This window comes from Paraburkholderia largidicola, assembly GCF_013426895.1.
In the GTDB taxonomy this organism is placed as follows: Bacteria; Pseudomonadota; Gammaproteobacteria; order Burkholderiales; family Burkholderiaceae; genus Paraburkholderia; species Paraburkholderia largidicola.
This window is the reverse complement of the sequence record NZ_AP023176.1, coordinates 744,854-801,600: the sequence shown is the minus strand read 5'-3', so window position 1 is coordinate 801,600 and position 56,747 is coordinate 744,854. Positions and strand designations below refer to the sequence as shown.

The window sequence follows — 56,747 nt, the reverse complement described above, 5'->3', positions numbered from 1 at the left end:
ATCCACCACTTGCCGCAAGCGCGAGAGCGCGCTGGACAACAACGCCGCCTGCCGGGTCGTCAATTCGGTCCGGGCCGGGTCCAGTTGCGCGATGCGCGTGCGCAATAGCGGCGCACCGCGCTCGGGGTCTTCGCCAAGCGACGCCTCCATCCAGCGGCAGGTATCGCGCAGCAGTTCGTTCAGGCCAGCAGGCACGCCGGGCTCCGATTTCTGGGCGGCCGCGATGATGTCGGCGAGTGCCGAGGTGATGGGCAGTATCAGTTGCATCCGGCCTTGCAGTTCTTCGCTGCGCGCGAGAATTGCCGGGCTGACGTGGTCGTAGGCCAGCTGGCTCAACAGAAATTCGAAGCCGCGCACACTCGTCGCCATCTTCTGGCGGCTTCCCGAAACGAGCGCTCCCACGGCCCGGCCCGCCAGCGACTCTTTCGCGTAAAGCGTGGCGTCGCGGAACCACGAATCGGTTCGCTCGATCAGCGTCGGCGCGAGCCGGCTCGGAAAAACAACGCTGCCGACGATGCTCGCGCAAACGATGCCCAGCGTGATCTCTTCCGTTCGCGCGACGGCCACATCGAAGATGCTCAGCGGGTTCGACAGCGCCGGTAGCGCAATCACGGAGAGCGAATAACTGGCGAGCAGGAAAACGTAGCTGCGTGCCGCTCGCGTCGAGATCGAAATGTAGACGAACACGCCCGTCCACAACGCGATCAATGCGCTCAGCAGATAAGGCGTCTCCGCGAAAGGCGGCACGAGGGCGACGGAAGCGAGCGCGCCGAGCACGGTGCCGATCACCCGATACAGCGCCTTCGACCTTGTTGCGCCGACGAACGGGTTCGACACGATATAGACGGATGCCAACGCCCAGTACGGCCTCGGAAGGTCGTACCAGAACGCGATGTAAAGCGCGAGCATCCCTGCAAGAAAGGTCTTTAGCGAAAAAATCCAGTCGCGCAGCGAAGGAAGATTCATCGGAACAAATCAGTCGGGGAGATCGGTCTCTCGCCCGGCGGATTGTCCAGGCTCGCAGTGAAACGACCCACAGTGTCCCGCGTTTCTCCGAAATCTGCCTGGACGATCGCATACGAAGCACGCGTACCGGGGCCGCACAGGCAACGATGTCAGCGTGATGTCGCGTTCGAATGCGCTATCGGAAGGGTAAAGCTGAAGGTCACGCCGCGCGACACATTGCGCACCGCCCAGATCCGGCCAGCGTGTGCTTCGACAATCGACCGGCAGATCGCCAGGCCCATGCCCATCCCGGTTTTCTTCGTGGTGAAGAACGGCTCGAAGATTCTCTCGAAGTCCATCTGCCCCGTGCCGCGATCTTCCACGTCGATCACCACGCTATCCGCGTCGCGACGTGAGCGGACTATCAGCAGCTTCGGCCGTTCCCCGGTTGCCGCCAACGCTTCGATTGCGTTGCGCACGAGGTTCACGAGCACCTGCTGGATCTGCACCGCGTCGGCGCTGATCTTCGGCACGTCTTCGTACAGTATCGTCTCGAGCGAAATCGCGTTGCGCTGGATATCGTCGGCCATCAGCGTGCATACCTGAAGGATCAGCTTGTTGATGTCGAGATCCACCTTTTGCGGGGCGGCATGCCTGAAGAGCGCCCGGATGCGGCTTACCACATCGGCTGCGGCATTCGCGTCGCGGACAATGTGCTCGGCCGAAAGCCTGGCTTCCTCGATCCTGGGTGGTGTGGCGGCAAGCCACCGCAAGCAGGCGCGCCCATGCGCGACGACGGCCTGCAGGGGCTGGTTGAGTTCGTGGGCAATCGAGGCGGACAGTTCTGCGACAGCCGCGAGCCCCGACGCCTGCGCAAGCTTTTCCTGCGCGTCGCGCAAAGCCTTCGCGACCTCGGCGCTGTCATCGATATCGACGTCGATGCCAAAGAACTTCATCACTTGCGCACTGGCCGCTTCCGCGCTGCGTTGCTCTCGCGTGTGGCCGGGCTCGAGCCTCGACAACAGATGCGGCTCGTCCGACAACTGCCCGAGCAGCGCGACCAGATGGTGCCGCACGGTGTCGGATTGGCGCGCGCCCTCCTCGATTGCGACGGCCAGTTCCGTCCATCCCGGCTGCCGATACTGCTCGGCCAGATAGGCATGGACGATGATCTGCGCGACGAGATCGAAGTAATCGAAGAGATACAGCGAGACGTCGACCAGAAGTTCTTTGCCGATATGCTCGTCCAACTCTCCCAGCGCGACGTAGGTGCTCCAGATTTCCCGCAACCCGAGGCGCAACGCCTGAAGCAGACTCTGCAGCGGTACGCGTTGAGCGTCACCTCTCTGGCTGATTTCCCGAAACACGTTCATATGCTGCGCGGACGGAGGTTCGCCCGACAACAGCGTCTCGAACCACACTTTGGCTGACAGCGCGACGGATTCGTGCACATCCTCTTTGGCGGCTGGCGGCAGCAGCCGATAGCCGTCGAGCGGTGTCAGTATCGCGAGCGTGCGCTCGACGACATCGTTCAGATCGGCAGCAAGGGAGGCGGTCTTTTCTCGCAAGGGATTGCTGATTTTGGGTACTTTGGCTAGCACGGCGGTTTGTCTATCGGTAACGGGCGCACGATTTCGACTAACAGACAGCGCCGGGACATCGGCATCTACGGCTTCGCACCCGACGGTTTCGCCTGATACCCTGGATGCGGTTCGATGCGGCGTATCACGTGGCGCGAAACGAGCCGTTCCCGGCGAAGCCTCAGTCAGCCGCCCGGCGGGGATCGAAGGGCGCGCATCCGGCGCAGGGGCACGCTTCGATCTGCATCCGGTGCATCCATGGTCTCCCGGCGCAACGCGGCCCGCCATCCCCCTTATAGGGGAGACGCGCGCAATCGACGGGGGATGGCGGCAAGCGTTCGCCGATCACCATGCGTGTGATTGGAAAAGGCGTGTGGCAGTTGAAGCGAAGCGCCCGCGTCCACAGATCGTGCGCCGGACCTCGGCCTTGTTGGACCACAGAAAGGTCTACGCCAGCGCCAGGCCTCGTTCGAAGATCCGGAGCGACGCCAGTTTCATGTAATGGCAGGCCAACCTACTGCGAACTACCATCAATGCGTGGCGCTGCGAGCCGACACAATTGTTGACAGTGATGGTCGCCCGTCGAAGATCACACCTGAAGGGCTGACTTCCATCGGAACGCAGCCCTAAAAGACAGACTTCAGACTGCCATTCGATCGTCGAAGTGCACAGCGGCGATATTTCAGTCAGCGATAACCCCGACTACGGCGCAATCTTTGTCGTTACGCTGCCGCCATTCAAATAATGGACGGCGGCTTTCCGCCATCTGCGCTCTCGTGAACGCCAACCTGTTTCGCACGAAGAGCGGTATCTTTTTCTGGCGCTCTCACGAAGCGCGCTCACATTAACCTGACAGTTTCAAGAAACATGAACAATCCGATCAAGGACGATCTTCACGTCCAGCTCTCGCCGCGCGACGCGGTTGCCGAGGTCGCAAAGGTCCTCTGGCACCTGCGCAGTATTCTGGCCATCATGGTCGTGCTTTTCTTCGCGCTGTCGATCGCAATGTACTACGGCGGCGGCGCCGTCAATATGGCTACGCGCATCCACTCGTCGCTGGGCGAGACGCTTTATTTTTGCGCGGTCACTGCGCTGACCATCGGCTACGGCGACGTGGTGCCGACCACCGTGCCGGGTCGGATCATCGCGGTTTTACTCGGTTTGCTCGGCGTGCTGATGACGGGCGTGATAACGGGCTCCACGGTTTACGGCATTCAGATTGCGGCTCAACGAGCCGGTCTGCGACCGCGCTGACCATACACGATCCCCTTCTGTTCCCTTGCTCTCCAGGCCCGGCTGATTCCAGATTCATGTAATAGGCGTCCTTCGGACTGCCGCCTATTATCGGTAGCCTTACGCTTCGAACCTGGCGAATCCTTTACGAGTCTGGAAGCGACACAGGGACAACCGGGGACCGCGCGGGCACACATCAATCTGATCGCCCGCGCACGCACATGCCGCCGATGAGCCGCGCAAGTCTCAACCATTCGGATATGCAACACCATGATTCGCATCGAAAACCTGACTGTGTTCCCGGACCGTCGAGAAGTGTTCGTCGACGGTGCGCCTGTCGAACTTGGCTGCAGAGCGATGGATGTACTGCTCGTACTCATCGAAGCCAATGGCGCGCTGGTGACGAAGGAGAAACTCACGGACCAGGGTCTGGCCGCACACGGTCGTCGCCGATAACAATCTTCGTGTGCACATCTGCATGATCCGCAAGATGATGGGCGAACATCGCGGGCTGCTCGAATCTGTGCCCGGACGCGGCTACCGTCTGTTAAGACCGGCACAGCCGGCTTATCTGATTCCCATGCTCGTCGCGCATGCCCAGCTGATGCGGTCTGCAAGATAGCCGTTTGCATTTTGAAGGACCACCTCGCGCAACCTAGCGCGGCTTCAGTTCGACGGGCGCCGCAGCGCGATAGCCGCCGCCGAGCGCCTTCGTCAAGGCGATCTCCTGACTGAGCGTCTGCCCCCTGAGTTCCAGCAGCGCAACCTGTTCCGCGATCACCGGCTGGCGCGCCTCGAGCGCCGCGAGCCGGCTCGTCAGTCCGCGTTGATAGTGCGCTTCGACGCTGTCCCTCGCAAACGCAATCGATTCGATCCGCTGCTTCTGCAACTCCGTCTGCGCATCGAGCGCCTGCAGACGGTTGCCCGTCTGCGCGACGTCGCGCACCGCGTTGAGCACGGCCTGGTTGTACTGCTCGATCAACAGGTTGCTGCCCTCGCGCGCGCCGCCAAGGTTCGCGTTGAGCCGGCCGCCGTCGAAGATCGGCAGATACAGGCCCGGAATCAGATTGATCTGCTGGCTCGCATGCGTGAACAGGTCGGCGAGGTGCAAGGCATTGACGCCGAAGAATGCCTTGATGTCGAAGCTCGGATAGAACGCCGCCTTCGCCGCATCGATCCGGTCGAACGACGACTCGACATACCAGCGCATCGCCTGCAGATCGGGGCGCCGGGCCAGCAGTTCATACGAAAGCGCCGGCGGCAACGCCGCCTGCGAGCGCGGCAGCGCGACGGGCTCGATGGCGGGCAGCCCGTCGGGGCCCGCGCCGACCAGCGCCCGCATCGATTCGCGAAACTGCTTGATCTGCGCTTGCGCCGACACGATCTGCCGTTCGACGGCCAGTTGCTGCGCCCGCGCCTCTTCGAGCAAGGTGCGCGCTTCGAGGCCGCGCGCGGCGCGCGCTTCGTGCGCCTGCACTGCGAACTCGGCTGTTTCGTGCAGTTCGTTGAGCAGATCGATGAGCTGATACGTCGTTTGAATGCCGTAGTAAAGCTGCGCGACATCCGCCGAGATTTCGAGTTCGACGGCTGATGTCTCCGCGAGCCGCGCATTGCTCACGCCGAGCGACGCGGCGACCTGCGCGCGTTGCTTGCCCCAGAGGTCGACATTCAGGCTTGCGCCCAGCCCGACGACGCCTTCGGTGTACCACGGACCCGTCAGCCCCAACGCCGGTTCATTCTGTGCAAACGGACCGAGAAAGCCATTTGCGGAGACATGCTCGCGATCCAGCAACGCCAGCGCGACCACCTGCAAGCCCGTCCCCGCGCTGACCAGCTCGACATCCGATCGGGCCTGCGCGACGCGCGTGCGCGCAATCACCATCGTCGGTGCGTTGGCGAGCGCCTGATCGATCAGCGCGTCGAGCTGCGCATCGCCATAGCGTGTCCACCAGCGCGCGGCGGGCCAGCCATCGCGCGCGAGATGGATGTCGTCCGCGAGATTGATCTGTTCTGGGGCAATCTCCGTATAGGGCGTGGTGTCGTGGTGGATCAGCGCGCATCCCGACAACGCGAACGATAGCCACGCCACGCATACCGCGCGTCGACGCCACCGCCCATCACGCAAAGCCGTTCGCTGATTCATGTTCATATGGGCCGTGATGAAGGCGCCGCGATGGACGCCTCGTCCTGTACTTCGGCGCGCCAGTCCGGCAAGCCCGCGACTTGCCGCGACAGCTCGTCCGCTGCGGCGACGAGCGGCCTGTCGGCTGCTTCGACGGCTTGTGCAGCGACCTCGCTGCGTCGCGGCGCGCGGGCGTCGGGCGGGCTGGCCGCAAGCGCGTCCGCGTACTGGTTGAGTCCGGCAGAGGCCTGCTCCTGCGTCGAGCGCACGGCTGCGAGCGTTTGCGGATTCGCAGCACCCGCTTGCGACACCAGCGCACTGCGCAGCGCATCGCCCGCCAGCATGATCTCGCGTCCCTGCGCGAGCACGATTTGCGCGCGCAGTGTCCATTGCGCATGCTCGGCTTCCTGCCAGCCCGGCTCGAGTGCGACACGTGCGAGCGTCGCCTCGCAATCGGCCAATACCGCCCATGCCTGCAACTGGCGCTGCGCGTACGGCAACTCGTCCCCTGCGTCTGCGCTGGGCGTGCGCAGTTGTGCGGCGATCGCGCGCAACATGGCTGCGAGCCTCTGCCGCAACACGTCGCCCTCGCCTTCCCGCCAGAACGACATCTGCACAAAGGTCGCCACGCCGACGCCCAGCAGAATGCCCACCATCCGGTCGCGGATTTCGGTGAGATTCGTGGTCGGGCCGAACTGCCCGAGAACAGCAAGCGAGAACGTGAATATCACCTGGATGCCCGCGTAGCCGATCCGCTCCGATCCCGCCGATATCCACGCCCCGAGCGCGGCAACGGGCAGCGTGATCAGCAGCAGGCCGACGATATCGTCGAGATGTGGAATGACGAACACCACCATGAACAGCGCCAGCGCACTGCCGATGGCGGCCCCCGTCAGCCGCAGCAGCGCGCGCTGCGTCGACGCGCCGAGGCTCGGCAGCGCGACGATCACGCAGGTCAGCATGATCGTGTGGATGCCCTGCCAGTCGACCGCGTTGTAGAACACGTAGCAGGCCAGCACGGCGAGCAGCGTCTTCAATGAAAAGCGCAGGTACGCGGGATTGGTCCATGCATCGGGCGCCACCATCGGCTCGGCTGCGGCCGGCTTGCCCGCTTCCGGACCGCGCGCGATGAGATCCGCGTACGCATGCAGTGCGCGCTGCAACTCGCCTGCGGCGGGAATCGCGTCGGCTGCATGGTGTTCTTCGGGTGTCGCGGTGCTTACGTGACGATAGGGTTCGCCCGACATCACCGCCTCGTCGAGCGCCCTGACGTTCGCCCGCAATTCGGACAACATCGCACGCCGCGCCGGCGACGGCGCCGGCCATGTATCGGGCAACTCGCTCGCGCCGCGATAGAGTCGCGATACGGTCGCGATGCACGCAAGCTGCGACGCCTGATGCTCGCGAAAATGTGCGTCTCGCATCGTCGCGAACCGCAGCAGCTTTTGCAAGGTCAGCGCGCCTCGTTGAACGGCGGGCAGCGTGATCGGCGTGACGTTCGCGGTGTCGTCGATCAGTTGCGTCAGACGCATGTCCAGCGCCGCGAGTTGCCGATGGATCTCGGCCTTGAGTTGCAACTGCGGCTCGGCGGGCAGCAGCAGCGTATTGACCACGAGCGCCAGCGCGATCGGGTAGTTGACGGCGACCCATACCCACAACACCGCGCGAATCAGCAGGTCGGCCTGATCGGTCTGATCCACGAAGCTCTGCACATAGATCACGACGATGGCGACGATGAAAAACACCACGCCGATCTTCAGCACGCGCAGCAAATACACGCTGCCGAAAAACACCACGCTCGCGACGACGATGCGCAGCAACGGATAATCGAACGTGAATTTCAGCAGCAGGATCGACAAACCAATGGCGAGCGTCGATCCGAGCATGAACATGATGCCGACCAGCCGCGTCACCACCACGTTCGCCTGCGTGACGTAAAACACCACCAGCAGGGACAGCGGCAGCTCCGGCACTTCGAGCGCCATCGAAGCGACGATCACGATTGCGCTGGTCAGCATGCAGCGCAACATCACGTTGAGCCGCCCGGGAAAAGGCGCTAGCTCGCGCGACAGGAAATCGCCTGCATCGCGCAGCAGAACGGGCATCGGGGGCAAGTAGTCGGCGGCGGCCATGGGCGCTTCTCAATGGCCTTCGCCGTCGTTACCCGGTTGCAGCACCGCCACCGCCGACGTGCCGACGCGAAACAGCTCGGGGTTCGGATTCTCCACACGGATCTTGACGGGGAACCGCTGTGACACGTGGACCCAGTTAAGCGTGCGTTGAATGCGCGGCAATCCGCCGGGCAATGCGAGTCCGGCTTCGTCGGACGCGATGCCGTAACTGATCGAATCGACGCTGCCGCGGAAGTGCTGGCCCGTATCGCTCATCAGATAGACCGTCGCGGGCGTCCCCGTCCTGATGCCCTTGAGTTCCGTCTCGCGAAAGTTCGCGACCACGTACCAGTGGCGCGTATCGATCAACGTGAAGACAGGTTTGAGCGCGGTTGCAAACTGGCCGGTCGCCGTCTTCAACGACACGATGCGTCCGTCGAACGGCGCTCGCACCGTCGCATACTCGAGGTTCAATTCAGCAAGCGAGATCTCCGCCGTGACAACGGCACGTTGCGCGACCAGCGCATCGACGCCGCTCACGGCCGCTGCCGCCTGCTGTGCCTGCAGTTGCGCGGCGCTGAGTTCGGCCTGCGTGGCGCGTTGCGCGGTGCGCGCACGGTCGACGTCCTCCGCCGACACATAACCGTGCGACAACAGCGGCTCCATGCGGTGCAGCGTATCGGACGCCTGAGCGGCGGCGGCACGTGCTCGCTCGACGGCCGCGCGCACCGACTCCGCGTTGTACTGCTGCGCGTTGACCGTGCGCTGGGTCAATTCGATCTGCCTGTCGAGCGCCACGAGCGACGCCTTGCCCCGCGTCAGCGCATCCTCATAGGGACGCGGATCGATGCGGAACAGCAGATCGCCCTGCTTCACCGCCTGGTTGTCGTGCACGGGCAATTCGACGATACGGCCGTTCACCTCGGGGACGACGTCGATCGTATCGGCGTAGACATAAGCGTCGTCGGTGCGAGGCGCGCGTTCCAGCTGGCGGATCACGAAGACCGCCAATAGCAGCGTCAGCACGACCAGGATGATGGCCGGCCATGCGCGCTTCTTTGTCCGGTTGGCAGTTGTCGCCATGGCATTACCTGAAGATCAATGTTGGAACAGCAGCAACCAGACCGCAAGTGAAAGGAAAGTAACGAGCGTGGGATACACCACTGCCGCAGGCCACAACAGACGCTCGGCCCGCAGGCGTTTGACAATCAGATGGATGACGACCGTGAGCGCGACGCCCGCGACGAGACAGAACAGCCAGTCCGGAAAGTACGCGCCGAGCACGCTGATGGATGGCGAAGCCGCGCATCCTGAAACGAGAACCGTGGCGATCGCCGCTGCCCCGCTTGCACGCTTTGCGTGTGAGTCATTGGCGAATGGAACGTGTCGTTTCAAGGCGTGCAGCCCCCCGGCAAAGCGTCGAATTCGCAACAATAACGCGGCGATGAAGCCGCGCGCATTACATGAATATGTAGTGTCGCCGCAATGAAGAATGATGTAAATCGCGCGGCAGACTGTGTTTCCCAACGGCTTACTTAAACCCTGGCGCGTTCACTCGATGCTATCCAGCAGGTCGAGCAGCGCGTCGCCATCGACAGGTTTCCGGAAAAAACCGAAGGCGCCTCTCTGCAGATAGTAGTCGTCCGCGTGCCCGCTCGGTTTACCCGTGATGATGATGACGGGCGTGGCCGCGCCCGACTGGACTGTTCTATCGAGCACCTGAATACCGTCGATGGGCCGCATTCCCAGGTCGGTGACAACGCACAAAAGACCCGAGTAGCCGTCGGAAAAGAAATCCACGGCGGATCGATACACCCGGGTTCCATACCCGCCAGAAGCGAGCAGGTTGGCGAGCGCGACCAGCACGCGTTGGTCATCATCAATCACGGCAACGGTTCGAACCGCGGACGCGCACATTATTTTTCCGGCTCATGGAGTCCAGCAACGAACTGGCGCTGCCGCCAGGCTTTGGACTATCGTGTCGACGATGTTTCGAGCTGCAGCTTGCCTGCCTGCCTGACCAGCGTGGCGAACGAATCTGCCTGCATTTTTCTCATGATGTGGCCGCGATGTACCTGGACCGTGTATTCGGTGATGCCAAGCACGGCCGCCGCCTGCTTGTTGAGCAAACCGCTGACGAGTAACGGCAAGAGTTCCTGCTCACGCGGTGTCAGCGATTGATAGAGCGCGTGGAGCGCCGCGGTATCGGCCGCCTCCGCGCGAAGAACATGGGCTTTGGCGAGTGCCGCATCGACCGCGTTGAGCAACGCGTCTTCGTCGATGGGCTTGGTGAGGAAGTCGACCGCGCCGCCCTTCATGGCCAGGACCGTGGATGGCACGTCGCCTCGCCCCGTGATGAAAATGACGGGGATATGAGCGTCCGCGTTGATGAGCTTCTGGACTTCGAGGCCGTTCAAGTCTGGCATTCGCATATCGAGGATCAGACATGCCACGGCTTGTTGACGCGGTGTGTCGAGAAACGCTCTGCCGGAGTCGAACGTGTGGACGGTTCGTCCGTTCGCGCGCAGCAACGCAGCGAGTGCGTCTCGCACCCGTTCGTCGTCGTCGACCAGATAGACCAGTTCACCTGCGGATTCCATGGAACCCCTCTGTTGTCAGGAGGCGCCTCCCCTGACCTCGGACAGCCGGCCCGCGATGATGCCGCTGGTTGCGACGCTCACGCGGTCGTGCCGGGAAGAAAATTATAGCCGCCGGGATCGGTGCCCGGAAGTGTCGGCAGCGTTACATGATCATGTAATGGCGGTGCCGGGTAGAAAGCTGTAGGCAGGTCGATCGGCCCGGATAGTCGACGCAGGATTTCAAGTTCGCCGTAAGGACGTTCGCCCACGCCTAACTACTCCCCTTCTCACCGCCTAGCCAATCGATCAGTGCCTGAATCGCAGGCGTCAGCGCGCGGCCGTGACGCACCACGGCGAAGTACGAATCGCGTACCTTCAACGAGGCGACCTCCAGCCGAACCAGTTCTCCGCTCGCCAGCAGATCGTGCAGCAACTGCCCCCAGCCGAGCGCCACGCCTTGCCCGTGTCGCGCTGCCTGCACCGCGTCGGTGTAGAGGCTGCAGCGAAGCGCGTAGTGGAGTCTCGGCGGCCGCGCGCCGAGCGCATGAAACCACTCTTCCCACGCGAGCCAGCCTTCGGATGTCGAGTCATAGTCGATGAGCGCCGTGCCGGCAAGATCGGCCAGCGACTCCGGCGTCCCGTGCGCCTCCAGCCACGATGGCGAGCAGACCGGGAACACCTCTTCGTCGAACAGCCATGTCGACGTGCCGTCGCCCCAACTCCCGTTGCCATAGCGAACCGCGACGTCGACTTCGTTGTGACGCAGATCGGCGGTGAACATCTGCGTCGTCAGCCTCAGCTTCAGATTGGGTTGCAGCTGCTTGAGCCTTGCAAGCCGCGGCAGGACGCGGAACTGCGAGAAGGCGGCCGTCGTGGCCAGCACCAGTTCCTGTTCTTCGTTGCCGCTCGACAGGCGGTCGAAGATGCCCGCAATCTTCTGCATCGATTCCGCGACGACGGCAAACAGCGCCTCGCCTTCGCGCGTGAGCCTGATCGAGCGGTGGCCGCGATGAAACAGCTGCACGCCGAGCGTCTCTTCGAGAATGCGTACCTGACGGCTGACGGCGGCCTGGGTGACGCCGAGTTCGTCGGCCGCGATCGTGAAGCTGCTGAGCCTCGCGACCGCTTCGAATTCGATCAGTGCGGTCATCGAAGGAATCAGCCGGCGATATCCTTTCGCGCCATCGGTTGCCGCTTTCATTGTGATTGTGCAGTCTGACGAGGTTGACGTGAACGGGCGAGTGGTCATGGTCCCGGTCGCCTATGATATTCGACAACCTCGCTCATCGCTGTTCACATGTTCGGATAATTGGGCCCGCCGCCGCCCTCGGGCGTGACCCATACGATGTTCTGCGTCGGATCTTTGATATCGCACGTCTTGCAATGCACGCAGTTCTGCGCATTGATGACGAGCGAAGTCCTGCCGTCCGCATCCGCTGCAAACTCATACACACCCGCAGGACAGAAGCGCGTCTCCGGCCCGGCAAACCTGTCGAGGTTCACACGAACGGGCGTCGATGCGTCTCGAAGCGTCAGATGCGCCGGCTGATTCTCTTCGTGATTCGTATTCGACAGAAACACCGAAGACAGCCGGTCGAAAGTCAGCTTGCCGTCCGGCTTCGGATAGACGATCTCCTTGCATCGGGATGCGTGTTTCAGCCTTTCGTGATCCGAATGACGGTGATGCAAGGTCCACGGCACGCGTCCGCCAAGCAGCTTCTGCTCGACGCCGACCATCAGCGTCCCCGTGTAGAGCCCCTTGCTCATCCATTGCTTGAAATTGCGCGCACGGTGCAGTTCTTCCTTGAGCCAGGACCGCCCGAACGCTTCGGGATAGGCGGCTAGCACGTCGTTCCGGCGTGCGCTGCGCAACGCGTCGAAGGCCGCCTCGGCGGCCATCTTTCCCGTCGCGATGGCGGCGTGGCTCCCCTTGATACGCGACGCGTTGAGAAAGCCCGCCTCGCATCCGATCAGCGCGCCGCCGGGAAACACGAGCTTCGGCAGCGACATCAAGCCGCCTGCTGCGATCGCTCGCGCGCCATAGGACACGCGCTTGCCGCCTTCCAGAAACCTGCGGATTTCCGGATGCGTCTTGTAGCGCTGAAACTCTTCGAACGGTGACAGGTAGGGGTTCGTGTACCCGAGACCCACCACGAAGCCGACGACGACCTGATGGTTATCGAGGTGATAGAGAAACGAGCCGCCGTAGGTGTCGCTCTGCAGCGGCCAGCCCGCTGTGTGAATGACGAGCCCCGGCTGGTGCATCTTCGGATCGATCTCCCATAGCTCCTTGATGCCCAGTCCATAGACCTGCGGATCGACGCCCTCGCACAGACTGAAGCGCTCCATCAGTTGGCGGCCGAGGTGGCCGCGCGCACCTTCTGCAAACAGCGTGTATTTCGCGTGCAGTTCCATGCCGGGCTGGAAGCTGTCCGTCGGTTCGCCGTTCCTGCCGATTCCCATGTTCCCCGTCGCCACGCCTTTCACTTCGCCGCGCTCGCCGTACAGCACTTCCGCCGCCGGGAAACCGGCAAAGATCTCGACGCCCAGTTCCTCGGCCTGTTGCCCGAGCCAGCGCGTAACGTTACCGAGACTGACGACATAGTTGCCGTGATTCCTGAAGTTATCGGGAAGAAGCCAGTTAGGCACCTGCTTCGCCCCGCGTTCGGACAGGAACAGAAAGCGGTCTTCCGTCACGGCCACATCGAGCGGCGCGCCGCGTTCGCGCCAGTCAGGCAGCAGTTCCTGCAACGCGCGTGGGTCCATGACGGCGCCCGAAAGCGTATGCGCACCGATTTCGGAGCCCTTCTCCAGCACGCACACGCTGACTTCGGCGCCTCGCTCGTGCGCCAGCTGTTTGAGCCGGATCGCCGCCGACAAGCCCGCCGGTCCACCGCCGACGATGACGACGTCGTACTCCATGGATTCACGAGGTCCGTATTGCTCGATGAGAGTCTGTGTGTTCATGAGAAAAGCCGTGTCCGGGTTCGTTGAGACCATCGTATGCCGGCCAGTTCGCGCATTCGCGAGACATAAGCATCGCTGATGCTCCACTCAATCACCGCTTGAGTTTGCCGCGTGCAGACGCCGCCCGGCGGCCCGGCGCGCCCAGGCATCGCGCGCCCGCTTCTGCTAAAAATCGCCGCCGCTTATATTGGCGCGCGCACGCTCCCGGCGCTTCACACTGCGTCCATGCCTTGCTCAAGAAGGGGAACGGACCCGTGAATACATATGACGTTGTTGTGATTGGCGCTGGCGTGATCGGCAGTTCGGTCGCTTTCCAGCTGGCGAAACTGGGCGCGAAAAATGTGCTCGTGCTCGACCGCGGCACCATAGGCGCGGGAACGACATCCCAGTCGTCGGGGATTTTGCGGACGCACTACTCCGTCAAGGAGAATGTCGAGCTTGCCCGCAAGTCCTGGGACGTATTCAACAATTTCGCCTCGTACCTCGGCGACGACGAAGCGTCCTGCGGTCTGGTGAAGTGCGGCTACATGATCGTGGCAGGCGAAGGCGACAAGCTGGAACCCTTGCGCGCGTCGCTGGATCAGCAGAAAGAGCAAGGCATCCCGCTCGAACTGCTCAACACCCGCCAGGCTAAGGAACTGCTGCCCATTGCGCAGTTCGACGATGCCGCGCTGATCGGCTACGAGCCCGAGGCGGGCTTCGCCGACGCCTATCTGGTCGCCACCAGCTTTGCGCGCGCAGCGCGCCGTGGCGGCGTGACGATACGCGAGAACGCATCCGTGAACAGAATCCTGTTCGAGAACCACAAGGTAGTGGGCGTGTCGACCAGCATCGGTGACTTCGCGACGTCGATGGTCATCAGCACGCAGAACATCTGGACGCCCGAGCTTTCCGGCTGGACGGGCCACGATCTCCCCGTCATGCCCGAGCGGCACGCCGTGCTCGCACTCGAATGCGATGCGGCCAGATACACCTTCTCCATGCCCGTCTTCAAGGATCTCGCATCGCCGGGCATGCTGTATTACCGCAGCTACGGCGGCAACCAGATGCTCGTCAGCGAAGGCGTCGTCGGCGAAAAGCTGAACAGCGCCGAGACCGAGCAAGGCGACATTCCGATGGACTATGTGGTCGAAGTCGGCGCGCAGGTCGCGGAGCGCTTCCCCGCCTACGAAACGGCCGGCATCGCATCCTCGTGGACGGGCGTGTACGACGTGACGCCCGACTGGAACCCGGTGCTGGGCAAGCTGCCGGGCATCGAAGGTCTCGTCGTCGGTTACGGTTTCTCGGGTCACGGCTTCAAGCTTTCGCCGACGGTCGGCCGCGTGCTCGCGCAGGAAGCGCTCGGTCTTGCCACCGACGTGTCGCTAAAGCCGTATTCGATCGAGCGCTTCGCGACGGGCGATCTGCTGACGGGCAAATACGGCCTCGGCGCCGTGTCCTGACGGACGGGTCATGTCGGCCATCGACATTCGCGCGATCGCATCGATACCCTTTGAACCTTGGCGCAACGGTGCAGGCGTCACGCGGACCTTCGCAGCGCAAGACGACGCGTGGCGCGTCAGCATGGCGGAAATCGAGCGGGATGGACCCTACTCGCGTTTCGCAGGCGTCTCGCGCACCTCGCTCGTGCTTCGTGGCGGCGGCGTGGCGCTTCGACACGATGCGTCGGTGGTCCTGCTCAAGCCGTTCGAGGCGGTCGAATACGACGGCGACCAGGCGTGGATGGCGAGCCTCGTCAACGGACCCGTCACCGCGCTCAACGTGATGAGCGCGAGCGGCCACTATCGGACGCGAGTGCGCACACTCGTCGCCCCGGTGATCGTGCAGCCCGACTGCGCTGTGGTCGTCGTGGCGCCCGGCAGCGGCTGCAGCTTCTCGGAACCGGGAACGATGACATGCGGCACTGTCGCGCCCGGTCATGTGCTCGTCGCAAGGCACCTGAGCCGGCCGCTGCGGCTCGTGCCCGATGACCACGCCAGCGACTCGCAAGGATCGAACGGCTTGCCCGTGCTCGTGACCATCGAACCGGCCGCACTCCGGACGAACGATTGAATTCCTGAGGATGAAAAGATGAAAGTGATTACGGCAGTGAAACGCGTCGTCGACTACAACGTGAAGGTTCGCGTGAAGTCCGACCAGAGCGGCGTCGATATCGGCAACGTCAAGATGTCGATGAACCCGTTCGACGAAATCGCAACGGAAGCAGCAACCCGTCTGAAAGAAACTGGCCAGGCCACGGAAGTCATCGCGGTGTCGTGCGGCGTTGCGCAAAGCCAGGAAACCTTGCGGACCGCGCTCGCCATCGGCGCGGATCGCGGCATCCTGGTCGAAACGGATGTCGAACTGCAACCGCTCGCTGTCGCCAAGCTACTGAAGGCCGTGATCGACAGGGAACAGCCGCAACTGGTCATTCTCGGCAAGCAGGCAATCGACGACGACGCGGGCCAGACGGGACAACTGCTGGCCGCACTGCTGGACTGGCCGCAGGCTACCTTCGCGAGCCACATCGACATCAACGGCGACACGGCGACCGTGACGCGTGAAGTCGACGGCGGCCTCGAGGTCCTCTCGCTCCGCCTGCCCGCCATCGTGACCACGGACCTGCGTCTGAACGAACCGCGCTACGTGACCCTGCCGAACATCATGAAGGCGAAGAAGAAGCCGATCGAAACCGTGAAGCCAGCGGACCTCGGCGTCGATCCCGCGCCGCGCCTCAAAACGCTGAAGGTCGTCGAGCCGCCTGTCCGCCAGGCCGGCGCGATCGTGCCCGACGTCGCGGCGCTCGTCGCAAAACTGAAATCTGAAGCGAAGGTGATCTGAATGACGACTCTGGTTATTGCCGAACATGACAACGTGCAACTGAAAGTCTCCACGTTGCACACGGTTTCGGCCGCGCAACGGCTCGCGAACGGCGTTCATCTTCTCGTGGCGGGCAGCGGTGCAAAAGCCGTTGCCGACGCGGCAAGCAGGATGGCGGGCGTGGACAAAGTGATCCTCGTCGACGCACCGCACTTCGCGAACGGACTTGCAGAAAACCTTGCCGCGCAGATCGTCGCGCTCGCAAACGACTACACGCATATCCTTTTCCCCGCGACGGCTGCCGGGAAGAACATCGCGCCACGCGTCGCCGCAAAGCTCGACGCGTCGCAGATCTCGGATGTGATCGCCATCGATTCAGACGATACCTTCCAGCGCCCCATCTATGCGGGCAATGCGATCGCCACGGTCCAAACCGCCGACCGCGTGAAGGTCGCGACGATCCGCACGACGGCGTTCGAAGCAGCCGCACCCGAAGGCGGCAGCGCCACCGTGGAGAACGCGCCTGCCGTCGCCGACACCCGCCTGTCGACCTTCATCCGACGCGAAATCGCCGCGAGCGACCGCCCGGACCTGACGGCCGCACGCGTGGTCGTCTCCGGCGGACGCGGCCTCGGCAGCGCGGAAAACTTCGCAATCCTCGATCCGCTCGCCGAAAAGCTGGGCGCTGCGATCGGCGCGTCGCGCGCCGCCGTCGACTCGGGCTACGCACCCAACGACTTGCAAGTGGGACAGACGGGCAAGATCGTCGCGCCCGAGCTTTACATCGCGGTCGGCATTTCGGGGGCGATCCAGCACCTTGCTGGCATGAAGGACTCGAAAGTGATCGTCGCGATCAACAAGGATGCCGATGCGCCCATCTTCGGCGTCGCTGACTATGGACTGGTCGGCGACCTCTTCGAAGCCGTGCCCAAGTTGACGGACTCGGTGTGATCGTTCCGTGCAGTCGTTGTAGCGCCGCGTAGCGGCGCATTGCATCGCCAGGAGCAAGCGACGCGTTCAGCCGCCTTTGCGCCATCTCGGCAAAGGCGGCATTTTTTTCTTCTCGTGGTGGCCGTTTGCTTCGTATGGATGGTTTCAGGTACGTATCGACCTGGCCGCATCCAAAGCCGCGGAGATCATCCGCTCGACGACGGAACTGGCCTGCGCGGCAAGTTCGGGACGATAGTCGAATGGCGAAGATTCGTTCATGTACACCGACTGGCACATTTCCAGCTGGACGGCGTGAATCCCCGCTTCGGGATTGCCGTATGCACGCGTGATGTGACCGCCCTTGAACCGCCCGTCGATCACCGACGTGTACGTCCTCTGCTGCTTCAGCACCGCTTCAATCGCATCGACGATGCGCGTATCGCAGCTTTGCCTTGAATTCGTCCCGACGTTCAGGTCCGGCAATTTGCCGTCGAAAAGCCGTGGCAACACGCTGGCGATCGAATGCGCCTCCCATATCAGCACGGTTCCGAATTTAGCCTTGAGCCGGTCCAGTTCTTCGCGAAGCTTCGCGTGATAGGGATGCCAGTAGGTATCGAGTCGTCGGCTGATTTCGTCGGCGCCCGGTCCGCCGCTATCGCGGTACAACGGCTCGCCTCTGAACGTTTCCGTCGGGCAAAGGCCCGTGGTCGTCTGGCCGGGATACAGGCTCTCCCCCGTCGATGGCCGGTTCAGGTCGATCACGTAGCGCGAATAGCGCGCGCCCAGCACCGATGCGCCGAGCCGTTGCGCAAATCCGTATAGCCGGTCGAGGTGCCAGTCCGTATCGGCAACCTGATGCGCGACGTCTGTCAGCTGGTCGCGCACATCGACCGGGATGTCGGTTCCGAGATGCGGTATGGAAATGAGCAGCGGTATCGAGCCTTGTCGAAACCGGAAGGCCGTATCGGTCAAGATGAACTCCATTGTCGACGGCGCGCACGGTTCACGTGACGCCGTGAACCGCGCGCGTTCGTCATGAGGAAAGCCGCGTCACGAAGACGCGATGCTGGAACCGGCGTGAGCGACGACGAGAACGGTACAACCGCTCGCGGAAGTCGTGCTGTGTGTCGAACCCGCTGGCCAGGTCACGGTGTGACCGGGCAGATAGTCGCTGCCGTCGTCGTCAGTGAAGACACCGTCGAGCACCATGATGAGTTCCGTCGTGTCATGGCGATGCACGGGCGAGCGCGCACCGGGTTCGACGCGCATCCAGTAGCTGGTCCATCTGCCGCGCTCGTCGTCGGCGACGGGTATCGAGAAGAAGCCGGGCAGCACGGTATCGCCGATTTTCATTGGCTGCCAGTCGCTTGCGGCGATGGCGTACCATCGCCGGCCGGGCGCGGCCTTCAATCCCGCAAGTGGTTTCCGCGAATCGGCGACGCTCATTCGCCCGCCTCGTCACGCGTGCGATCAGAACGCATCTTCACTCATCACCATCAGTTGCGTATTGCCGCCGGCGGCACTCGCGTTCACGGTCGTGACGCGTTCGCGTACCAGTTGCGTCCAGTCGTAGCCGCCCGTATCGTCCGCCATCACGACTGCAATCATCGCCTCGGCGGCCAGTCTGCGGATGTTGTCGAGACCGTGCTGGCCGGGTGTCGTCAGCACCACGTCGGGACGCACGCCGGGAACGTCGCCACGCAGAATCCGCGCGGCATCTGCGGCGTCGATCACCCGGCATCCGGCACCCAGCGTGCTGGCAATTTCGTCCGAGATCTGCGATTTCAGCAATACGACTTCATTGCCGAAGGCGGCTGCGAAGCTGGCTTGCGCGATCACGGCCGAAACGGAATCCGCGGCGCACAACACCTGTCCGCGAGGCAACAACTCAACCGTATTCTCTTCGCCCGTCAGTGCAGGCAAACCAAGCGGTCGCATTGCCGCAAGCAGTTCACTCGCGCGGCTTCTGAAATCGCCGAGCGTAGTGAGATCCTTTGCATTGGCGCCGCGCGACGAAGCAAGGTTGAACAGCGAGTCGAGGTGATGAAGTTGTGCCGACCAGGCTTTCGCCGCAGCCGTCTGGCGGCTGATCCGCTTTCCGTCCCAACCTTCGACCGGAAACTCGAAGAACTTTTCGCTCACTGCGGTCGCCGTGGCAGCGAACGGACCGCTTGCGGCTTCGAACGACAACGCGGCCTGGCGCGTGAGACCGGCGAGCATCAGCGGACCGCCTGCCATCGGACCCGTACCGCTCGCATCGACGCCGCCGAACGGTTGCATGCCCACGAACGCGCTGTGCATCGCGCGATTGATGCAGACACTGTTGGCCCGGGTTAGCGACAACAGCTTGCCCGCCGCCTCGTTGATGCGCGTGTGCAAGCCTTGCACGCCGCAACCGCGTTCATTCAGCGCGCGCAGCAACGCGTCCATCTCGCCTGTCCTGTATCGCAGCACATGAACGATCGGACCGTCGACGGCAGGATCGATCGAACTCAACGCGCGCACATCGCCGATATCCACGATGGCAGGCGCGACATGATTTCCCTTGCTGCCATCGCCCGAAAGCTTGCCGCGTACCACCGTCATTCCGCGCTGCTTCAGTTGTGCAAGGTAGGCTTCGGCGCGGTCTCGCGCGCGGCGCGTGGCCACAGGTCCGATATCCGTTGCGGGGCTCAGCGGGTTGCCCGTCATGCGCTCGCTCAACATGCCGTTGAGCATGCGCAGCACCTTGTCCGCTGTCGAATCCTGCAGACACAAAATACGCAGCGACGATGCCGATTGTCCGGCGTTCCTGAAAGCGGAGACAATCGCGTCGGATATCACCTGCTCGGGCAATGCGGAGCTGTCCACGATCATCGAATTGACGCCGCCGAACACGCCGATCAATTTCGGCGCTTTCGGCAACGCTGCAAGCTGCATCGAAACAGCACGGCCCGTTTCGCGTGAACCCGAAAAAAGCACTCCTGCTACGCGCCGATCGGAGAGCAGCGCCCGTCCAACCGCGTCGCCATCGCCCAGCACGATCTGCAACACACCCTCGGGCATGCCGCATTGCATGAACAGTCGCGCCGCTTCATAGGCAATCAGCGACGCGTCCGACGATGGCTTCGCCACAACGACATTTCCTGCTGCGAGCGCGGCCGCAATATGCCCAACGAAAGTCGTCAGGGGCGACGACGCGGGCGTGATGCTCGCTACGACGCCAAGCGGCATGGCACTGGCGAGCCGCGTATCGGACGAGATCTGATACGCGTACAGGCGGCACAGATTCACTGAACTTCTGACTTCGTCGACGGCCTCGGCGAGCGTCGCGCCGTTTTCCAGCACGAGCAGTGCGCCGAGCCGTTCGGCGTTGTTCTCGAGCGCGTTCGCAACGTCTTCTAGCATCGCCGCGCGCGTATCGGGCGCGGTGCGTCCCCACGATGTCACAGCCTGCGACGCCGCCGCGCATGCCTGCTCGACGGCATCGATCCGGCAACTCGCGACACTGCCGATGACCTCCGATGCGTCGCTCGCACTGTAGACGAGCGCCGTCGCATCGGATGCAAGCTCGCCCGCGCCCGCCACGATCGACTGCGCCACGATGCGATTCGCGCGTATGTCCGCAACCGCCCTGTCGAATGAGAAAGACGCCGCAAACTGCATGGGCGCGGCATTGAGCCGGCCCGGCAGCACGCCGCGAGGCGAAACGATACCCGCATGCGGTTTGCCGCCCGTACGCGCAGCCCTGGCAACCGGGTCTTCGACGATATCCGCGATGCTGACGGCCGGGTCCACGATCTGGTTCACGAAAGAAGAGTTCGCGCCGTTTTCGAGCAGCCGCCGCACGAGGTAAGCGAGCAGCGTCGCATGCGGTCCAACGGGTGCGTAGATCCGGCACGGACGGCCGAGCTTCGTGGGCCCGACAACCTGGTCGTAGACCGTTTCGCCCATCCCGTGCAGACACTGGAATTCGTATTCCTTGTTCCCCGCCAGCGTATGGACGGCGGCAACCGTGAAGGCGTTGTGCGTGGCAAATTGCGGAAAGATCGCGTCAGGCGCGTCAAGCAAGGCCTTTGCGCAAGCGATGTAGCTCACGTCCGAATGAACCTTGCGGGTGAAGACGGGATAGCCGGCGGCGCCCGCGTCTTGAGCGAGCTTGATTTCAGTGTCCCAGTAAGCCCCCTTGACCAGCCGGATATTGATGCGCCGCCCCGTGGAGCGGGCCAGCGCGATGATCCATTCCGCCACGGCCCAGCCGCGCTTCTGGTACGCCTGCAGCGAAATCCCGATGCCATTCCAGCCTTTCAGCGTCGGCTCCATGCACAGACGCTCCAGCATTTCGAGCGTCAGATCGAATCGCGCGGACTCTTCCTGGTCGAGGTGAAAGCCGATGCCATATTGCTTCGCGAGTTGCGCCAGTTGCAGGAGGCGCGGATACAGCTCGATCAGAACCCGCTCGCGCTGCGCCAGTTCGTAGCGCGGGTGAAGCCCGGATATCTTCACCGAGACGCCAGGCCCGTCGATCGGCCCCTTGCCCTTCGCGTCCTTGCCGATCGCTTCGATTGCATGGCGATACGATTCGAAATACGCCTGCGCGTCCTCGTCGGTCAGCGCGGCCTCGCCCAGCATGTCGTATGAGTAACGGTAACCGCCCGATTCCCGGCCCTTTGCCACGCCGATCGCTTCTTCGATGGTCTGGCCCGTGACGAACTGCTTGCCCAGCATCCGCATCGCGTAGGCGACGCCCGCCCGCACGACGGCTTCGCCGCCTTTTCTCACCACCCGCGTCAGTGCTTCCGCCAGTGCGTTCTCATCCGGCTGCTTCAGCAGCTTGCCCGTGACGAGCAGTCCCCACGCCGTCGCATTGACGAACAGCGACGGCGACTTGCCAATGTGCGCACGCCAATCCGCATCGACGATCTTGTCGCGAATCAGCTGGTTGCGGGTCGCCGTATCGGGGATGCGGAGCATCGCTTCCGCGAGACACATCAGTGCGATGCCTTCGCGGCTGTCGAGCGAAAACTCCTGCGTCAGCAGATCGACACCGCCTGCATCGATGCGCGCGTCGCGTACGCCTTGCGCCAGACGCCCGGCGAGCGCCTGCGTCGCGGCAAGCGCCGGCGCATCCATACGCGCCTGCTGCATCAATTGCTGAACGACCGCTTCTTCAGGCAACGCCGTTGCGTCGCGGATGCGCTGGCGCAGCGTGGCGAGGTTCGTCGTGACGGCCTGCATGGCTTGGATTTCCGACAACATGATGAGATGACCCGATGAGTACGTGCTTCAGAACGAGTGGTTGGGATAGGTCGCAGTCACGCCGCGGCGGCGCCACGCAGACGCTCGGACCGGCGGCGCAACAGTTCCAGCGTGATGAGCAGCAGCGTCGAGATGACGACGAGCACGGTGGCCACCGCGAGGATCGTCGGACTCAGCTGTTCGCGGATGCCCGACCACATTTGCCGCGGCACTGTGCGCTGATCCGTGCCCGTCAGAAAGAGCGCGACGACGATTTCGTCGAACGAAGTCGCGAACGCGAACAGTGCGCCCGACACCACGCCCGGCGCGATGATGGGAAGCTTCACCTGCATGAAGACGCGCACGGGCGACGCGCCCAGGCTGCGGCCGGCGCGCGACAATGTTTCGTTGAAACCGGCGAGCGTCGCCGTCACAGTCACCACCACGAACGGCACGCCAAGCGCGGCGTGCGCCAGAATCAGCCCCGTCAGGCTATTCGTGAGACCGAGTGGGCTGAACGCGAAGTACACGCCCACGGCCGTGATGATGAGCGGCACGATCATCGGCGAAACCAGAATGCCCGTGATGAGCGCCTTCCCTTTCAGGCGCGGGTGCATCAGGCCCAGCGAAGCCGTCACGCCGAGCACGGTTGCGATGAGCGTCGACACGATGCCGACGATCATCGTGTTCTTGAGCGCGAGCATCCAGTCGGGGCTGTTGATGAAGTCGTGATACCAGCGAAGACTCAAACCCTGCATCGGATAGGTGAAGTACGGCTGCGAGTTGAACGACAGCGGCATCACCACGAGCACGGGTGAAACGAGGAACAGCAGCACGGCCAGCGACACGCCGACGTGAACGAACCGGCCGAGACGTCCCCAGACCGTAACGTATGCGGGAAAGTTGAACATGGCGTTACCCCAGTTTCACACCGCCGCCCGTCATCCGGACGAAGATCGCATAGACGAGCAGCACGCCCGCCAGCAGAATGGAGGCGAGCGCGCTGGCCAGCCCCCAGTTCAGCGTCGCGTTCACATGATTCGCGATGTAGTAGCTCGCGAGTTGATCATCCGGCCCGCCGACGATAGCGGGCGTGATGTAGTAGCCAACGGCGAGAATGAACGTCAGCATGCCGGCTGCGCCCACGCCCGGCAGCGTCTGCGGAAAGTAGGCCTGAAAGAAGGACAGAATCGGGCCCGCGCCGAGCGAGCGCGCTGCTTTCATGTAGATGTTCGGCACGCCTTTCATCACCGCGTACAACGACAGAATCGCGTAGGGCAAGAGGATGTGCGTCATCGCCACCAGCACGCCGAAGCGGTTGTAGATCAGCGCAAAGCCTGATTTCGTGAGACCCAGGTGGATGAAGAGATCGTTGAGCACGCCGTTGGTCTGCAGGACGACGACCCACGCCGTGGTTCGAACCAGAATGGACGTCCAGAACGGCAACAGCACCATGATCATGAACAGGTTGCTGTAGCGCGCGGGGATGTTCGCCAGAAAGTAGGCGACGGGATATCCGAACAGCAGACACAGCGCGCTCACGGCAAGACTCACCCATGCGGTGCGCACGAACACATCGACATACAGCCGCTCGCCGGGTGCCTGACGGACGATCGAACCGTCGCTGTCGCGTTTGAAATCGAATGCCTTCAGGTAATAGCCGAGTGTCCACGGCGACGATGCGTACTTGAGCGTGGACCACGCGCCGATGTCGTCCCAGCGCGGATCGATGGCCGACAGGCGTTGATGCCATGTCCCCGTGTCGCTGTCGCCGAGACGGCGCGCCGTCTTCATGATGAGACTGCGCATGCCCGCTTCGTCGTAGTTGAGGCGCGACGCCACGCGGCTCACGCCCTCACTGGCCTTCGCGGCGAGCAGATCCTTGCCGAACGCGTCATAGACATGCTCGCCGGGGAGCTTTCCGGCAGCGGGGTTCCATTCGCGAAGCAGCGCTGCCGTGGCGGGCATCTCCTGAGAAATAGTCGGGTCGCGGAAGCTCTTCATCAACAGGCTGCCGATCGGAACCAGAAAGGTGACGAGAAGGAAGGCCAGCAGCGGCGCGATCAACAGCATCGCCCGGGTGCGCTCGGCGCGCTCCGCGCTGCGCAGTTTCGACTTGAGGCTTTTCGAATCGCCGATATGACTCGGCTCCGGCTCGCCTGCTGCTGGTACGGCAATATCAGTGGGAAGAATCATCATGGTCCGGCGGCTGATACCGCGCCCTCCTCGTCAGTGCTACACGAATTCCAGTTACTTCTGGCTCAGCCAGACCGCGAACTTCTGGTTCAGGTCGTCCGAATGGTCGGCCCAGAACGCCGTGTCTTCATCGATCGCGCCTTTCTGGTTGGCGGGTGCCGTCGGCAGATAGGGCGAGACCTTGGCGTCGACCAGCGGAATCGACGACTTGCGGGCAGGACCATAAGCCGTCAGCGGCGCGAGCTTCGCAAGTACATCGGCTTGCGTCGCGTAACGCACGAAGTCCTGCGCGGCCTTCAGGTTCTTCGAGCCCTTCACGATCGCGTAGCCTTCGATGTTCTTCACCTGGCCATCCCACAGGAAGCCGAACGGCTTTTTGTCGGTGATCATCGCGCTGTAGATGCGGCCGTTGTAGGCGCTGCTCATCGTCACTTCGCCATCCGCGAGAAGCTGTGCCGGCTGGGCGCCCGTCTCCCACCAGACGATCGACGACTTGATCGTGTCGAGCTTCCTGAACGCGCGATTCAATCCTGCGGGCGTGGACAGCGTCTTGTAGACATCGGCGGGCGGCACGCCGTCGGCGAGCAGCGCCCATTCCAGCGCGCCTTCGGGCGACTTGCGCAGACCGCGCTTGCCGGGGTATTTCTTCAGGTCGAAGAAGTCGGCGATCTTCGTCGGCTCATGTCCCTTGAACTTGTCGGTGTTGTAGGCGATGAGCGTGGACCACGCGATGCTGCCCACCAGGCACTCCGACAGGCCGCCCGCAATGAAATCGCTCTTTGCGGGCGTGCCATCCTTGCCCGGTGCGAGCGTGGCGGGATTCACCTTCTCGAGCAAGCCCTCGTCGCAGGCTCGGATCGCGTCGGCCAGCTGCATGTCCACGACGTCCCACGTGACATTGCTGGTTTGCACCTGGCTGCGGACCTGCGCGATGCCGCCGTTGTAGGTGTCCGTCTTGAGCTGGACCCCCGCCTGCTGCGCGAACGGCTTCGCGGCCGTGCTCTCCTGCGCGTCCTGCCACGCGCCGCCCCACGACGTGAACGTCACCTGAGCCGCCGATGCCGCCGTGCTCACGCACCCACATGCGATAAGGATTCCTAAAGCGTATTTCGGGTTCATCTGCTTCACTCCGTCGATAAATGGTCTAGAAAATCAGTGAGGCTTTACCTGACTGACACTATTGCAAGGCTCGGCATGCTTCAGCCATCCAGCCAACGTGTACGGAGTCGCCGATACGCAATTGACGCGCAGCGCCGTCATTTGGAAGCTTGACAATGAAATCGTTTCGCCCGCAAACCTGCATGACTACCCGGAGGTGATCACCGTAGTAGATCAAATCCTTTACACCACCTTCGAAGACGTTGTCGCACCTGCGCGCCTCGTCTCCGATCGAGATACGCTCCGGGCGTAACGAGATGCTCGCGTGACCCGACGCGCGGATCGCGGGGCCCGCGCTCGCCTTGATACGATGCCCGTTGTCGAGGCTGATCGTGCAGTGCTCGCGCTCGAGCGTCGACACGGTGCCCAGCAATTCGTTGCTTTCGCCGATGAAGCGCGCGACGAAGGCGTTCTCGGGCTGTTCATACAACGCCGACGGCGAGGCCAGCTGCTGGATGATGCCGTTGTTGAACACCGCGATACGGTCGGACATCGTCATCGCCTCGCCCTGATCATGCGTGACATACACGACCGTGAGACCGCTCTGCTCGTGGATCTGCTTGATCTCGTACTGCATCTGCTCGCGCAGCTGCTTGTCGAGCGCACCGAGCGGCTCGTCCATCAGCACCAGCGCCGGCTCGAACACAAGTGCACGCGCAACGGCGATCCGCTGCTGCTGGCCACCCGACAACTGCGCGGGCATGCGGTTGGCGAACTTCTCCATGTTGACCATCGCGAGCGCCCGCTTCACCTTTTTCGCGATCTCGTCTTTCGATACTTTTCGCACCTTCAGCGGAAACGCGAGGTTCTCCGCGACGGATTTGTGCGGGAACAGCGCATAGCTCTGAAAAACCATGCCGATATTGCGGCGCTCGGGCGGAATGCGGTTGATCGGCCTCCCCTGAAGCAGAATCTCGCCGTGCGTGGCCGTCTCGAAGCCGGCGAGCATCATCAGACACGTCGTCTTTCCAGAACCCGACGGTCCGAGCATCGTCAGGAATTCACCCTCCTGAATCTCCAGGTTGAGGTTCTTGACCACGAGGGTTTCGCCGTCGTAGGTCTTCTGCACATTCTTGAAAGAGACAATGGTTGACATCACGTTTCCTCAGGAGAAGCCGGGTAGCGACTTACGCGCCGAACTGCCAGTCGCGCGGCGGCAGATACGTTTCCTTGACGACGCGCGGCGACGCCCAGCGCAGCAGGTTCAGATACGAACCCGCCTTGTCGTTCGTCCCGCTCGCGCGGCCGCCGCCGAACGGCTGCTGCCCGATCATCGCGCCCGTCGGCTTGTCGTTCAGGTACAGATTGCCTGCCGCATTGATCAGCACGCGCTCGGCCTCATGCAAGGCGAAGCGGTCGGTGCTGAAGACAGAACCCGTCAGCGCGTAGGGGCTCGTGGCGTCGATCAGTCCGAGCGTTTCCTGCCACGCGCTGTCTTCGTAGACGAAGACGGACAGCACCGGGCCGAACAGTTCTTCCTTCATCAGCGCGTGCTTCGGATCGGTGACCTGGAGAACAGTGGGCTCGACGAAATAGCCGGGCTCCGACCACGTCTTGCCGCCGGCGACGACCTTGACGGCGGGATCGTCCTTCGCAGCATCGAGCGCGCGGCTCAGCTTCTGATGCGACGCCTGCGAAATCACCGCGCCCATGAACGTGGCGGGATCGGCGACATCGCCCACTTTCAACGTGGCGAGACGGTCGCGCAGTTCCTGACTGACGGCCGTCCACAGACTGCGCGGAAGATAGGCGCGCGACGCCGCACTGCACTTCTGCCCCTGGTACTCGAACGCGCCGCGAATCAGCGCAATCGCGACTTCCGACGCATTCGCCGATGCATGCGCAAGCACGAAATCCTTGCCGCCCGTCTCGCCGACGAGGCGCGGAATCGTGCGGAAGCTGTCGACCTTCGACGCGACGCCCTTCCACAGCGACTGGAAAACCGACGAGGAACCCGTGAAGTGGATACCCGCCAGATCCGGCGACGACATCGCCACACGCGTCGTCAGCTCGGCGTCGCCGGGTACGAAGTTGATGACGCCGGGCGGCAAGCCGGCTTCTTCGAGCGCTTCGAAGAAGATGTAATTCGCGAGCGCCGACTTTTCCGACGGCTTCCACAGCACTGTGTTGCCCATGATCGCGGGCGCCGTCGTCAGGTTCGCGCCGATCGCCGTGAAGTTGAACGGTGAGACGGCATAGACGAAGCCTTCCAGCGGCCGCCAGTCGGCGCGGTTCACAGCAGTCGGGACGGACATCGGCTGCTCGGCGTACACGCGCTGCGCGTTGTAGGCGTTGAAGCGCAGAAAATCGATCAGTTCGCACGCGCTGTCGGGTTCGGCCTGATCGATCGTCTTGCTCTGGCCGAGCATGGTTGCCGCGTTGATCCTGATCCGCGAACGCGTCGCGACGATCTCCGCGGCGCGATGAAGAATCGTCGCGCGGCTCGCGTGCGTCAACGAGGCCCAGTCTTTCGCGACCGACGCGGAGCTGGCGATGGCTTCGGCGATCTGCGCCTGCGTCGGACGATGGATGCGGGCCAGCAGACGCTGCGTGTCGTGCGGCGCGCGAACTTCGACGACGTCGTTCGAGAAGTACCGCTTGCCACCGATCACCGTCGGAATCTCGACGACGTCGCGTTGCTCGAGCGCCTTGCTCAGCGCCGCTGCTGCCTTCGTACCTTGCCCGAAATGCACCTCGGGCTCATTTGCCGGCAACGGAAATTGTGGGCCTGAAATCACGCTTGCTCCTTTGGAAGAACGTTTGAACAAAGCTGCGGGCGAGGTGCACTGCCATTCGGGGTTTTCCCTTATCGGGTAACGCTTTGCGCCCGATTCGACCCGCCCGTAGAAGCTGGTGTCCAGAGTAGTTGGTGCAAAAAGAACCCCTTGTTGCTAAACCCGAACTTATGATTTGAATCGGTTGCCGTTATGGAACGCTTGCGGCGGCTTCGGTCTGGCCCTTTCCGAAAAAACGCTGATCGACAGTTCAATCAGAACGCACGGGCCTCCCGCGCTCACTCCTAATATCTTTGCTTTTTACTGAACATATGTTCAGCTTCATCCAGCTCGATCGGACTATATATCGAAATTTGCACGGATCAAAAACCTTCAGATAAGGTTTCGGTGCCGCTTCCGGCAGGATTAAGGGTATTCACCTAGTGATAGCCAACCATTTTTGATGAACATACGTTCAATATGAATGACCAAGCGGGCTGAAGGAAACTGAAACTGCCAGTGAACGTTTGTTCAGGATTTATTGCGAGCCCCGAGTACCATGTAAGCTGCCGGACGCAGCGCCGGAAAAGCCAGCGTGGCGACTCATCCCACCACCGAATGGAAGTGCACATGCAAGGAGAAAAGGCGCGCGAAGCGATGCCTGAGATGCGCAAGGACGATCCCGCCCAGTACGACGGGATGCGTCTGCGTCTGATCGATTCGACACTGGAAGTCGTCGGCCAGGTTGGACTCGAGAACCTGACCATCCGCAAGGTGAGCGAATACGCGGGCGTATCGGTCGGCCTCGTTCACCATCACTTCGACAACAAGGGCAACCTTGTCTACAAGACCTTCGTCTATCTGATCTGGCGCGTGCGCGAGCAGTTGACGGCGGGACGCAGAGGCATCGCCGATCCCGTCGCGCGCATGAAGTTCACGGCCGACATGTGCTTCAGCGACGAGGTGATGAGCCCCGGCGTCGCCAACGTGTGGCCGCACATGTGGAGTTCATCCGCGCACGACGAGGAAGTGCAGCGCCTGTGCGCCGCCTTCTCGCGGCGGCTGCGCTCGAACTTCATCCACGACCTCAGGCAGGCCGGCTGCGACCCGACGATGGCGACGATTTACGCGATCCAGGCGATGGGCCTCGTGCACGGACTGTGGATCGAGCATCGCGTGGCCGCGATCATTTCGATCGACGAAGTGCTCGACGTGTTCCACGGCTTCATCGACAACGCGACGAACCAGATCTGGAAGCGCAACACACGCAGTTCCGCTTCCACGAACCCCTAGCGTCGCAGTAGCTCACTCCTCGTCTGGCAGGCAAACGTCTTCCGGTTTGAGCGCCAGCGCTTTCGCGATGTCGCGCGACACCTGCCGCTCGAATGCACGCCGAAGCAGATCGTAGAGGTCCGAAGGCAAGTGTCCGAGTTCATTCTCGCGATAGGCGAGGAAGAACGACCGGCTTAGCCGTTGATAGGGCCGTCCATGGCGGGAGAAACTGGAAAGCGGAATGACGCGGACATCCGGCACGTAGTGCCGCGATTGCCACAGGCACAGCGGCGTGGTCACTGCGAACCCCAACCCTGCGGCGACGAGACTGAGCATGGGGTCGGTGGCGTCGAACTCGCAGGTGCGCTCGATGTTCTCGCCATTCGAAGCCAGATAGGCATCGATATGCTGCCCGATCACCGAGCGCGCGCTGTAGCGGATGAGTTGCAGATGCCGGCTCAACTCGGTGATCGTCGTGAAGCTGTCGACTTCGAAGCTGCGCGGCAACACGACGACATACGGTTCTGAAAACAGCTTCTGCCGACGGATGCCGGGCGCCTGCGAGAGGCTCGTCGTCGTGACGGCCATGTCGAGTTGGCGCGCTTCGAGCTGTCCATCCAGGGTAGGCGTGATGCCCGACCATAAACGGATCAGATGCGAGGTGCCCGTCAGCGCCTTGATGATGATGGGACCGATAGTGGCCGCGAACGAATCGACGCAGCCTAGCCGGACCACGACACGTTTGGCGCGCGTCACGTTGCGCACGCTTTCGACCATCTGGTCCGCGCCCTGCAACAGCACCGTCGCATGCTCGAACAACCGCTGGCCGGCCGCCGTGGGACGCGCGGGGCGCGTCGCGCGGTCGAGCAGCGTGGTGTCCAGTATCGTTTCGAGTGCCTTGATACGTTGCGACACGCCTGCCTGCGAAATGGCAAGCCGGTTCGCCGCGTCGGATATCGACCCCGACTCGACAACGGCAACCCAACTGGCAAGAAGATCCCAGTCGGGATATTGTTCTGGTCCGCTCTCTCTCATGACTGGCCGCACATTGACTGCAAGAATGTAGCATGGATACATCGGCCGGCCCACGACGTCGCAAGCACGGTGTCATGCATGTCCATTCGCGTCCTCGAACGCGGCCGCCGATACCGCTTCGGCCCGCGGCAAACGCCGAAGCGTTTTCATCAGCGCTTCGAGCAGGGCGTCCATCGCAGCGTCAGGCTTCCGGTCGACGGTATCGCGCGCGTCGATCTCCAGTTCGGCGCGCCAGCGTCCTGCTATCTCGACTTCGATCGCATGAATGCCGTTCTCGGGCATGCCGTAGCGCTGCGCGCAGAACACATCCGCGACCTTGCCGTTCACGACCCACGAATGTCCGCACGACTTGACGATCCCGGTCAGCGTCGACACCAGTTGCCTGTCGCATGAGGCGCCCTGGTTCGTGCCGACGTTGCAGTCGGATGCGCCTGCCTGATTGCGAAACGGCGAGAGCCACGAACTCGCATGCGTGACGAGCAGCAGAACGTTTTCATGCATCTGCCGCAGGCGCACGAGTTCGGACGTCACGGCCGCGTGGAACGGGCGCCAGTATCGGTCGACGCGCCTCTCCACTTCCGCTTCCGGAAGCTGCCCGTCCGCCCCGTACAGCGATTCGCCGCGCGACGTATGCGTGCGGCAGAGCCCACCGCGGTTCAGGCGCGGCGAAAGCGGACCGGTGTCGGTGGCGATGTTGAAGTCGATCACGCACGGGTGATAAAGCGCCGACACGACGGACGCGCCATGCCGCCCGGCCGCAGCCTGCAACGCGATGCCCGCCGGGTCCGCGAGACGGCCGGCGATGGGCACCCAAGCGGGATGCTGCAGCAAGTCATCGGGAATGGCCGTGCCCGTGTGCGGCGTGGCGACGAGAATCGGCGAATCGGCTCGATACACCTGCCCGAAAGCCATGTTCTGCATGTGGAGTACCCTCAGTTCGCATCGGCTGGCTCGACATGTCATGTCACGACATGCCGAGCCTGGCGCGATGCTACGCGTAGTCGATTCAGGTTATCCGAACCGGGGTGCTCGCGGCCCGCTGTAAAGGCGGGCTTTTTCTATTTATAAGCGTTGCTTACGCAAACCTCGACTCGTCGCCTGCGGCGGCCGTCACGAGATTTTTGTCTCTGGTTTGCGACTGACGGCCGCCGCCCACTCCCGGGTTAGTTCAACCGCTTCAATTGACCATCGTCCGCATACCAGTCGACCGTCTTGCCACTGGTATTGATCGTCACCGCGCGCGGTTCACTGAACTGATCGAACGATTCGATGCCCGTCTCGCGGCCGACTCCGCTGTTCTTGAAGCCGCCCCATGGCGATGCGGGATCGAGCCGGTGATGATCGTTCACCCACACCATGCCGAACTCGAGCTTGCCGGCAACGCGGTGTGCGCGAGCGACATCCTGCGTCCAGATCGAAGCGGCAAGACCGAACTGCGTGTCGTTGGCGATACGGATCGCATCGGCCTCGTCTTCGAACGGCATGACGACGGTGACGGGCCCAAACACCTCGTCCTGGCCAATCTCCGACTGCGGGCTGGCGTCGTGAATCACCGTCGGCTCGAGAAAGTAGCCCGACGTCAATCCTTGCGGCACGCGTCCACCCGTCAGCACTTTCGCGCCCGCCGCCTTTGCGCGCTCGAGCATCGCCAGAATGCGCTGCCTCGAACGGTCCGAAATCACGGGCCCAAGCTGGGTCTTCGCATCGGCGGGATCGCCCACTCGAATGCCTTCCGCCTTGACGCGGAAACGTTCGAGAAACTCCGCGTACATCGACTTCTGCACGAGAATGCGCGCGCCGCACACGCAGGTCTGTCCAGCACCGATGAAAGCCGCGAACGCCGCGCCGTTCACCGCGCGCTCGATGTCGAAGTCGTCGAACAGAATCACCGCGCCCTTGCCGCCCAGTTCCAGCGTGGTCAGTGCGAAATTGCGCGCTGCCGCCTCGCCGATCGTGCGACCCACGTCCGTGCCGCCCGTGAACACCACCTTGCGAATCAGCGGATGCCGCGCGAGCGCCGCGCCCGCTTCGCGGCCTTCGCCGTTCACCACATTGACGACGCCCCTGGGCACGCCCGCTTCCTGCAGCAACCTCACGAGCCGCACCGTCGTAAGCGGTGTCTGCTCCGATGCCTTGATGACCACGCTATTGCCCGTCGCAAGCGCGGGCGCGAGGCTCTTCGAAAGAATCATCAACGGATGATTGAACGACGTCATCAGCGCGACCACGCCGAGCGGCACGCGCTGCGTGTAGCACAGGTACGGTCCTTCGATGGGAATCACGTCGCTGCGGCGCGTGAGTGCGAGCGCCGCGAAGTACCGGTAGAACTGCGGCAAGCGCGAAATCTGCGCACGCGTTTCGGAGATCGGGCGACCGTTGTTCAGTGTCTCCAGCTTGTAAAACTGTTCGAGATCCGCTTCGAACAGATCGGCAAAGCGGTTCAGCACGCGCGCGCGTTGCTGGATCGGCATGTCGCGCCACGCGCCGCCTTCGAAGGCACGGTGCCCCGCCTGCACCGCGCGGTCGACGTCGTTCGCCGACGCAGCCGCCAGTGCGCCGATCACTTCGCCCGTCGCGGGATTCATGATGTCGAGCGTGCGGTTCTCCTCGGCATCCGTCCATTCGCCATCGATCAACAACTGTGCGTCGTAGTGCTGGGTGTTCGTCGTATCCATTGCGTCATTCCTGTTTATTCACTTGAGAGGCGAAGCGTGCGCGTCGGCATGAAGCGCGTCGCGCGTGACTGTGTCTTCCGGCTGAAGATCTTCGAGGCGCTGTCCCGTCGGTTCGACGCCCAGCCATGCGACCACCACGATCTGCACGGCGAGCAGGCCGATCATCAAGGCAAGCACACCGACGATGCCGTGCTGCGCAAACAGCGCCACCACGATGAACGGCGTCACGATGGTTGCGCCACGGCCGAGCGTGTTGCACACACCCGACGCGCGCAGCCGCACTTCGGTCGGAAAGAGTTCGGGCACATACACGGCGAACAGCAGCGCGACCAGCACGTAGATGGGGATGGTCAACAGCAGTCCGACGATGGGCAGAATCACGGGGCTCGTGATGAACGGGTACATCGCGCCGAACAGGATCGCCGCGAACGACGAGCCGATGATGGTCGGCTTGCGGCCCCACGCATCGGCCGTGAGCGCACCGATTGCGGAGCCGATCGGCGCACCGAGCGACATCACGAGCGCAAAACCGAACGACTTCGCGATACTGAAGCCCTGATGCACGAAGAACGTCGGCAGCCAGGTGACGAAGCCGTACAGCAACGTGTTGATGACCACCAGCGTCACGCAGCCGACGATCATCCGCTGCAGCATCGCGCCGCTGAATAGCGAACCGAACGTGAGCATCGGCGGCGCGGTCGTGCCTGCTTTCATGGAGGCGGGAGCCGGCAGCGGCTCACCACCTCGCGCAGCCGTCACTTCGGTTTCAATGCGTCGCAGGATCGCGTCGGCTTCTTCGTGACGTCCAACGGAATCGAGCCAGCGCGGGGACTCGGGCAAGGCCTTGCGCGCATACCAGACGCCGAGCGCGCCGAGTCCACCGAGCACGAACATCGCGCGCCAGCCGAACGATGGAATCAGCAACAAGCCGATCAACCCTGCCACAGGCAATCCCGACACCACGAACACAGCCATCAGGCCCTGCAGCTTGCCGCGCTTTTGCGGCGGCACGAACTCGGTCAGCGTCGAGTAGCCGACCACGTTTTCCGCGCCAAGCCCGAGTCCCATGACGAAGCGGCACGCGATCAGCACGCTCATGTTCGGCGCAAGCGCCGCGCCGAGCGACGCCAGTCCGAACACCGCCAGGTTCGCCTGATAGGTGAACCGCCGCCCGAAGCGGTCGCCGAGAAAGCCGGTGCAGAGCGAACCGAGCATCATGCCGAGAAAGGTCAGCGACACGAACAGCGCATTCTGTCCGAGCGTGGAGAAGCCGCTCTTGAGCGTCGCGCCGAGCACCGTCGACGCAACGTAAATATCGAAACCATCGAAAAACATGCCGATGCCGATCAGCCACATGATGCGCCGATGAAATCCCGACATCGGCAAGCGGTCGAGCCGCGGCCCTGCGTTGACGTTCATGTCTGTCTCCTGTCGACGTTCCGGTGTGGCGAGGCGTCTTCGTTCGCTGACGCCCGCCCTGGTCCGCACGTCCTGTTGTATCGGGCTAACGATGCATCACCGCACTCAACGGCCTTGCATCAGCCGCAACGCATTGACGGTCAACATATCGGTTGCGCTGCGGAAGTTGTGTTCGGCGCTGCTTTCCTGCGCCGCGAGGAAAAACGCCTTGCATTGCCTTGCGCCCGCTTCGTCGAGCGAGAGAATCCGTTCGGCTAACGTGTCCGCTTCGGCATGCAGGCTCGCCGGCTCGCATACGCGCGTGGCGAGGCCCGCCTGCACGGCAAGTTCGGGCGTGATGGCGTCGCCGAACAGCACCATCGGGAACACCGCTTTGGGCAATGCATAGCGGCCCAGATAGGCCATGATCGCGGCGGGCGGCAAGCCGGCTTTCATCTCCGGAAAGCCCAGCCGCGCCGCCGACGAAACCAGCGTGAAGTCGCACAGAATGGCCAGCCCGAAACCGAAGCCGAGCGCATCGCCCTGCACCTGGGCAATCGAGATCAGCGACGTGTTGCGCAACAGCCGCTTGAGTTCGATCAGCCGCGTGACTTCGGCGCGGATCGACACGGCGTCCCGCCCCGCCCGCTCGCGGCCCGTGCAGAACACGTCGCCGTTCGCGCGCAGGCGCAACACGCGCGCCTTCGGCTCGACGGCCTCGCTGCGCAACGCCGCCGACATCGCGTCGAACATCGCGCCCGATACTTCATTGCCGGCGTCCGGCCGGTTCAGGGTGAAGGTCAGCGTGTCGCCCGTCTGCTCGATCAGAACGGGGGCCTGCAATGGACTGCGATCCATGTCGTCTCCTGATGTATAATCTGTATACAGCGTATTCACAGAATTTCGAGGTGTCAATGCCTACTGCAAAAACTGCATCCAAAAAGACTCCGACGGCACCCGTGCGCCATGCGCCCAGTCTGGAGTCGATCGCCACGCGCTATCACGCACGGCTGCGCACGCTGGATGCCACAGGGGATTCGTTGAGCGACGGCGTGGTCGTGCCCGCGTTGCGCGAGGCGATCGTCGAAGGGGTGCTTGCGCCGGGCAGCCGGCTGTCCGAAGTACAGGTCGCGAAGCAGCTGAACGTCAGCCGCACGCCGATGCGCGAAGCGTTCGCGCAACTGGAACGCGAAGGGCTGGTGACGATCCTGCCTCGCGTAGGCGCTTATGTGCGCGCGGTGTCGCTGCGCGATGTCGAAGAGATCTATACGGTGCGCGCCGCACTCGAATGTCTCGCGGTGCAGCTGGCGTCGGAGCGCATCACCGCGCTCGGCGCAGCGCAACTGGACGATGTGATCCGCGCGATGCAGGCGAGCGTCGAGGCAGACGACCCGGCGAGCTATGTCGACGCACTGGATCGCTTCTATACGATCGTGATGACGATCGCCGACAACCGCACGCTGCAACAGAACCATGCCGCGCTGATCGGCCCGGTGCGCCGCTTGCGGCGTATCGCGATGTCACGCGGCGGACGGATGCGCGCATCGTTCGAGCAGGCGGTGCGGATTCGCGATGCGATCGTCAACCGCACGGCGGACGTTCAGGATCTGATGCGCGAGCAACTGCAAGGCGCGTGTGCTGCCGCGCTCGATGTATTGAAGAGCGCCTAGGCATGCACCCCCGTGTACTCGCTGACCTTGTCGAGGTCGGTGAGATGCTCGCGGGGAATTTCATCGCCGATGCGCCCGCGCCGGATCACCAGCACCCGCTGCGATACGGCGGCGATGAAGTCGAGGTTCTGCTCGACGAGCACGATCGTCAGGCCGCGCTTTTCGCGCAACGACACGAGCGTCTCGGCGATTTCTTCGATGATCGAAGGCTGGATGCCTTCCGTAGGTTCATCGAGCAGCAGCATCGACGGCTCGCCCGCCAGCGCGCGCGCCAGGGCGAGCAGTTGTTGTTCACCGCCAGAGAGTGCCCCGCCGGCCCGGTCCAGCAGAGGCCGAAGACGCGGGAAATCCTCGAGTAGCGCGTCGATTGCCGACTCGGGCTTGCGGCCTGTCTTCACGAGGCCGAGTCGCAAGTTGTCGTAGGCAGACAGCGTCGGGAAGATCTCGCGCCCCTGCGGGACATACGCCATGCCCCGTTTCGCGCGCGCGTGCGGCGCAAGCGCGGTCACATCCTCGTGATTGAAGCGGATGGTGCCCGCCGTCGCGGGCAGCGCGCCGATCAGCGTGCGCAGCAAGGTCGTCTTGCCCATGCCGTTGTGTCCGAGAATGCCGATGGCTTCGCCGCGCTTGACGGACAGCGTCACGCCATAGAGCACGGGAATGGCGCCGTAACCCGCGCACAAACCGTTTGCTTCGAGCATCGCGCCTCCCGTCAATGCGGCTTCTTGCCGAGATAGATTTGCTGGATGAACGGATCGCTCATGATGCGCTCGGGCGTGTCCTCGCGAATGATCGCGCCTTGATGCAACACCGTGACCTTCTTTGCAATGCGTCGGATGAAACTCATATCGTGTTCCACCACGACGAGGGCATGGCGCCGGTTGATCTCGAGTATCAGGTCCGCGGTGCGCGCCACTTCCGCATCGCTCATGCCCGCCGCGGGTTCGTCGAGCAGAATCAGCGGCGGGTCGGCGGCGATCACGACGGCCAGTTCGACCCACTGACGTTCGCCATGCGCCAGCAAGCCGGTGATCGCGTCGCGATGCGAAAGCATGCCGACGCGCTCCAGCACTTCCCGCGTCACGCGCTCGGTCTGCCTGGGCGTATTGACGCGCCGTGCCGCGAGCCACACGTTGTCCCACACGGAAAGACCGTTGAAGAGGCTCGGCACCTGCGTCTTGATACCGATGCCCAGCCGCGCCGGCTCATGCGGTTGCATCGCGGTGATGTCCTTGCCCCGAAACAGGATCTCGCCCGACGTCGGCTTGACCTGACCCGTCAGCAGCTTGAAGAAGGTGCTCTTGCCCGCGCCGTTCGGCCCGATCACACAGCGCAACTCCGCCTCGGCGAGTGAGAAGTCGATGTCGCGCGTGGCGTGCACGCCGCCGAAACGGACGTTGAGCTTGCGTGTTTCCAGCAGCGGCTGCGTCATGCGGCTTCCTCCCGCGATGAGCTATGTGTATCGTCCGGCGCGACGTTGCGCGCGTCATTCGATGAAGAGCGCGTGCGCCGGACGGCGCCGAAGAGCCGCATGCCCAGTTCGCCGAGAGTCGGCACGATGCCCTTCGGCACCATCAGCACGAACACGACGAGAATCGCGCCGAGCACGAGGTTGGAATTGATGGTCTGCTGCGTGCCGATCTGCGTCGTGAGCCACTGGATCGCCACGCATCCGATCACGGGCCCGACGAGCGTGCCGAGCCCGCCCACGATGACCCAGATGATGATCTGCGCGGATTGCGCGAGGCCGAATACCGTGGGACTCGTGAACGCACCCCAGTTCGCGAAGAGGCAGCCCGACAACCCGGCGATCGCCGCGCCCAGCACGAAGGTCAGGAGCTTGTAGACACGCGAGTCGTAGCCGAGCAGCAACAGACGCTGTTCGTTCTCCTTGCTCGCGACGATCACCCGCCCCATCTTGAATGCGAGCAGTACGCGCAGCAAAAAATACACGCCGAGCAGCGCCGCCAGCGACAACTCGAACAGCCCGCGCGGACTGATCACATCGTCGATATTGCCCGGCGTATTCAGCGGCGCGATGTTGGGAATGCCGTTGAAGCCGCCGAGCGCCGCAGTGCCGATCTTCCATTCTGGACCGGCCGTCGAGTTGACCAGGTTGAAGAGAATCAGCGTGACCGTGAGCGTGATCACGCCCATGTACACGTCCGAGAGTCGTCCATAGAAGATCAGATAGCCGAGCACCGCTGCAAAGGCGGCGGGCAACACGATGGCGAGCATGAACGGCACCGTGCTGTCGCCCATATTGGTGACGGCAATCGCATACGTGTAAGCGCCGAGACCGAAGAACGCCGACTGGCCGAAGCAGAGAATGCCGCCGAAACCCCACACGAAGCCCAGACTCAGCGCGAGTATCGCCATGACGGCGTAGACGGTGGCCTGCACGAGCGCAAAGTCGTCGAGCACGCGCGGCAGCACGATCAACATGATCGAGCCGATGGCCAGCGCGAGTGCCGCGCTCTTCCACGACCGCGAGAAGCGCGACAGCGCATCGGCAACGGGCATCGTGCGGGTCGCGTTGACGGGCGTCATCACAATGCCCCCTTGAAAAAGCGGCCAGTGATGCCGCGCGGCAGCAGCCGCAGCATCACGATCGCGCCCACCAGCAGCGCGACCTCGCCGAGCACGGGCGTCGATGCGAACGTGGCGACCTGATTGATCGCGCCGAACAGCACCGACGAACTGACCAGTCCCGCCACGATCGCCGGCCCGCCGCCGATCACGGTGATGAACGCCTTGGCGATAAACGCGCCGCCCATGGTCGGCACGACGCCCGTCATCGGCGCGAGCAACGCGCCCGCAAGTCCCGACAGCGCTGCGCCGATGGCGAAGGTGGCCGAATAGACGCGGCCGGGCGCGATGCCGAGCGCATCGGCCATCTGCGGATTTTGCATCGTGCCGCGCGCGATCAGACCGAGCGACGTATGCAGCAGCACCCAGCGCAGCGCGACACCGAGCACCACGGCAACCGCGATGATGACGAGCGTATAACTGCTCACCGAATATCCGCCGATCGTGAAGTTGCCCAGCGGCGCGGAGATGCCCGCCGTGGTATTGCCCGCAATCGAGGTGACGACGCCGATCAGAAGCAGCGACAGCCCCCAGGTCGCCAGCATCGTGTCGATCATGCGGCCGTATAGCCGCCGGATGAAGACCCGTTCCAGCACGACGCCGATCAGCGCGACCACGAGCGGCGCGACGACGAGAATCGCAACCCACAGATTCACGCCGAAGTGGATCGCCTCGATCGCCGCATACGCGCCCAGCATCATGAACTCGCCGTGCGCGAGATTGATCACCTTCATCATGCCGAAGATGACCGCGAGCCCTGAAGAGATCACGACGAGGCTCGCAATGGCGTAGAGCACCTGAATCAGAACGATCGCGGCAAGATCCATCGTAGTTCCTCTCCATGAAGACGCGGCGTGCGCCTCAAAGCTTGATCACGTATTGCTGGTTGTCGCGCGGGTTCTTGATGAGATTGCACACCGCGCTCGTATCGACGGGAGGCTGGTTCTGGAACGTCTGAACGATGTCGAGCTTGTGACTCTTCACCTGCGCGATGCTGACGTTGAGCACGCAGTGATGCGTCGCCGGATCGATCGACACCTTGCCGCTCGGCGCGTCGATGCTGATCCCCGATTCCAGCGCCTCGATCACCTTCACGCGGTCGAGCGTGCCCGCCTTCTTCACGCCCTGCGCCCAGAGGTTGAAGCCCTGATAGGTGCCCATTGCCAGTTCGGTGATGTTCGGATAGTTCGCGCCGAAACGCTTGTGAAAACGGTCCTTGAACGCCTTGTTCACCGGGTTGTCGAGGTTCTCGAAGTAGTTGTAGGAGACGAGGAAGCCATCGCACTCCTCGGGCGAGAGGACGATCTGCTCGTTACCGCCCGCGAACGTCGTCGACGCGAGCGGAATCTTCTTGTGCAATCCCGCCGCGGCCCATTGCCGGTAAAACGACATATGCGATCCACCGACGAGCGCCGACACGAGCATGTCGGGCTTCGCCGCTTCGATCTTCGAGATGGTCGAGCCGAAGTTGGTCACGTCGAGCGGGAAGAAGTCGATTGACTGAACCGATCCGCCGTTGTCCTGGACGAATTTCTTCACCCATTGCGAGGTGATCTGGCCGTAGTTGTAGTCGGCGGCCACGACATAGACCTTCTTGCCCCACTGCTTCATCGCGTAAGGAATCAGCTTCGCGACGGTCTGGCCCGGCGTCACGCCCGTGCAGAACGTGTTGCGATCGCACACGCCGCCTTCATACTGCGTGTTGTAGAAATAGAGCGTGCGATAACGGTCCAGCACAGGGCGCATGACTTCGCGCGAAGCCGACGTGATGCCGCCGTGCACGACCGCGACCTTGTCCTTCAGCGCCGATTGCTGCGCGAACTGCGTATAGAGCTGCATGCTCGATTGCGGATCGTAATTGAGTAGCTTGATCTGCTTGCCGAGCAGGCCGCCCTGCGCATTCCACTCTTCGACGGCAATGGTGAGGCAGTCCGCCATCGGCTTGCCGTAGATATCGAGGCCGCCCGACAGGTCCGTGATGCCGCCGACGAGAATCTCGTCGGCCGCTTCGGCGATGAAGGGAAACGAGCCCGCCATTCCAGCGGCTACCGATGCCGCAGACGATTTCAGAAACGCACGTCGGTCCATAGAGGGGTTCCGGAAAGAGACGCGAGAAGGATCACAAGATCAGACTTTCATCCAGTCGATCGACTGTTCGAATGCGTAGGCGCCGCGATAAATGGTCGCTTCGTCCCAATGCTTGCCGATCAGCATCATGCCCACGGGCAGGCCGTCGACGGTGCCGCATGGCACGCTCATCGCGGGATGCCCCGTGCAATCGAACGGGCATGTGTTCGGCAACATCTCGAATGCGCGCGTGACGACTTCCTCGACGCTCGCGCCCGGCTTGGGCAGCGGTGTGGCCGTAAGCGGCAGCGTCGGCATCAGGAGCAGGTCATAGTCGGCGAACGCGGCGTCGTAGGCGGCCGTGAGCTGGCGCGACAGGTTCTGCGCCTTCGCATAGAAATGCCCGCGATAGTGGCGGATGAAGTACTCGCCGAGCACCATCGTGATCTTCAGCGTTTCCGACAGTTCGTCCGCGCGCTCGTGCCAGCCGGCGTGATAGTCCACCATGCCCGTCACGTAAAGGCCCTTCCAGTTGAAGCCGTGACCGTTGTCCTTCATCATCTGCTGCGTGGCGCCTTCGGCGGCGATCGGCAGCCAGATCGACGGGCCCACGCGATGCATCGGAATCGATACTTCGCTGACCTTCGCACCCAGTTCGGCAAAATGATCGGCTGCAGCGCGTACCTTGGCATCCGATTCCGCGAGCGATTGCGGCCATCCGAAGCCCTCTTTCACGACGCCGATTTTCAGTCCACGCACACCTTCCTTCATCAGGTCCGAATAAGGCTTCGCGGTTTGCCCTGCGTACTGACGCGGATCGAGACCATCGGGGCCAGCCAGCACTTCGAGCATCAGCGCGTTATCCGTCACGGTGGCTGTCATCGGCCCCGTGTGGTCGATCGTCAATTCGATCGGCATGACGCCCGTATAGGGAACCAGCCCATGCGTGGGCTTCATGCCGTAGATCCCGCAATACGACGCAGGCATACGGATGGAGCCGCCCTGATCGCCGCCGATAGCGAGATCGACTTCGCCAGCGGCCACGAGCGCCGCGCTTCCCGACGACGAACCGCCCGCCGAATAGCCCATTTTTCGCGGGTTGTGCACGGGCGCCGGCGCGCTCGTATGCGAGCCGCCCGAGAAGCAGAAGTACTCGCAGGTGGCCTTGCCGACGATGGTCGCGCCCGCGTCGAGCAGACGCGTCACGATGGTGGCGTCGACATCGGGCACATAGCCTTCGAGTGTCGAGGCGCCGTTCATCATCGGCACGCCCGCAAGGCACACGTTGTCCTTCAGCGCGACGGTCTTGCCCGCGAGCTTGCCCGTGGGCGCGCCCTTCACTTCGCTCTTGACGTACCAGGCGCCATAGCGGTTTTCTTCGGCAGATGGACGATAACCCGGCGTGCGCGGGTAAGTGACGCGCGGGACATAATCGGGCATTGCGTCGATGACATCGTATGCGTCGAAATTTGGCTGCAGCAACGTGTGATAGGCAGCAAGCTGCGCTTCGGACAGATGGATGCCGAGACTGATGGCGACTTCGTCAAGCTGGGCGGGCGTGGGACGTTTCACTGCCATGGCTTCCTCACTCGAACGGATTCGTAACGGACTGCCGCCTGCTGTCGTGCCGCTATGCAGGCGTGTCGTAATGAACGGGACGAATCGACCTGCAGGTGTCCCGATCTGCGAGCCATGGTATGGACACATATTTTCCGAGTCAACAATTTATTTTCCATGGAAACTAAATTGCGGGGAACCCGGTTCAGCACGAAACACGCATCGCCTAGAGCGGTGAAAGCACCTCGAAATGATGACCCTCGGCCCGCGCCAGATAGATCGGAACGTGGTTCACACGGCCGCCTGCATAAGCAGAATCGCGGGCGCTTCGATAGGAAAGCGGTGCGATACCGAGTTGTGCGAGCCCGGCCTGTTCGGACAGACGTCTGCGCCGCGCATCGTCGAACAGCGCCGCGAGGAAATGAATGCCTTCGTAGGTGGATTGGCCGAAGGTGTCGAGCGTCGGTGCACGCGCGCCGTATCGCCCGCGATAGCGCTCCTTGAATGCGAGGTTCGCATCCGTGCGCAACGAAGCGAAATAGCCCGAGGCCACATACAGCTCGGCGGTGTTGCGCGCGCCAATGCCGAGCAGTTCGTTTTCGCCGAGCGCGCACGACAGCCGCACGATATGCGCTGCCAGCCCGGCCTCGCCGAACGCACGATTGAAGTCGATCGTGTCCTGGCCGATCAGGGACAGCAGCACGGCATCCGCGCGCCGCTTGCGGATCGCATCGAGCACCTCGCCATAGTCGCCGCCGCCGAACGGCAGATACATGTCGCCCACCACCTCGGCGCCCGCATCGAGTACGTAACGTCGGGCCAGCCGATGGGTCGCGTGAGGCCACACATAGTCGTTGCCGACGAAGAACCAGCGCTTCGGGCGACGCTGCGTGCTGATCCAGTGAATGGCCGGCTGCAGCTGGTGCCGCGTGGTTTCGCCGATTGCGAAGACGCCGGGTGTGCGCTCGCCGCCTTCATAGAGCGGCGTATAGACGAACGGAATCTGTCCGCCCACCACTTTGAGCAGATCGAGGCGCACGGCGCTCGTATGCATGCCGACGAGCGCATCGATAGCGCCGTCATCGACGAGGTCGGTCAACGCGGCGTCGAGTTCGCGCGCGTCGTCGCCCGCATTGATCGTCAACAGCCGGCAGGGGCGGCCCGTGATGCCCGACGACGCATTCAGTTCGTCGACGGCGAGCTGCGCCGAGGCGAGCGCGCAAGGCCCCCAAAGTCCGGCCGCGCCGCCTAACGGCACGCACAACGCGATGGTCATCTCCTGCCCTGAGCGGCAAGCACGGGAACGCGGCTTCATCAAACGGTCGACGCGGCGAGTTCGAACGATTCAGGATGCACCAACGAATGGCGTGCGCGCACCATCGCGCGCCCGCGCCAGAGGACACTTGCACCGATACTTTCCGCAGAAAATTTATTTGCGTAAGATCCAGCTATTCGTCTTCCACAAAGCATCTACCATGCCGGATACCGACCTTTCCTCCTACCTTGCCTGGCTCATCGCCTCCGCGCATCGGCAGATGAAGCTCAGTCTCGCCCAGCTGACGGCCGAAGAAGGCGTCAACGAAGAGCACTGGCGCATTCTGCATGCCGTCTCCGACGAGGCGGGCCACTCGATGAGCGAACTCGCCGCTCAGGTCCTGCTCAACCTGCCCGCGCTGACCAAGAACGTCGACAAGCTGGTGAGCCGCGGCCTCGTGCTGCGCTCGGCGGACGATTACGACAGCCGCAAGGTGCTGATCTTCATCACGGACCGGGGCATCAAGCTGCTCGCCCGCCTGCAACCGGGCGTAGACGCGCATCATGCCGCCATCGAAGAAGCGCTCGGCCCTCGCAACGCAAAGCAGTTGAAGCGTCTGCTCGAACGGTTCATCGAGGAGTCGGGACCGCGGTGACGCGCCCCGCCCACGTCAAAGCTGCACGCCGCGCGTGAGCGCGCCATCGACCACGAAGTTGGTGCCGCTCACGAAGCTCGCCGCCGGACTCGCGATGAACGCGACGGCATTCGCGATCTCCTGCGGTCTGGCCATGCGCCCAGTGGGATTCAACGCGAGCGCGCGCTCGAACAGCGCCGCATCGTTATGCTCGATCCAGTCCCACACGCCGCCTTCGAAATAGACGTTGCCGGGCGACACCGTGTTCGCGCGAATGCCTTTGGACGCAAGCTGATTCGCGAGGCCCTGCATGTAGTGCACGAGTGCCGCCTTGAACACGCCGTAGGGGCCGGCTGCGAAATCGATCTCGCGTCCCGACACGCTGGAGATCGCGACGATCGACGCCGCCTTGCTCGCCTCGAGCCAGGGCATCGCGGCGTCGACGAGATTGACCGTGCCGAGCAGATCGGTTTCGAACTCCTTGCGCCACGATTCGATATCGTTGCCGATAGCGAGCGCGCTGACGTTGGCCACCACGATATCCAGCCCGCCCCAGTCCTTCGCGACATGTTCGACCCACGCCTTCAGCGCGCTGCCGTCCGCGACATCCACGGCCGCGCCCGAAGCACGCGCGCCGCCCAGTTCCGCGAGCGCGCCCGCCGTCGCTGTCGCAGCGGCTTCGTCGCGCGAGCAGATGGCCACGTCGGCGCCTTCCTGCGCGAGCGTGCGCGCAATGGCCAGACCGATGCCCTTGGTCCCGCCCGTCACGATTGCCTTCAGTCCCTTCAGTTGCAAATCCATGCTGGTTGCCCCTTGTTGAACCAACGGTTGAACTCAGTCGTCGCCGCGCCCATCCTCGGGCATCATCCCGCGCTTGATCTGCAGCACCTCGCCCGCCTGGATCACGGAATGACAGATGTCGTCGATCGACACACGTTTTTCCATCGCCTGGGCGCGCAGCATGTCGTACGCTTCGCTCTCGCTGACGCTGTGCATCGTCATGAGAATGCCCTTGGCTTCCTGCAGATGCCGGCTGTCGAGCAGCTTCTGCTCGAGCCTGGCGATGCGTTGCAAGTGCTGCCGCGAACGCCGCGCGTGATAGAGCGCCATGACCACCGTCGACAGCAGGCCCGACGCGCGGATCGGCGTCGTGACGATGCCGTCCGATCCCATCTTGATGGCCTGATCGATGAAGGTCGGATTTTCATAAGCGACCACGCAGATGACGGGCGGCGCATCCGGCCCGGACCATTCGTCTTTCGGCGCGCGCTCCTCGGGCAGCAGCGCACGGAACACCAGATCCGTCCTGTCGGGCAGCGTCTCCAGCGGCGGCCAGCAACGCTCGACCTGAAAACCCATGCGGCGGAGATGGTTCGTCAGCGTCTGGCCGTCGTCATCGTCGGGATGGAACACGACCACGCGCGGATGACGCTCCAGAATCGAACTGGTGAGACTGCGTTGGTCCCGGCCCATGCGCGCGCTCACGTCAGTAGTCCCGTGTGCTCAACTTCGTGACCCAGTCCCCGAGCGTCTGACGCGTCATATACGGGTCGGGTCCGACGGCGAATTTCGATTCGCGCAGCACGGTGAACTGGCCGTCCGCATTCGCGCGGCCGATACGCGGATACAGCGCCATGTGATGATTGACGGGATCGATGCGCACCCTGCCTTGCGGCGCCGCGAATTCGGAACCGAGCAGATGCGGCATGATCTTGCCGATTTCGTCCGACCCGGCGCGCCCGCAGGCTTCGGCGAACATATGCATCTGATAGTAAGCGGCTTCCCAGTTCATGTCGGTCGGCGTATCGACACCGAAGCGCGCCTGGTGCTGCCGCACGGCGCGCTGGTTCTCGACCGTGTCGACGCTCTGAAAATAAGGCGCCGCCGTGAAATGTCCCGCGGCGATGCCGCGTTCCATTGCATGAATCTCGGTCTCGGACGTATTGAGGCTGCCGATCGGCATCCGCGCGGGGTCGAAGCCCGCGTGCGCGTAGGCCTCGTAAAGATACGGCACGGTCGCGCCGATCACCGTGCAGAATATCCAGTCGGGCGATTTGCGCGCGATATCCGCGACGACCTGCGCGAACTGCTCGCGGTCCGCTTCGAGGGGGAGATAGCGCTCGCCGAGTATCGCCCCTTCCGGATGCTGCAGCAGCAGTTCCTGCATGGTCCGGTTGCATTCGTACGGATAGACGTAGCGTGACCCGACGAAATAGACGCGCGCGCCGTACGTCTGCGTCATGAAGTCGGCGAGTTGCACACCGTTCTGATTCGGCGACGCACCGCTATAGATGATGTTGTCCGAGTACTCGAAGCCCTCGTATTGCTGCGAATAGATCAGCAGGCGGTTGTGCTTCTCGACGACGGGCAGCATCGCCTTGCGGCTGGTGGACGTATAGCCGCCGAAGATCACGTTGACGCCGTCCTGCACGATCAGGCGCTCGGCAAGCTCACGAAACACGGCGGGGTCCGAGCCCGGATCGTAGTGAATGGCAACGAGTTCGCGTCCGTCGATGCCGCCGCGCGCGTTGATCTCGTCCATCGCGAGGCATGCGCCGCGCCATTGCGACTGTTCCAGAAGCGCCGTCGAGCCGCTCGTGGAGCAAAGCAGACCAACTCTGATGGGATCGGACAATGCCATTTCGTGACATGCTCTCCATATGATTGCGTGCGGGATAGTGCCCGCACGGCAGATCGTTTTACTTGAGGTAGTGCTTGGCGACCATCGCGCCGACCGTATATTTTGGATCGACAAAATTGCCGAGCCGCACTTTGCCGACCTGGCTCAGCATCATATACGCGTCCCACTTGTCGAAGCCGTACTCCGCGGCCATCCACAGCACGAGTTCGCGATACGCAATACGCGTCGCGTCTTCGAGCGGCCGCGCGCTGCCGATGCTCATCAGCGCGTCCTCGTTTTCGAGCCGGGGCCAGTCGATCTTCCATTTCTTGATGAGATCGACCCGTACCGTCGTCGTGCTCTGATACTCGACGGCTGTGCCGCACACTTCGCCATCGCCCTGGCAGGCGTGCGCATCGCCGATGAAAAGCCGCCCGCCGGGAGAGCGCACGGGCAGATAGGTGATGCTGCCCGGCCCCATGTCGGGCACGTCCATATTACCGCCGTGCGAATCGGGCGTGAGCGAATTGATCGAATCGAGTTCGGGCGACAGACTCAGTGTGCCGATATGCGGCTTGTACGGCAGCGTGTTGCGCTTGCTCCAGTACACGTTCTCCTCGTCGATCTTGATCTTGCGCACCACCTCCGGCAAAGGCTCGTTGAGCAGCGCCGTGTAGTCGGTGCCCGTCAGTCCGCCGAAGTTCGGGATCATGCAGCAGAAGCCGTGCGGGTCGTCGCCGCGCGGCGCCATCTTTTCGATGTACACCGCGACCACGTCGCCCTTCTCCGCGCCCTCGATCATGATGGGCCCGTTCTGCGGATTGAGGAACGGCACCGTCAGCACTTCCGAAGGCTTATCGGTTTCGTTTTTGATCTTGCCTTCGAACGCGTCGCGCGTGTCCACCACCACGCGATCGCCGGGCTTCACGTGCAGCACGGGCGTCGAATATGGCCCGATGGTGTAGTGGAAGGTCTTCTGCAGTTCCTCGGTCAAATGATGTTCCACCGGTTCGCGATCGGCGCCGACGCCGCGCTTCATCATGATCGATTCTTCTAGCCATTTCATGTTCTGCTCTCCGTCACAGTGCCAGATACTGGCGTATCAGTTGCTCATCCCCGAGTTGCGCCGGGCTCAACGTGTCCACGATGCGACCTTTGTCCATCACGCAGCAACGCGTCGCAATGCGTTCGACCATGCCCATGTCCTGCTCGACCAGCACTACGCCGATGCCCGTCTCACGCGCGATGGTCAGCAGCGTCTCGCCGATCAGATCGACGATGGAAGGCTGAATGCCTTCCGATGGCTCGTCGAGCAGCAGCACCTGCGGCGAGCTCACGAGCGCCCGCGCAATGGCAAGCTGCTGCTGTTCCCCGCCGCTCATCGTGCCCGCCTTCTGCCGGTAGCGTGTCTTGAGAATGGGGAAATAGCCGACTACTTTGTCCCGCATCCGCGCGGCCTTGTCCGGGTTCGCCTGCGCGCCGACCTGCAGGTTCTCCGCGACCGTCAGCGCGCCGAAGATTTCGCGGCCCTGCGGCACGTAGCCGATGCCTTTACGCGCGCGCACGTAGGGCTTTTCATGACCGATGGGCGCACCGTCCAGAACGATGTGGCCCGCGTCGAGCTTGACGAGACCGATGAGCGTACGCATCAGCGTGGTCTTGCCGACGCCGTTGCGCCCGATCAACGCGAGGATTTCGCCGCGCCCGATGCCGAACGACACGCCGTTGAGCACGCGCCCGCCGCCATAGCCCGCTGCCACGTCTGCGACTTCGAGAAGCGCGCTCATGATTTCTTCCCCAGATACACCTCCGCGACGTCGTCGCGCGCGAGGATCTCTTCGAGCGGGCCGTCGGCGAGCAGTCTTCCACCGTGCAGCACGGTCACGCGCGTCGCAATCTGTTTGACGAAGGTCATGTCGTGCTCGACCACCATCATCGTCAGGCCGGATGCGGAAAGCCGCTTGATGAGTTCGCCTGTCGCATGCGTTTCCTCGATCGACATGCCCGCGACGGGCTCGTCGAGAAACAGCAGCTTCGGCCGCAACGACACGGCCATCGCGATTTCGAGCCACTGCTTCTTGCCGTGCGACAGATTGCGCGCCAGCACATGCTCTTCAGGTTCCAGCAAAAACCGCTGCAAGAGGTCTTCGATACTGCCAGGCCGGTCGTCCTTCGCGCGATGCAGCGAGAGTTGCAGATGCTGACGCACGCTCAGGTCCGGAAACACGCCGGGTATCTGAAACTTGATGCTCATTCCCATGCGGATACGCTCGTGCGGCAGCACGTGACTCATGTCCCGCCCGAGAAAATGCACGCTGCCTTCGGACGGTCGATGCTCGCCCGTAATGAGCTTGAAGAACGTGCTCTTGCCTGCGCCATTCGGCCCGATCACGCAGCGGATCTCGCCCGCGTCGATCTGAAAGTCGATGCCGTTGATCACCTGCACGCCGCCGAAGTGCTTCCTGAGCGCGCGTGTTTCGAGCAGCACGGTCACAATTTGCCCTCCTCTTGCTTCAGCGTTTCGTCGAAACACGGACGGTTGCGAGCGTTGTCCACGCCGCGCTCACGCTCGAAGCGTCGCATCTGTCTTGCCATGAACGGCAACAAGCCTTCGGGCGCGGCCAGCACGACCACCAGCAATATCGCGCCCATCAGGATCAGCGCGTACTGGCTGCCATAGACCGCGAGATTCTGCGAAAGCCACACGAGCAGCGCCGTGCCGATGATCGCGCCGCCAATGCTCTTCCTGCCTGACGTCGCTACCCAGATCACGGGCATCGCCGCGGCCGTCAGGCCCATCGTCGATGGCGTGATGTACGAGCCCCAGATCGTGTACAGCGCGCCCGACAATCCGCCCAGTGTGCAACCGAGCACGAACACCAGCAACTGATGTCGACGGATATCGACGCCGAGCATTTCGGCGCGCTGCGGGTTCTCGCGAATCGCGATCAGCGTGAGACCGAAGGGGCCGTCGAGCAGCTTGCGCATGAACGCGTAGACGACGATCAGCAGGATCAGCACCAGATAGTAGAAGCTTGCGTTCTCCAGCGTGAGCGGGCCGCCGGGCCACGGGATCGTCAGCGGCGGCATGCCGCCCATGCCGTTGTAGCCGTTCAGGCGCGCCTCGCCGATCGCCCATTGCGGCCCCGCCGTCTGCGCCATGAAGGTTTCGAGCACGAGCGTCACGGATAACGTCACGATGCCGATGAACACGCCCTTGATGCGTCCGAAGAAAATCATGTAGCCGATCAACGCCGCCACGACGACGCTCACCACGATACCCGCGCCGAGGCCGAGCCACGAATCCAACCATGTGTCGCCGAAGTTCAGCGTGAAGATGCCGTAGCTATAGCCCGCCAGCCCGAAGAACGCGGTCTGCCCGAACGACAGGATGCCGCCATAGCCCCACATCGCGGCAAGTCCGAGCGCGCTGAATGCCCACAGCAGACAGTAGGCGAGATTGCCGCTCGTGGTCGCGTCCACGACGAGCGGCAGGCACAGCGCCACCACCCACGGCACGTAGCGCAGCACGCGCGGTGCCGGGCCTGACGAAGCCAGTGACGATTGCTTCACCGATTGCATCACGTCTCCTCCCGGCGCAAGCGCATGAACAGATTGCCGAGCCCTTGCGGCATCAACCGGATGACGACAATCACCGTGACGAGCAGGCCGATCTGCCCGAACAGCTGACCGTAGGACGCGGTGAGCGCGGTCTGGATGATCGCCAGCACGCCCGCCGCGGGCGTCGTGCCAGCAATCACATTCGCGCCCCCGACGACCACCGAGACGAACGCCTGCACGATGAAGTTGCTGCCCATCGTGGGCACCGCGGTCATCGTCGGCGCATAGAGCGCGCCCGTGAGTCCGGCCAGTCCCGCGCCCAGCGCGAAGGTCAGCGTGTAGAGACGATCCGTGCGCAAGCCGAGGCATTGCGCGATGTTGGCATTCTGGATCGTCGCGCGCGCACAGACGCCGTAGTTGGTCTTGAAGAACAGTAGATAAAGCGCGAACAGAATGCAAAGCGCGATTCCCGGCAGCACCGCGCGATACGTCGAGAACGAATACTCGCCGAGCGAGAACGCGCCGAACGGCGTGCCGATCCCTTCGAGCGACGGACCCGCGACCAGCAGCATGGTCTGCTGCACGATCAGGCTGATGGCCCATGTCGCGACGACGGAGTCGAACAGGCGGTCATAAAGATGACGAATCACGAGCCGCTCGATCACGACGCCCGCCAGGGCCGCGGCCAGCGCGCCGAGCAGCATCGCGAGCGGCAGCGGCACGCCGTGCTTGGCCGAGATGATGGTGACATACGCGCCGCACATGATGAACTCGCCATGCGCGAGATTGATGACGCCCATCATGCCGAAGATCACCGCAAGCCCGAGCGCCGCCAGCACCAGATACGCAAAGCTGTCGCCGAACTGATAGATCAACGAATAAAGCACCGACAAGGTGGCCATGATTGCTCCACTTTCAGAGAACGGGCGCGCCCTTCCAATCCTGGGCCGCGCCCGCTCGGGTCATGACTTCTTCGGCAGATTCGACGGCGTGTACTGGCGATGATCCGGCTTGTTCGGCAGATCGCATCCCACCTTGCCGAGCCAGTACGGCTGCACGTCGTCCCAGACCTTCGGGATCTCGACGGAGTGGTCGTCCTTCACATGCACGAGGAAGATCGTATGGCTCGCGTGATGGCTCTTCGGGTCGATGCAGACCTTGCCCTGCGCGCCTTCCGTGCAGATGCCGCCGCTCTCCAGCGCCTTGCGCACGGCATCCTGATTGGTGGACTTCGCCTTTTCGGCGGCCGCCTTGTAGAGGTAGATCGCGTCGTACGCGTTGGCGGCTTCCTGATTGATGTACGGCTCGTTCGGGAACTTCGCGTGGAAACGCTTCTTGAAGTCGTTGCTGGCGGGCGTATCGACTTCCTCGACGTAGTTCGCCGTCACGTACATGTCCTTCAATGCCGGCGGTTTGAAGCGCTTGTGCTCATAGGCCTGACCGACGTTCACCGAACTCGCCATCGGCAGATTCAGATGCGCCGACGCCTGCTGCTCGTAGTACGACGCCTGATTCGCGCCGACCAGCAAGGTCACGACAAAATCAGGCTTGGCCTTCTGGATGTTCTGGATCGTCTGGCCGAACTGCGATACCGACAACGGGATGAACTCCTCGCCCACCATCGTGCCGCCGTTCTCCTTCACGATGTTGCGCACCCATTCGGCGGAGATCTGCCCGAAGTTGTAGTCGGCGGCGATGGTGTACACCTTCTTGCCGAACTTCTGCATCATCCACGGAATCAGCGTCGAGAACTGCTGCTCGGGCACGGCGCCCGTCACGAAGGTATTGGTGTCGCACACACCGCCCTCGTATTGATTGTCGTACCAGTAGAGTTGATGCGCGCGATCCATGATGGGGCGAATCGCTTCGCGCGAGGCGCTGGAGAACGCCCCGAAAATCACGTCCGGCTTGTCGGTCTGCACCAGACGCCGCGCGAGTTCCTGAAACTTGGTGTTGTCCGATTGCGTGTCGTACGCGATCAGCTGGATCGGGCGGCCCAGAATGCCGCCCTTTGCGTTGATTTCGTCGACGGCGAGCTGTGTGGCGTGAATCTTCGGGATGGTCGCGAGCGCGAAGTTGCCCGATGCGTCTTCGAGCAGGCCTATTTTCACGGGTTCGGCGGCATCCGTGACATTCGCGACGAGCGACGTGACGGCAAGTCCTGCAATGAAGGCCAGACGCATCCAGCCGGACGGCTTAAGCAACATGCGGATTCTCCAGAAATGGGTTCGAACTCCTGAAAACGCGAACAAAAAAAAGCCCCCTGACGAACCTGCAGTTCGTCAGGGGGCTTCTGTGCCGGACCCTCGGGCGGACACCTTTGTCAGGCCGCGAGGAATGGATGCAGTCTAAAGCGCCGAATTTTGCGTTGTCAACGCTGATCAAAAATCCTTCGGCTATCCGCGCGCTCGCGGCAACGCCGCATTACAGCCGCTCGATCAGCCGCGCGTCACCATGCTCGCAGTACGCGTGACATGCGGTGCGTGCCGCGTTCGCCGCGCCGTGCACGAACAACGGCGCGTCCGAGCGGCGCGACATCGACACCACGATAGAAGGCGGCGACGGTTGCAACGGCAGTTCGACCACTTCGCCGCGCGCGATCAGTTCGTCGACGAAAAGACGCGGAATGGCCGCGACGCCAAAGCCGTCGCGTACCAGTTGCACGATCACCGAGATCGATGGCGAGCCGGTGATGCGGGTATCGGCGAGCGGTACGCCATTCGCGAGCGCGAGCTTGCTGACGATGTCTTCCAGCGCGCGATGCGGCGCGGTGCCCCGGCCGAACGTCAGAATGGGATGCCGCAACACCCGCTTTGCGAGCCCGCTGCGAGACAAGGGCAACAGACCCGCGCGCGCGATCCAGTGAACGGGGTAATTGGCGAGCGCGTCGCAGACGACCGATTCCTCATCGCTGCCTTCCACGCGAATGATCAGATCGAGTTCGCCCGCCATCAGGCGGCGCTGCAGCACCACGCTCACGTCCACCGCGAGATCCACTTCGAGTTGCGGGTAGTCGGTGGCGAGCATGCGCATGTAGTCGGCGAGCCAGCTGTGCACGACCGTCTCGATCACGCCCAGCCGCAGCTTGCCGCGCATCGCGCCTTCGTTGGAGGCGGCCGCCTGCAACTGGCGCGTCGCCTCGACCACGGCTTTCGCGTAGCCGAGCAGATAGTCGCCGTTCGGCGTGAGGCGGAACTCGCGGCTGTCGCGATCGACCAGCACGGTCTGCAATTCATCTTCGAGCGCCTTCAGACGCTGCGAAATCGCAGCGGGCGTGGCATGCAGCGCCGTTGCCGTCGTGCGAAAGCTGCGCAATTTCGCGAGCGTGACGAAGGTTTCGAGAAAGCGAGTATTCATGGCGCGAAGCGCTTCAAAAAAAGCGACGTGACTCGGGAAAACCCGCGGATTCGTTAAGAAATTCTATTCGTGGACAGCAAAGAAAACTAGTTGGCGTCAAATTTTCTTCTTTTCTATGCTTTGCCTGACGGTACGCAATTCGACATGCGAGGCGCGCCGCCAACCGAAAACACTCAGAAGCCCGCCCGACCATGACTCCATCCGAATTCCGCCAGGCCGTTCGTCACGGCGACTTCCGCGGCCCGACAGCCGGACAGTGCGGCGAGTATGCGCAAGCCAACCTCGCGATCCTGCCCGCCGCGTACGCCCATGATTTCCTGCGCTTCTGCCATGCGAATCCGAAACCTTGCCCGCTGCTGGGCGTCGGCGAACCGGGCGACTTCCGCGTGCCCATGCTCGGCCGCGATATCGACATCCGCACCGACGTGCCGGCCTACAACGTCTATCGCGACGGCGAGTTGAGCGAGCGCGTCGACTCCATTGAAGCGCTCTGGCAGGACGATTTCGTCGTGTTCGCGATCGGCTGCTCGTTTTCGTTCGAGCACATGCTCGCGCTCGAAGGCATCGGGCTGCGCCACGTCGAAGAAGGACGCAACGTGCCGATGTACCGCACGCATCTCGCCAACCGGCGCGCGGGCGTATTCGGCGGCGAACTGGTGGTGTCGATGCGCCCGATGCGCGGCCCCGACGCGATACGCGCCGTGCAGATCACGAGCCGCTTTCCCGGCGTGCACGGCGCGCCCGTCCATATCGGCGACCCGGCAGAACTTGGCATCGCCGATCTCGCGCGCCCCGACTTCGGCGATGCGGTGACGATCCATGCGGGCGAACTGCCCGTCTACTGGGCGTGCGGCGTGACCCCGCAGACCGCGCTGATGGCGGCGAAGCTGCCTGTCGCCATCGCCCACGCACCGGGCCACATGCTGATGACGGATATCACGAACGCGTCCCTAGCCGTGTTCTGACAAGCGCGGCGCGTTGCGCCGCTTCGCTGGGCATCCCATTCGTTGAACGAGATCTGGCCGCGCCGACCAGAGGGGCTGACTCATTCCTTTGAATCATTTTCAGGCGTGCGGGCGGCGCCGCACGCGTCGATCGACAGGAGCAACAGATGGACAGCAAAACACTCACGGCAATCGCAGACGAGCCCAGCGAAGCGCCCGGCGCCAGCCGGCTTTCATGGTATGCAGAAGCCGGTCCGCGTGCACGGCGCGCGTTCTGGAGCTGCAAGGTCGGCTACATGCTCGACGGCATGGACACGCAGATGCTCTCGTTCGTGATTCCGACGCTCGTCGCGACGTGGGGCATCACGCTCGCGGATGCGGGATTCATCGGCACGCTGACGCTGCTGTCGTCGGCCTTGGGCGGCTGGATCGCGGGCATATTGTCGGACCGCATCGGCCGCGTGCGCACGCTGCAACTTACCGTGTTGTGGTTCGCCGTCTTCACCGGTCTGTGCGGACTCGCGCAGAACTACGGCCAGTTGCTCGCCGCGCGCGCACTGATGGGGTTCGGCTTCGGCGGCGAATGGACTGCGGGCGCCGTGCTGATCGGCGAGGTGATTCGCGCACGCGACCGCGGCAAGGCCGTAGGCCTCGTGCAGTCCGGCTGGGCGCTTGGCTGGGGCATGGCCGCCCTGCTCTACGCCGTGCTGTTTTCGGCAATGGCGCCGGAAATCGCGTGGCGTGCGCTGTTCCTGATCGGCCTCGTGCCCGCTGTTCTCGTGCTCGTGATTCGCCGGTATGTCAAGGAACCCGAAGTATTCGAGCAGGCGAAGGCAATACGCCGCGACACCCACGACACACCGCGCTTCACCGAGATCTTCGCGCCGAAGCTGCTGTCCACGACACTGCGCGCCGCGCTGCTCACGACGGGCGCGCAAGGCGGCTACTACGCGATCACCACGTGGCTGCCCACCTTCCTCAAGACGGAACGCCATCTCACGGTGATGGGCACGGGCGGCTATCTGGCGATGATCATCGTTGGCTCGTATATCGGCTACCTGTCGAGCGCGTGGCTGACGGACCGCATTGGCCGCAAACCCAATTTCATTCTGTTCGCCGTCGGCTCGATGGCCATCGCGTTCGCCTACACGTCGCTGCCGCTGACGAACACGTCGATGCTCTGGCTCGGCTTTCCGCTTGGCTTCTTCGCCTCCGGCATCTTCTCGGGCATGGGCGCGTTTCTCACCGAACTCTTCCCTACCCGCGTGCGCGGTTCGGGACAGGGCTTCTGCTACAACGTCGGCCGCGCGATCGGCGCGCTGTTTCCGGTGTTGATCGGCTCGCTGTCGAAAGAGTTCGGCCTTGGCACGAGCATCGGCATTTTTGCCGTCGCCGCCTATGGCGTGCTGATCATCGCCGCCCTCACGCTGCCCGAAACACGCGGACGCGAACTCGAATCCGCCTGAGTTCGACGCGCCCGATGCGTGCTCATCCGATCAACCGTCGCTGCATCTCGCTCTTATCTTTCATCGCACCATGAACCAAGCTCACGTACCCGAAGC

54 protein-coding genes (2 of these 54 running past the window's edge) are annotated in these 56,747 nt (G+C 63.1%); 13 read left to right on the top strand and 41 right to left on the bottom strand.

Annotated elements, in window-relative coordinates:
• A protein-coding gene (locus PPGU16_RS32320; RefSeq protein ID WP_180726782.1) for an FUSC family protein crosses the window boundary here: on the bottom strand, positions 1-966 show its beginning. It extends 1,080 nt beyond the left edge of the window; only the first 966 of its 2,046 coding nucleotides appear in the window; its start codon is at positions 964-966; its stop codon lies beyond the left edge, outside the window.
• A gap of 149 nt (positions 967-1,115) precedes the next feature.
• Entirely contained in the window at positions 1,116-2,513 is a 1,398-nt protein-coding gene (locus PPGU16_RS32315) for a sensor histidine kinase (protein ID WP_243460751.1), read from the bottom strand.
• Between the two features lie 879 nt (positions 2,514-3,392).
• On the opposite strand from PPGU16_RS32315, the gene PPGU16_RS32310 reads away from it, so the two are divergent.
• The 3 genes from PPGU16_RS32310 (at position 3,393) to PPGU16_RS43295 (ending at position 4,380) form a co-directional block, all read left to right on the top strand.
• A complete protein-coding gene (locus tag PPGU16_RS32310; protein WP_180726780.1) occupies positions 3,393-3,779 on the top strand; it encodes a potassium channel family protein in 387 nt (128 codons plus the stop codon).
• 249 nt (positions 3,780-4,028) lie between these two features.
• Complete coding sequence (locus tag PPGU16_RS42795; RefSeq protein WP_243460750.1) at positions 4,029-4,214, top strand: winged helix-turn-helix domain-containing protein; 186 nt, start codon at positions 4,029-4,031, stop codon at positions 4,212-4,214.
• A 22-nt stretch (positions 4,215-4,236) separates the two neighbouring features.
• A complete protein-coding gene (locus tag PPGU16_RS43295; RefSeq protein ID WP_243460749.1) occupies positions 4,237-4,380 on the top strand; it encodes a hypothetical protein in 144 nt (47 codons plus the stop codon).
• 33 nt (positions 4,381-4,413) lie between these two features.
• On the opposite strand, the gene PPGU16_RS32300 is transcribed toward PPGU16_RS43295, so the two are convergent.
• The 9 genes from PPGU16_RS32300 to PPGU16_RS32260 form a co-directional block, all read right to left on the bottom strand.
• Complete coding sequence (locus tag PPGU16_RS32300) at positions 4,414-5,907, bottom strand: MdtP family multidrug efflux transporter outer membrane subunit (protein WP_243460748.1); 1,494 nt, start codon at positions 5,905-5,907, stop codon at positions 4,414-4,416.
• Positions 5,904-8,012 (bottom strand): FUSC family protein, encoded by a 2,109-nt coding sequence (locus PPGU16_RS32295; RefSeq protein WP_180726778.1) that lies wholly within the window; start codon positions 8,010-8,012, stop codon positions 5,904-5,906. The genes PPGU16_RS32300 and PPGU16_RS32295 overlap by 4 nt, the downstream gene beginning before the upstream one ends.
• Before the next feature lie 9 nt (positions 8,013-8,021).
• The gene (gene mdtN, locus PPGU16_RS32290) at positions 8,022-9,074 is read right to left on the bottom strand and encodes a multidrug transporter subunit MdtN (protein WP_180726777.1); all 1,053 of its coding nucleotides are present in this window, start codon (positions 9,072-9,074) and stop codon (positions 8,022-8,024) included.
• Between the two features lie 15 nt (positions 9,075-9,089).
• Positions 9,090-9,518, bottom strand: coding sequence for a YtcA family lipoprotein (locus PPGU16_RS32285; protein ID WP_224030410.1), 429 nt, complete (start codon positions 9,516-9,518; stop codon positions 9,090-9,092).
• A gap of 24 nt (positions 9,519-9,542) precedes the next feature.
• Entirely contained in the window at positions 9,543-9,878 is a 336-nt protein-coding gene (locus PPGU16_RS32280) for a response regulator (protein WP_243460747.1), read from the bottom strand.
• A gap of 86 nt (positions 9,879-9,964) precedes the next feature.
• Positions 9,965-10,591: a response regulator transcription factor gene (locus tag PPGU16_RS32275; RefSeq protein WP_180726775.1), complete on the bottom strand. Its 627-nt coding sequence runs from the start codon at positions 10,589-10,591 to the stop codon at positions 9,965-9,967.
• Positions 10,592-10,668: 77 nt separating this feature from the next.
• Positions 10,669-10,839 carry a hypothetical protein gene (locus PPGU16_RS32270; protein WP_180726774.1) on the bottom strand — a complete coding sequence of 57 codons (171 nt, stop codon included), beginning with the start codon at positions 10,837-10,839 and terminating at the stop codon, positions 10,669-10,671.
• Between the two features lie 2 nt (positions 10,840-10,841).
• Complete coding sequence (locus PPGU16_RS32265; protein WP_180726773.1) at positions 10,842-11,771, bottom strand: LysR substrate-binding domain-containing protein; 930 nt, start codon at positions 11,769-11,771, stop codon at positions 10,842-10,844.
• A gap of 92 nt (positions 11,772-11,863) precedes the next feature.
• Positions 11,864-13,537 (bottom strand): electron transfer flavoprotein-ubiquinone oxidoreductase, encoded by a 1,674-nt coding sequence (locus PPGU16_RS32260; protein ID WP_180726772.1) that lies wholly within the window; start codon positions 13,535-13,537, stop codon positions 11,864-11,866.
• A gap of 254 nt (positions 13,538-13,791) precedes the next feature.
• Here PPGU16_RS32260 and PPGU16_RS32255 point away from each other — a divergent pair, with 254 nt between their 5' ends.
• From PPGU16_RS32255 to PPGU16_RS32240, 4 genes are read left to right on the top strand one after another with little or no spacing between them, the layout of a single operon-like run.
• Positions 13,792-14,979, top strand: coding sequence for an NAD(P)/FAD-dependent oxidoreductase (locus PPGU16_RS32255; RefSeq protein ID WP_180726771.1), 1,188 nt, complete (start codon positions 13,792-13,794; stop codon positions 14,977-14,979).
• Positions 14,980-14,989: 10 nt separating this feature from the next.
• Complete coding sequence (locus PPGU16_RS32250) at positions 14,990-15,589, top strand: HutD/Ves family protein (RefSeq protein WP_180726770.1); 600 nt, start codon at positions 14,990-14,992, stop codon at positions 15,587-15,589.
• An 18-nt stretch (positions 15,590-15,607) separates the two neighbouring features.
• Entirely contained in the window at positions 15,608-16,357 is a 750-nt protein-coding gene (locus PPGU16_RS32245) for an electron transfer flavoprotein subunit beta/FixA family protein (RefSeq protein WP_180726769.1), read from the top strand.
• Positions 16,358-17,287: an electron transfer flavoprotein subunit alpha/FixB family protein gene (locus PPGU16_RS32240; protein ID WP_180726768.1), complete on the top strand. Its 930-nt coding sequence runs from the start codon at positions 16,358-16,360 to the stop codon at positions 17,285-17,287.
• Positions 17,288-17,431: 144 nt separating this feature from the next.
• Here PPGU16_RS32240 and hutG read toward each other — a convergent pair whose 3' ends face one another.
• The 8 genes from hutG to pruA form a co-directional block, all read right to left on the bottom strand.
• A complete protein-coding gene (hutG, locus tag PPGU16_RS32235) occupies positions 17,432-18,238 on the bottom strand; it encodes an N-formylglutamate deformylase (RefSeq protein ID WP_180726767.1) in 807 nt (268 codons plus the stop codon).
• A gap of 78 nt (positions 18,239-18,316) precedes the next feature.
• Positions 18,317-18,712 carry a cupin domain-containing protein gene (locus PPGU16_RS32230; protein ID WP_180726766.1) on the bottom strand — a complete coding sequence of 132 codons (396 nt, stop codon included), beginning with the start codon at positions 18,710-18,712 and terminating at the stop codon, positions 18,317-18,319.
• Between the two features lie 24 nt (positions 18,713-18,736).
• The gene (gene putA, locus PPGU16_RS32225) at positions 18,737-22,504 is read right to left on the bottom strand and encodes a bifunctional proline dehydrogenase/L-glutamate gamma-semialdehyde dehydrogenase PutA (protein WP_243460746.1); all 3,768 of its coding nucleotides are present in this window, start codon (positions 22,502-22,504) and stop codon (positions 18,737-18,739) included.
• Between the two features lie 56 nt (positions 22,505-22,560).
• On the bottom strand, positions 22,561-23,394 hold the full coding sequence (locus PPGU16_RS32220) for an ABC transporter permease (protein WP_180726765.1): 834 nt from the start codon (positions 23,392-23,394) through the stop codon (positions 22,561-22,563).
• A 4-nt stretch (positions 23,395-23,398) separates the two neighbouring features.
• Entirely contained in the window at positions 23,399-24,682 is a 1,284-nt protein-coding gene (locus tag PPGU16_RS32215; protein WP_243460745.1) for an ABC transporter permease, read from the bottom strand.
• 51 nt (positions 24,683-24,733) lie between these two features.
• Positions 24,734-25,798 carry an ABC transporter substrate-binding protein gene (locus PPGU16_RS32210; RefSeq protein WP_180726764.1) on the bottom strand — a complete coding sequence of 355 codons (1,065 nt, stop codon included), beginning with the start codon at positions 25,796-25,798 and terminating at the stop codon, positions 24,734-24,736.
• Positions 25,799-25,856: 58 nt separating this feature from the next.
• Positions 25,857-26,933, bottom strand: coding sequence for an ABC transporter ATP-binding protein (locus PPGU16_RS32205; protein WP_180726763.1), 1,077 nt, complete (start codon positions 26,931-26,933; stop codon positions 25,857-25,859).
• A gap of 31 nt (positions 26,934-26,964) precedes the next feature.
• On the bottom strand, positions 26,965-28,575 hold the full coding sequence (pruA, locus tag PPGU16_RS32200; RefSeq protein ID WP_180726762.1) for an L-glutamate gamma-semialdehyde dehydrogenase: 1,611 nt from the start codon (positions 28,573-28,575) through the stop codon (positions 26,965-26,967).
• A 606-nt stretch (positions 28,576-29,181) separates the two neighbouring features.
• Between pruA and PPGU16_RS32195 the strand changes: the two genes are divergently transcribed.
• Positions 29,182-29,844, top strand: coding sequence for a TetR family transcriptional regulator C-terminal domain-containing protein (locus tag PPGU16_RS32195; protein ID WP_180726761.1), 663 nt, complete (start codon positions 29,182-29,184; stop codon positions 29,842-29,844).
• Between the two features lie 12 nt (positions 29,845-29,856).
• Here the strand turns inward: PPGU16_RS32195 and PPGU16_RS32190 are convergent, their stop codons facing one another.
• The 5 genes from PPGU16_RS32190 to PPGU16_RS32170 form a co-directional block, all read right to left on the bottom strand.
• Positions 29,857-30,858 carry a LysR family transcriptional regulator gene (locus PPGU16_RS32190; RefSeq protein ID WP_180726760.1) on the bottom strand — a complete coding sequence of 334 codons (1,002 nt, stop codon included), beginning with the start codon at positions 30,856-30,858 and terminating at the stop codon, positions 29,857-29,859.
• Between the two features lie 72 nt (positions 30,859-30,930).
• On the bottom strand, positions 30,931-31,779 hold the full coding sequence (locus tag PPGU16_RS32185; RefSeq protein ID WP_180726759.1) for an N-formylglutamate amidohydrolase: 849 nt from the start codon (positions 31,777-31,779) through the stop codon (positions 30,931-30,933).
• Between the two features lie 242 nt (positions 31,780-32,021).
• Positions 32,022-33,533 carry an aldehyde dehydrogenase gene (locus tag PPGU16_RS32180; RefSeq protein ID WP_180726758.1) on the bottom strand — a complete coding sequence of 504 codons (1,512 nt, stop codon included), beginning with the start codon at positions 33,531-33,533 and terminating at the stop codon, positions 32,022-32,024.
• Positions 33,534-33,551: 18 nt separating this feature from the next.
• Positions 33,552-34,952, bottom strand: a complete 1,401-nt coding sequence (locus PPGU16_RS32175; protein ID WP_180726757.1) for an MFS transporter — start codon at positions 34,950-34,952, stop codon at positions 33,552-33,554.
• A gap of 105 nt (positions 34,953-35,057) precedes the next feature.
• Entirely contained in the window at positions 35,058-35,789 is a 732-nt protein-coding gene (locus PPGU16_RS32170) for an enoyl-CoA hydratase/isomerase family protein (protein ID WP_180726756.1), read from the bottom strand.
• Positions 35,790-35,845: 56 nt separating this feature from the next.
• On the opposite strand from PPGU16_RS32170, the gene PPGU16_RS32165 reads away from it, so the two are divergent.
• On the top strand, positions 35,846-36,601 hold the full coding sequence (locus tag PPGU16_RS32165; RefSeq protein WP_180726755.1) for a GntR family transcriptional regulator: 756 nt from the start codon (positions 35,846-35,848) through the stop codon (positions 36,599-36,601).
• Here PPGU16_RS32165 and PPGU16_RS32160 read toward each other — a convergent pair.
• The 7 genes from PPGU16_RS32160 to PPGU16_RS32130 all read right to left on the bottom strand — a co-directional run bounded on the left by PPGU16_RS32160 (position 36,598) and on the right by PPGU16_RS32130 (position 44,129).
• Complete coding sequence (locus PPGU16_RS32160; protein ID WP_180726754.1) at positions 36,598-37,302, bottom strand: ABC transporter ATP-binding protein; 705 nt, start codon at positions 37,300-37,302, stop codon at positions 36,598-36,600. The two genes, PPGU16_RS32165 and PPGU16_RS32160, sit on opposite strands and share 4 nt — an antisense overlap.
• Before the next feature lie 11 nt (positions 37,303-37,313).
• On the bottom strand, positions 37,314-38,033 hold the full coding sequence (locus tag PPGU16_RS32155) for an ABC transporter ATP-binding protein (RefSeq protein WP_180726753.1): 720 nt from the start codon (positions 38,031-38,033) through the stop codon (positions 37,314-37,316).
• Positions 38,030-39,151 carry a branched-chain amino acid ABC transporter permease gene (locus tag PPGU16_RS32150; protein ID WP_180726752.1) on the bottom strand — a complete coding sequence of 374 codons (1,122 nt, stop codon included), beginning with the start codon at positions 39,149-39,151 and terminating at the stop codon, positions 38,030-38,032. Before PPGU16_RS32150 ends, PPGU16_RS32155 begins: the two co-directional genes overlap by 4 nt.
• A complete protein-coding gene (locus tag PPGU16_RS32145; RefSeq protein WP_180726751.1) occupies positions 39,151-40,017 on the bottom strand; it encodes a branched-chain amino acid ABC transporter permease in 867 nt (288 codons plus the stop codon). Before PPGU16_RS32145 ends, PPGU16_RS32150 begins: the two co-directional genes overlap by 1 nt.
• A 34-nt stretch (positions 40,018-40,051) precedes the next feature.
• Positions 40,052-41,278 (bottom strand): urea ABC transporter substrate-binding protein, encoded by a 1,227-nt coding sequence (locus PPGU16_RS32140; protein ID WP_042305445.1) that lies wholly within the window; start codon positions 41,276-41,278, stop codon positions 40,052-40,054.
• Between the two features lie 39 nt (positions 41,279-41,317).
• Positions 41,318-42,835, bottom strand: coding sequence for an amidase (locus tag PPGU16_RS32135; RefSeq protein WP_180726750.1), 1,518 nt, complete (start codon positions 42,833-42,835; stop codon positions 41,318-41,320).
• 205 nt (positions 42,836-43,040) lie between these two features.
• Positions 43,041-44,129: a substrate-binding domain-containing protein gene (locus tag PPGU16_RS32130; protein ID WP_224030429.1), complete on the bottom strand. Its 1,089-nt coding sequence runs from the start codon at positions 44,127-44,129 to the stop codon at positions 43,041-43,043.
• Between the two features lie 160 nt (positions 44,130-44,289).
• Here PPGU16_RS32130 and PPGU16_RS32125 point away from each other — a divergent pair, with 160 nt between their 5' ends.
• On the top strand, positions 44,290-44,724 hold the full coding sequence (locus PPGU16_RS32125) for a MarR family winged helix-turn-helix transcriptional regulator (RefSeq protein ID WP_180726749.1): 435 nt from the start codon (positions 44,290-44,292) through the stop codon (positions 44,722-44,724).
• A 15-nt stretch (positions 44,725-44,739) separates the two neighbouring features.
• Here PPGU16_RS32125 and PPGU16_RS32120 read toward each other — a convergent pair whose 3' ends face one another.
• From PPGU16_RS32120 to PPGU16_RS32075, 10 genes are all read right to left on the bottom strand, one after another.
• Positions 44,740-45,504, bottom strand: coding sequence for an SDR family NAD(P)-dependent oxidoreductase (locus PPGU16_RS32120; protein ID WP_007577467.1), 765 nt, complete (start codon positions 45,502-45,504; stop codon positions 44,740-44,742).
• Between the two features lie 33 nt (positions 45,505-45,537).
• A complete protein-coding gene (locus PPGU16_RS32115) occupies positions 45,538-46,176 on the bottom strand; it encodes an ANTAR domain-containing response regulator (RefSeq protein ID WP_243460744.1) in 639 nt (212 codons plus the stop codon).
• A gap of 13 nt (positions 46,177-46,189) precedes the next feature.
• On the bottom strand, positions 46,190-47,344 hold the full coding sequence (locus PPGU16_RS32110) for a transporter substrate-binding domain-containing protein (protein ID WP_180726747.1): 1,155 nt from the start codon (positions 47,342-47,344) through the stop codon (positions 46,190-46,192).
• A gap of 58 nt (positions 47,345-47,402) precedes the next feature.
• Complete coding sequence (locus tag PPGU16_RS32105) at positions 47,403-48,389, bottom strand: acetamidase/formamidase family protein (protein WP_180726746.1); 987 nt, start codon at positions 48,387-48,389, stop codon at positions 47,403-47,405.
• 13 nt (positions 48,390-48,402) lie between these two features.
• Positions 48,403-49,110 (bottom strand): ABC transporter ATP-binding protein, encoded by a 708-nt coding sequence (locus tag PPGU16_RS32100; protein WP_180726745.1) that lies wholly within the window; start codon positions 49,108-49,110, stop codon positions 48,403-48,405.
• The gene (locus PPGU16_RS32095; protein ID WP_180726744.1) at positions 49,107-49,817 is read right to left on the bottom strand and encodes an ABC transporter ATP-binding protein; all 711 of its coding nucleotides are present in this window, start codon (positions 49,815-49,817) and stop codon (positions 49,107-49,109) included. Before PPGU16_RS32095 ends, PPGU16_RS32100 begins: the two co-directional genes overlap by 4 nt.
• The gene (locus PPGU16_RS32090) at positions 49,814-50,905 is read right to left on the bottom strand and encodes an ABC transporter permease subunit (RefSeq protein ID WP_224030431.1); all 1,092 of its coding nucleotides are present in this window, start codon (positions 50,903-50,905) and stop codon (positions 49,814-49,816) included. Before PPGU16_RS32090 ends, PPGU16_RS32095 begins: the two co-directional genes overlap by 4 nt.
• Positions 50,905-51,786, bottom strand: coding sequence for an ABC transporter permease subunit (locus tag PPGU16_RS32085; protein ID WP_180726742.1), 882 nt, complete (start codon positions 51,784-51,786; stop codon positions 50,905-50,907). The genes PPGU16_RS32090 and PPGU16_RS32085 overlap by 1 nt, the downstream gene beginning before the upstream one ends.
• A 60-nt stretch (positions 51,787-51,846) precedes the next feature.
• A complete protein-coding gene (locus tag PPGU16_RS32080) occupies positions 51,847-53,091 on the bottom strand; it encodes an urea ABC transporter substrate-binding protein (RefSeq protein WP_180726741.1) in 1,245 nt (414 codons plus the stop codon).
• Between the two features lie 217 nt (positions 53,092-53,308).
• Positions 53,309-54,241 (bottom strand): LysR family transcriptional regulator, encoded by a 933-nt coding sequence (locus PPGU16_RS32075; protein WP_007577479.1) that lies wholly within the window; start codon positions 54,239-54,241, stop codon positions 53,309-53,311.
• Positions 54,242-54,432: 191 nt separating this feature from the next.
• Here PPGU16_RS32075 and PPGU16_RS32070 point away from each other — a divergent pair, with 191 nt between their 5' ends.
• The 3 genes from PPGU16_RS32070 to PPGU16_RS32060 all read left to right on the top strand — a co-directional run.
• A complete protein-coding gene (locus tag PPGU16_RS32070) occupies positions 54,433-55,206 on the top strand; it encodes a putative hydro-lyase (RefSeq protein ID WP_180726740.1) in 774 nt (257 codons plus the stop codon).
• A gap of 146 nt (positions 55,207-55,352) precedes the next feature.
• Positions 55,353-56,651, top strand: a complete 1,299-nt coding sequence (locus tag PPGU16_RS32065; protein ID WP_180726739.1) for an MFS transporter — start codon at positions 55,353-55,355, stop codon at positions 56,649-56,651.
• A 70-nt stretch (positions 56,652-56,721) separates the two neighbouring features.
• A protein-coding gene (locus tag PPGU16_RS32060; RefSeq protein WP_180726738.1) for a hydantoinase B/oxoprolinase family protein crosses the window boundary here: on the top strand, positions 56,722-56,747 show its beginning. It continues 3,607 nt past the right edge of the window; the window shows 26 of its 3,633 coding nt (coding positions 1-26); the start codon lies at positions 56,722-56,724; its stop codon lies beyond the right edge, outside the window.

Excerpts from the sequence above, each read along its gene's own strand:
- PPGU16_RS32155 (WP_180726753.1), bottom strand. The coding sequence starts at position 38,033 with ATGACGCAGCCGCTGCTGGAAACACGCAAGCTCAACGTCCGTTTCGGC.
- PPGU16_RS32310 (WP_180726780.1), top strand. The coding sequence starts at position 3,393 with ATGAACAATCCGATCAAGGACGATCTTCACGTCCAGCTCTCGCCGCGC.
- PPGU16_RS32180 (WP_180726758.1), bottom strand. The coding sequence starts at position 33,533 with ATGGATACGACGAACACCCAGCACTACGACGCACAGTTGTTGATCGAT.
- PPGU16_RS32125 (WP_180726749.1), top strand. The coding sequence starts at position 44,290 with ATGCCGGATACCGACCTTTCCTCCTACCTTGCCTGGCTCATCGCCTCC.
- PPGU16_RS32110 (WP_180726747.1), bottom strand. The coding sequence starts at position 47,344 with ATGGCATTGTCCGATCCCATCAGAGTTGGTCTGCTTTGCTCCACGAGC.
- PPGU16_RS32185 (WP_180726759.1), bottom strand. The coding sequence starts at position 31,779 with ATGCAGAACATGGCTTTCGGGCAGGTGTATCGAGCCGATTCGCCGATT.
- PPGU16_RS32145 (WP_180726751.1), bottom strand. The coding sequence starts at position 40,017 with ATGGATCTTGCCGCGATCGTTCTGATTCAGGTGCTCTACGCCATTGCG.
- PPGU16_RS32115 (WP_243460744.1), bottom strand. The coding sequence starts at position 46,176 with ATGGGCCGGGACCAACGCAGTCTCACCAGTTCGATTCTGGAGCGTCAT.
- PPGU16_RS32175 (WP_180726757.1), bottom strand. The coding sequence starts at position 34,952 with ATGAACGTCAACGCAGGGCCGCGGCTCGACCGCTTGCCGATGTCGGGA.
- PPGU16_RS32250 (WP_180726770.1), top strand. The coding sequence starts at position 14,990 with ATGTCGGCCATCGACATTCGCGCGATCGCATCGATACCCTTTGAACCT.
- PPGU16_RS32100 (WP_180726745.1), bottom strand. The coding sequence starts at position 49,110 with ATGAGCGCGCTTCTCGAAGTCGCAGACGTGGCAGCGGGCTATGGCGGC.
- PPGU16_RS32170 (WP_180726756.1), bottom strand. The coding sequence starts at position 35,789 with ATGGATCGCAGTCCATTGCAGGCCCCCGTTCTGATCGAGCAGACGGGC.
- PPGU16_RS32205 (WP_180726763.1), bottom strand. The coding sequence starts at position 26,933 with ATGTCAACCATTGTCTCTTTCAAGAATGTGCAGAAGACCTACGACGGC.
- PPGU16_RS32260 (WP_180726772.1), bottom strand. The coding sequence starts at position 13,537 with ATGAACACACAGACTCTCATCGAGCAATACGGACCTCGTGAATCCATG.
- PPGU16_RS32085 (WP_180726742.1), bottom strand. The coding sequence starts at position 51,786 with ATGGCCACCTTGTCGGTGCTTTATTCGTTGATCTATCAGTTCGGCGAC.
- PPGU16_RS32080 (WP_180726741.1), bottom strand. The coding sequence starts at position 53,091 with ATGTTGCTTAAGCCGTCCGGCTGGATGCGTCTGGCCTTCATTGCAGGA.
- PPGU16_RS32160 (WP_180726754.1), bottom strand. The coding sequence starts at position 37,302 with ATGCTCGAAGCAAACGGTTTGTGCGCGGGTTACGGCGCCATTCCCGTG.
- PPGU16_RS32070 (WP_180726740.1), top strand. The coding sequence starts at position 54,433 with ATGACTCCATCCGAATTCCGCCAGGCCGTTCGTCACGGCGACTTCCGC.
- PPGU16_RS32140 (WP_042305445.1), bottom strand. The coding sequence starts at position 41,278 with ATGGACCGACGTGCGTTTCTGAAATCGTCTGCGGCATCGGTAGCCGCT.
- PPGU16_RS32245 (WP_180726769.1), top strand. The coding sequence starts at position 15,608 with ATGAAAGTGATTACGGCAGTGAAACGCGTCGTCGACTACAACGTGAAG.
- PPGU16_RS32265 (WP_180726773.1), bottom strand. The coding sequence starts at position 11,771 with ATGAAAGCGGCAACCGATGGCGCGAAAGGATATCGCCGGCTGATTCCT.
- PPGU16_RS32065 (WP_180726739.1), top strand. The coding sequence starts at position 55,353 with ATGGACAGCAAAACACTCACGGCAATCGCAGACGAGCCCAGCGAAGCG.
- PPGU16_RS32190 (WP_180726760.1), bottom strand. The coding sequence starts at position 30,858 with ATGAGAGAGAGCGGACCAGAACAATATCCCGACTGGGATCTTCTTGCC.
- PPGU16_RS32075 (WP_007577479.1), bottom strand. The coding sequence starts at position 54,241 with ATGAATACTCGCTTTCTCGAAACCTTCGTCACGCTCGCGAAATTGCGC.
- PPGU16_RS32240 (WP_180726768.1), top strand. The coding sequence starts at position 16,358 with ATGACGACTCTGGTTATTGCCGAACATGACAACGTGCAACTGAAAGTC.
- PPGU16_RS32300 (WP_243460748.1), bottom strand. The coding sequence starts at position 5,907 with ATGAACATGAATCAGCGAACGGCTTTGCGTGATGGGCGGTGGCGTCGA.
- PPGU16_RS32090 (WP_224030431.1), bottom strand. The coding sequence starts at position 50,905 with ATGCAATCGGTGAAGCAATCGTCACTGGCTTCGTCAGGCCCGGCACCG.
- PPGU16_RS32295 (WP_180726778.1), bottom strand. The coding sequence starts at position 8,012 with ATGGCCGCCGCCGACTACTTGCCCCCGATGCCCGTTCTGCTGCGCGAT.
- PPGU16_RS32210 (WP_180726764.1), bottom strand. The coding sequence starts at position 25,798 with ATGAACCCGAAATACGCTTTAGGAATCCTTATCGCATGTGGGTGCGTG.
- PPGU16_RS32195 (WP_180726761.1), top strand. The coding sequence starts at position 29,182 with ATGCAAGGAGAAAAGGCGCGCGAAGCGATGCCTGAGATGCGCAAGGAC.
- PPGU16_RS32215 (WP_243460745.1), bottom strand. The coding sequence starts at position 24,682 with ATGATGATTCTTCCCACTGATATTGCCGTACCAGCAGCAGGCGAGCCG.
- PPGU16_RS32230 (WP_180726766.1), bottom strand. The coding sequence starts at position 18,712 with ATGAGCGTCGCCGATTCGCGGAAACCACTTGCGGGATTGAAGGCCGCG.
- PPGU16_RS43295 (WP_243460749.1), top strand. The coding sequence starts at position 4,237 with ATGATCCGCAAGATGATGGGCGAACATCGCGGGCTGCTCGAATCTGTG.
- PPGU16_RS32275 (WP_180726775.1), bottom strand. The coding sequence starts at position 10,591 with ATGGAATCCGCAGGTGAACTGGTCTATCTGGTCGACGACGACGAACGG.
- PPGU16_RS32165 (WP_180726755.1), top strand. The coding sequence starts at position 35,846 with ATGCCTACTGCAAAAACTGCATCCAAAAAGACTCCGACGGCACCCGTG.
- PPGU16_RS32150 (WP_180726752.1), bottom strand. The coding sequence starts at position 39,151 with ATGACGCCCGTCAACGCGACCCGCACGATGCCCGTTGCCGATGCGCTG.
- PPGU16_RS32135 (WP_180726750.1), bottom strand. The coding sequence starts at position 42,835 with ATGGCAGTGAAACGTCCCACGCCCGCCCAGCTTGACGAAGTCGCCATC.
- mdtN (WP_180726777.1), bottom strand. The coding sequence starts at position 9,074 with ATGGCGACAACTGCCAACCGGACAAAGAAGCGCGCATGGCCGGCCATC.
- PPGU16_RS32220 (WP_180726765.1), bottom strand. The coding sequence starts at position 23,394 with ATGTTCAACTTTCCCGCATACGTTACGGTCTGGGGACGTCTCGGCCGG.
- PPGU16_RS32120 (WP_007577467.1), bottom strand. The coding sequence starts at position 45,504 with ATGGATTTGCAACTGAAGGGACTGAAGGCAATCGTGACGGGCGGGACC.
- PPGU16_RS32130 (WP_224030429.1), bottom strand. The coding sequence starts at position 44,129 with ATGAAGCCGCGTTCCCGTGCTTGCCGCTCAGGGCAGGAGATGACCATC.
- PPGU16_RS32105 (WP_180726746.1), bottom strand. The coding sequence starts at position 48,389 with ATGAAATGGCTAGAAGAATCGATCATGATGAAGCGCGGCGTCGGCGCC.
- putA (WP_243460746.1), bottom strand. The coding sequence starts at position 22,504 with ATGTTGTCGGAAATCCAAGCCATGCAGGCCGTCACGACGAACCTCGCC.
- PPGU16_RS42795 (WP_243460750.1), top strand. The coding sequence starts at position 4,029 with ATGATTCGCATCGAAAACCTGACTGTGTTCCCGGACCGTCGAGAAGTG.